Source organism: Chitinophaga sp. sic0106 (assembly GCF_019219075.1).
Taxonomy (GTDB): domain Bacteria; phylum Bacteroidota; class Bacteroidia; order Chitinophagales; family Chitinophagaceae; genus Chitinophaga.
This window is the reverse complement of the sequence record NZ_JAHUWJ010000021.1, coordinates 1-57,671: the sequence shown is the minus strand read 5'-3', so window position 1 is coordinate 57,671 and position 57,671 is coordinate 1. Positions and strand designations below refer to the sequence as shown.

Sequence of the window (57,671 nt, the reverse complement as noted above, 5' to 3'; positions counted from 1 at the left end):
TGCCTGTAACTTTTTTCTTCGAAGACGGGTTAGTCTTTGAATTGCTGGTAACTTCTCCTAATCCCACATTAGTTAAGAACTCATTAGCTCTTTTAGGAGTAGCCGTAACTAAAGCTCTTTGTTGAACTAGTGCTTTTTTGATTAGGTTATATGTTGCTGTTGTAGTCATTAATGCAATTAATACGCATTTTAGAATAGGGTGAACAAAAATTAGCATGTAATAACAACCGCATAACAATCAAGAAGTTGTATATTATAATAAGTAAATTGTTTTTAATATTTTATTAATTAAATATGATATTTCTGCCGTTATTTCACTGGCTCAACCGTATACCCCGCTTTACGCAATAATTTAATCACACCCTCTTCACCACCAAGGTGCCCGGCTCCAAAAGCAAAAAAGTTGGAGCCACCAGCCATTGCTTTTTCAATCACCGGAATCCAATTCCGGTTGCGCTGAAATACCATAAGGTCGGCATAACCAGCCATGGACGTGGTTTCCATCAGGTCGTCAAACAAGGCAGCAATATCGCCGGCCTTATAGTTGTTTTTGAATTTTTCGTCACGTGCTTTTGCTGCCACCGGGTCCTTAATATCTCTGATAATATCCACCATTTGCACACTGTCCGGAATCTTATTAAATACGCTCATCTGGTCCTCCACGGTTTCCAGACCTTCCACTGGTATATGGGCATTTTTTGCCAGCTGCATCAGCTCCTGCTCCACGCCTGAAGCAGGGCATGGCAGGTTGCGGGCTATGAAAAGGCTCATCAGCACCACCGGTTTAAGATGGACCAACGCTTCCACACTCATGTGAAAAGAGTCCTGCACAAAGCGGGAAAACACGGCGAAATCTTCCGGCGACAGATGACTACTCAGATTATACGCCGGATTGGGTGCCAGCATGGGCATCAGTTTGGCGGCAAAGCTGGAATCAGCCATATCAATTTCCAGGTACAGTGTTTTGGAGTTACTGAGTGCTGTAGTGGTAGCGGGGGAAAAATGAATATCCTCTTTGCAAAGCAGGTGATATGTGCCATACAGCCAGGATGGCTGCGCGAGGCCTTTGCCACTTACTTTCCAGAGCAAGGAGGTTTCCTGTGCCTGTGTGCTGAGTGTAAGCAACAGTGCTAACAGGGCAATGGTTATTTTTTTCATATTGTATAATATTCCTTTAAGAACTGCTGTAATGTTTGCATATCCTTCGTCACATGCAAGGCTGATATCACCGCTCTATGCGCGGGCGCATCATGGGGTTGGGGATAAGGAAAGCTGGAGATAATCACATCCCGGTCAGCCAGGTAATTCACCAGTGAGGGTTTGTCGTCATATTGCGGATATACGAAAACAGGGAGCTCTCCGTTTTGCGTATGCGGGATACCTTCCATCAGGTGCTGCATCTGCTGGAGATTCTGCTTTAGCTGCTGTTGCTGCTTTTTAATCAGGTCGCCGGATTGCAGCCATGCATAAGCATTTGCTGGCATGAGCGGGGTGCTGCCGGTAAAATAGGGAGTGCGCTTCATAGCGGCAATATCAGCGGCAGCACCAGCCACCACACCACCTTCTATGCTATAAGCCTTCGCCAGCGAGGTAGTGATCAGGTAACGTACATTATCGGTACCCGGGGTAGCATGCGTACTGCCTTTTCCGTTAGGTCCCAGTATACCGAAGCCGTGGGAGTCGTCCAATACCACCAGTACTTTCCGCTGCAGCCTTTTTAACCAATCAAAAGTATGGATCGTACCGGTAATCGGGTTTACCGTATCGGATACAATCACATAGGTATTGTCGGGGTGATCATTCACCTTTTCAACGGTAGCTGTAATCCATTGATCATAGTTCCCTGCAGGCAAAGCCGGCAGGTGATGCCAGATGGCGGGATGTGTTCCCGGAGCATACAACAGCTCGCCGCAATTAACGGCATAGTGAATGGCAGCCTGCCCGGAGAGGTAGCCGGAAGAAAACAGCACGGCGGCCTGCTGATCGAGTGTGGATGCCAGGGCATGTTCCATCTCTTCGTACAGGCTTAACCGTATGTTGCTCACCCGGGACGCGGGAAACAGGGAGCCGTATTTTTCAATTCCTTCCTTTAAGCTGGCCTTAAACACCGGATGCTGGTGCAGTCCCAGGTAAGAAAAGCCGGAAAAAAACAGGCAGGTTCTCCCGTCTGTAGTCACTGTCCGGCCCGGTGTGAGATCTGTTTGTAACATAAGCGGTTATTCTTTCTTTGTACAAAGTACAAAATGATAGTCTCCTGATTTTACCTTCATATCAAAATGCTCCTCGTCCAGGCGCACCACTGTTACGAGGTTCTCGAATTTGCGGTCGCCATTGGAAGCCGTTACAGATATCACTTTGCCATTGCTGAGAATATGATATCTGCCTGAATCCGGTTTATTATCAATCGTCGCAATAAACAGCTTGTCGTCCAGGAACTGGTAAAATACATTGCTGTAATAGCCGTCTTTCAGGTCGCGGGCCTGTGTTATCTGGGTGATGTTGTACGGGTCGTTGGCCGGTACTTTTACATCATACACCCGCCAGTGCTTATGTTTGAGCAGCTCATCGGTTTTGCCGGTGTTGCAGGCCTGTGCAAGCAAGGCGATGCTAACGGCAAGGAATATACGTAGTTTCGTCATAACGGGTTGGTATTACTGCTGGCCAAATTTAGCTTTGTTAAAGGCTGCCGACTGCCCTTTTGGAATAGAAAGACTTTCCCACTGCTCTCCCAGCAGCATTTTGCCTGCATACACCATCTGCCCTACGTGGTAGGCCACATGGGCCAGCTGCCGGTTGATGGCGTCTATCACCGTATGTGCTTCGTTTCGGATATACACGGTTTTTTCCAGGTCAGCATCTGTTACTGTATGGAGAGAGCCGGTCAGGCACTGCCAGGCTTCCTCCCATTGGCGCATGATATCTTCCTGGGAAGCCTGATCAGCTTCAAACTCTGCATCCCGCTGGCGGTCCGGCTTTTCTCCGTCGGTGGTGAGAAAGTCGGTCCAACGCGATAAGATATTTCCATGCAGGTGCTTTACGATCACCGCAATGCTGTTAGGAGCTCCCTGCGGTTCCCGGTGCAGCTGTGCTGCAGTAAGGCGGGCAATCGTTTTGCCGCCCATGTCTTTATAGTTAAGAAAGCGTTTTGTAACGCTGGTCAGATAAATGCCTGCCATATAAATAGTTTTTAGTAGCCGGCAGCCCCATCGTCGCCACGCTTGTCGGCAGCGGCCTGGAGTTGTCCGGTTGTAATATCCTTTTTAATCAGTTCCGTGCGACCTATAGGCCCCCGCTTTTCAATTTTGTAGCCCATTTGTTCCAGCGCCTGTATGCCTTCTTCCGGGAAACCAGGCTCTACATACACCACATCCGGCAGCCACTGGTGGTGGAATTTAGGCTTGTTCACGGCATCTTCCGGCGATAGCCCGAATTCCAGTGTATTCATCAGCGTTTGAAACACGGAGGTGATAATGGTGGCACCACCAGGGGTACCCAGGCTGTAAATTGGTTTATTATTTTTCAGGACGATGGTAGGCGTCATGCTGCTGAGCATGCGCTTACCCGGGGCGATGGCATTGGCTTCTGTGCCCACGAGGCCATACATATTCGGTACGCCTGGTTTTACACTGAAGTCGTCCATTTCATTGTTCAGTAAAAATCCGGCTTTCCCTGCCACGGTGCGCGAGCCATAGTGGCCGTTGAGCGTGGTGGTTACTGCCACGGCATTGCCGTCGGCATCTATTACGCTCAGGTGCGTGGTTTGCTCGCTTTCCTTTGTAAGGCCAGCATTGGTGCTGTCGCTGTTACCGGCTTTGCCAGGTGTAAAAGTGGACATACGCTCACGGATATACGCTTTGTTGGTCAGCTTAGCCACAGGTACTTTCACAAAATCAGGGTCACCGAGGAACTCGGCCCTGTCGGCATAGGCGCGGCGCTCGGCCTCAATCATCAGCTGTAATGCCTGTGGCGAGTGGAATCCCCAGCTGGCGATGGGGTAAGTATCTACCATCATCATCATTTGCTGCAGGCATACCCCACCGGAAGAGGGTAGGGGCATGGTTACAATCGTTTGGCCTTTATACTGGAAGGTGATGGCTTTACGTTCTACCGCTTTATACTTTTTGAGATCGGCATGGGTAATAATACCGCCGCCCCGCTGCATTTCCGCGATAATATTGTCCGCTGTTTCCCCTTCATAAAAGCCGGCCTGCCCTTTATCTCTGATCAGCCGGAGGGTATGTGCCAGCTGCGGTTGAAACAGGGTGTCGCCACCTTTCCAGGGAACATCCTTTACAAAGGCAGTAGGCATGGTATTTAAACGTAAAAACTCATCGCGGGTATGGTTCAGGCTTTCCGCCTCTTTTTCGGTAATCACAAAACCTTTTTCTGCCAACATGAGGGCCGGAGCAATTAGTTTGCTGAAAGGGAGTTTGGCATATTTCATTGCCGCAAAAAGTCCTGCTACCGTACCGGGGATACCTGATGCCAGGTGGCCGTCCAGGCTCAGCCTCGTTATGGCATTGCCGGCACTGTCCAGGTACATATCCCTGCTGGCTTTGGCGGGAGCGGTTTCGCGGTAGTCAATTGCTATGTTACGGCCATTCTTAAGGTGGGCTACTAAAAAGCCGCCACCACCAATATTACCTGCACCCGGGTACACTACTGCCAGGGCCAGTTGCGTGGCAATGGCAGCATCTACGGCATTGCCGCCCTGCTGTAATACCAGCACTCCGGCCTGGCTGGCCAGGGGATGGGCGGATACTACGGCTCCTTTGGCAGCGGTGATATTCTTTTCAATCTTATAGTCATAAGGATGCAGGGATACTGCCTGTTGCTGAGCGCAGGCGCTTAGCAATCCACCAATGGCCACTCCAAAAATCAACAGAAATCTCATTGCAAAAACTCTTTTTACTAATCACGAATTTCACGAAATTTAATCTACTTTGAGTGATATTTTATTCCTTTCTATGCACAAATATATCTTGTTGCTCCTCAGCTTAGCCGGTGTATTGCCGGGTTTCGCCCAGGCCCCTACGCCGGCGGCCTTTCTGGGTTATAAGCTGGGTAGTCAGTTTACCCCTTCCTACCGTGTGGTGGACTATTTCAAGGCAGTTGCAGCCAGTGTACCCCAGGTGAAAGTGGAACAATACGGCAGCACCTATGAAGGCCGCCCGCTGATTACTGCTACCATCGCCTCCCCGGAAAACTTTGCAAAGCTGGAACAGATCCGCCAGCAAAGCTATGACCTCTCCTTTGCCAAAGGGGGAGCCACCGCAGGGCAGCCGGTAATCGTATGGCTCAGCTATAATGTACATGGTAACGAAGCTGTTTCCTCTGAAGCAGCCATGAAAACACTGTATGAGCTGGTAAATAACGGTAATGCACAAACGCAGCAATGGCTTAAAAATGTAGTGGTGATCATGGACCCCTGCCTGAACCCCGATGGGCACGACCGCTACGTGAATTTCTATAACGCCACCCGCAACCGCCGCCCCAGCGTGGATGTTTACGCCAGAGAACACAATGAGCCCTGGCCGGGCGGCAGACCCAATCACTATTATTTTGATCTTAACCGCGACTGGGCCTGGCAATCACAACAGGAATCCCTGCAGCGACTCACAAAATACAACCAGTGGATGCCACAGGTACATGTTGATTTCCATGAACAGGAAATCAACGCTCCCTACTATTTTGCGCCCGCAGCAGAGCCTTTTCATGATGCCATCACGCCCTGGCAGCGTGAGCTGCAGCAGCTCATCGGTAAAAACAATGCGAAGTACTTCGACCGGGAAGGATGGTTGTATTTCACCAAAGAAAGATTCGACCTCTTCTATCCCAGCTATGGCGACACCTATCCCATGTATAACGGTGCACTGGGTATGACCTTTGAACAAGGTGGCAGCGGAAGGGCAGGTATTGCAGTACTGAAAAATGATGGCGACACCCTCACCCTGTCCGACAGAATTGATCACCACTTTACCACCGGCATGTCCACCATAGAAGTGGCCGCAGATAACGCAGAAAAGATCATGCAGGAATACGCCCGCTTCTTCAAAGACGCGAAGTCAAATCCGCAAGGTGCCTATAAAGCATACGTGGTGAAGGCGGCAGGTAATCCGGAGAAATTGAACTCCCTGGCCGATCTGCTGAGAAAAAATCAGATCACTTTCGGCTATGGTGCCACTGCCGCCGGTGCCACAGGCTTCAACTACTACAACGGTAAAACAGAGAACTTTTCCATCGACAAGGAAGACCTGGTGATTAACGCCTATCAGCCCCGATCTACCATGCTACGCGTACTTTTTGAACCAGTGTCAAAACTCTCTGATTCACTGACCTATGATATCACCGCCTGGGCATTGCCTTATGCCTACGGACTTCCTACATATGCCCTGAAACAGTCTGTCACAGCGGCGTCTGATTCTCTCTATATAAAAAATAACAAACCGCTGGCGGCCCAGATGCCGTACGCTTACCTGGCACAATGGAACAGCCTGAGAGATGCTAAATTCCTGGCACTACTGCTGCAGCACCAGGTGAAAGTACGTTTCAGTGAAACCAGTTTTTCCGCCGGTGGAAAAGACTTTTCACCTGGCACCCTGATCATTACCCGCAATGGCAACGCTAATGCCATCAAGGATTTCGATAACTTCATTACTTCACAGGCCAACAAATTCCGCATTCAACTGGATGCGGTAAGCTCAGGTTTTGTAGAAAAAGGAATGGACTTTGGCTCGGATAAAATCAGGTTTATCAAACCGCCAAAAGTAGTGATGCTGGCTGGCGACAACGTATCGTCGCTGGCAATAGGAGAGGTGTGGCACTACATGGAACAGCAACTGGATTATCCGGTTACCATTGTGCAGGAAAGCAATGCCGACGATATTAAATGGCAGGAAGTGGATGTGCTGATTCTTCCCAATGGTGAGTATCGCTCACTCTCCGATAAACCAGTGGCAGAAGCCATTAAAAACTGGGTGAAAAAAGGGGGTAAGCTGATTGCCATGGAATATGCTGCCGCACAGGTGGCAGGCCTGGACTGGGGCATCAAGGTTAAAAAGGAGGAAGAAGATAAAGATCCGGCACCTAACGATCCCGACTATACGGAGGTAAAACCCTATGCCAACAGGGAACGGGAAAGTGTGAAACAGTTTATTCCAGGCGCCATCTACCGGGTTGATCTGGATACCACACATCCGCTGGCATTTGGCTATTCCCCACGTTATTATACCCTGAAAACAGATAGCCGCCTGTATGAATTTATAGGCAGTGATGGCTGGAATGTAGGAGTAATCAAGAAAGATAATTACCTCAGTGGTTTTGTAGGTGCAGATACCCGCAAACGTATAAGGGATGGGGTTATATTCGGTGTTAAAGAATTAGGCACTGGCCAGATTGTGCTGATGGCAGATAATCCTTTGTTCAGGAGCTTCTGGGAGAATGGAAAGTTACTGATTGCAAATGCTGTTTTCTTTGTAGGAGAATAATTTGTTTTGGTGAGATGCCAGGGCATCTCACCAAAACAAAAAAGTCAGGGCTGAAAGTCCTGACTTTTTTGTTTATAATTTCCTTTTAATATTACATCCTAACGCATTACTGGAAGCCACTGCTACTGATTTCCCTGCCAGCAAATCATTCACGGCATTTTGCAGGTGCCTGGTTTTCACCGCATCCGCATTACCCGGACTATCATCAATTCCACCTTTATACACCAGCTTACTGTTTTTATCGAACAGATAACATTCAGGTGTGTGGTTGGCATCAAAAGCATCCGCCATTTCTGCATTACGATCCAATACATAAAAAGTGCTGAAACCATGAGCCGCAGCATATTCTTTCATGGCATTGAGCGACTCACCCGCACTTCGGTTTGCTTCGTTGGAATTGATCAGCACAACGCCAATATGATTGCTTTTAGCATGTTTACTCATGGCCAGTATACGTTCTTCGTTACGTAACATATACGGACATTGATTGGCAACAAAAATTACCAACAGGCCATTAGCCCCTTTGGCATTGTTGAGGGATACTTCCTTGCCGGAAACGTCTGTGAGCCTGTTGTCAGCTTTGGGTATCGGTGCGCCGATTTCAAGTGAAGCATCAGATCCCGGATTGAAGGCTAACAAGAGGGTACAGACAGATAAATACAGGGCGGCCTTAATCATAAAAAAGATTTTCAGGTCCTAAATAGGTGGTTAAAGGTGACATTTTCTACAGAAAGATAGGGCAAAATTCGATTGCAAACATCCCTATCACACGTAAATCAACTTTACTGGCTGATATCCAGTCTCAAACGATTTAAACCACCTTTTTGTTACTATATTTATCTTATCCTGATGGAATTACATCTTACTTTAAAAGTAAAAATGAACCTTTCACCATTTCTGTAGTACCATCGTTGTATTCGATATTGGCGAAAAACACATAGCTATCCATGTTAGCGGTGTTTCCGTTCACCTGTCCGTTCCAACCATAAGCTTTATCGTTAGCCGGAATATTAAACCGTTCAAAAACTTTGTTACCCAACCGGTTGAAAATGCTGAAGCTTTTCACTATCCGGATATCCGCAGTTCCGATGATATAGAAAATATCATTTTGCCCGTCGCCATTGGGCGTGAATGCAGTAGGCATGCTGATGCGTTCCAGTGTGGAAGTCAATATAGTGGCATCCGCACTGGCGGTGCAGAAGAAATTATTATTGACTGTAACGGTATATTTCATGGAAGAACGGGCTGTTACAACCGGGTTCGGACAGTTATTGCAGGAGAGGCCGTCAGCGGGTGTCCAGGTGTATTTTATAGCAGCGTCGCCGCTAACGGTGGTGCCTAATGGAATTTGCGCGGGCCTTAACAGATTGGTGGTAGCCGGCGTCACTTTTATAGCAAACGGTGTATAGTTTATATCGTCGCCATTATTGGTGTAATCGGTTTCCGGCAGCAGGTGGATGGCAGTGCCGTTTGAATTACTAGTGCCATCGCTGTTGATCACAGCTATAATGCCATGGCCATCAGCAGGGGCGGGAAACGTATGCGTATAGGTGTGACAGTTACCCGGCTGACGCAAGGTTGTATAAAAAACTGTTCCTAATTTTTCATTTGTGACCATATCATAAAAAGTAACCGGAATGCGTGATACCACTGTGTCATATCCATTATTCATGCAGATATCAAATGACACAATCACTTCACCGTTACGGAAACAATGCGCCTCTTTCAGTGCAAGAGTGAAGTCAGGGGAAAAGATATTGAAGTTAGCGCTGCTATTGAGCTTACAACCATAGTTATTGACCAGTTCGAGGTATGTTTTATCGCTGGATTTCATGCTGAACTGCGGTTGCTCGCAGGTAGTACAACTGATATTGTAAGTAGGAGCAGTTGACCAGCGGATAGTGTAAGGCTGTGCGAGCGTAGTCTCAAACCCGGCCTGGAAAAGGTCTTTACGGTACACGGTTGTATCAGCAGGCGTGATGGCGAGGGTAGGAGCGGTGTAATTTTCCTGGTGATTGTTATTATCATACGCTACTTCTGATAACCCGGTTGCAGGCGGATAAATAGCAGCCGGATCGGTGGCAATCACTGCAAATACCTGTCCTGATGCGGGTGAGGGAATACTGAATTCATAATCACCACAGGCAGCCGCGCTGTAGCTGGTGGTCACAAAAGCATTTCCTAATTGCAGGGCATGACCTGCTGCGGGATCTCCATCAAAGAATTTCACCGTTAAGCCCGCGGGGATATTACCTTTTATGAAATTATTGCAGATAGTAAAGTCCACGTGCAGGTAATTGTCAGCGGCACAAATCAATTTTCGTACCTGCACCGTATAGTCGTCAACGATAGGAACATGAATAGTGGCGGTGGCATTGTCATAACATCCTAATTTACTGTAAGCCTGTACAGTACGGGTGGTGACGGTGTCTTTACGATAAGGCGCTGTATAAGTGGTGGTGATGCAGTCGGTGCAACTCAGCTCATCCACAGGTAGCCATTGGGCTTTGGCGATATCGCCGTTTTCCCCTTTTGGCGTGATGTCAATACTTTCGAAAGGTTTTACGGTAAGGTCCGACGGGTCCAGCACAGGCTTGAAACGGAAGTTGCGTTTTATGACTACGTTATTGGTATAGCGTACTTCTTCCACGCCGGTATTGGGCAATGCGAGGGGCAACGTAGTGCCGTTATCGTTAATTACTGCAACGATAGAATCCAGTCCGGTGGCTTGTACATCCACTACCGAAGTAAATACCGGCGTAGCGCATTTACCTCTTAAATCGGAGGGGATAAGGTATACATCTCCCAGTCTCGCAGCGCCGGGTTTTCGGGGATCTTTATCGTAAAAGGCTACTGGCGTGCCTTTGGGGATTGTTTTATATCCACCGTTATAAAAGTACATGCTCATGCGGATTTTATCCTGCTGGTAGCATTCTACCTTTGTAACATAGATCGCCGCATCAGGAGTAGGATCATCTACTGTGATGTGTAGCATGGCTGTCGTGTCTGTACAGGCGCCATTTGTAGCGATGAGCCTAATGTTGTATAAGCCTGGTTGAAGAAATGTAAAGTCCAGATCAGTATCCGTGCTGATTACCTGTTCTGTCATTCCCTGATCGTTGCTCATGAGCCATTTATAAGCAGTAGCGTTGCGCGACCTGTTCTTAAACAGTATTTTATCCAGCTCTACACCCGCTTTGGAAGCGATTTTGCGCTTGTCAGGATAAAATCTGGCTACTACGCCGCAGCTCACCTCTATTACATCCGTAAAGGTGGAAGTACATCCGCCGGCGGTAGCCAATAGTGTTACTATATAATTTCGTTTATCCGTAACAGTTAGTGTGAAATCTGTAGTGGTAGCGGTGGGGGTACCGTCTACCAGCCATTGGTAGGAGGCTGTGCCGGTGGTAGTATTTGTCAGGGAGATGTTATCGCCGGTCAGGGGATAGGCTACGGCCCGGGTAAATCCCGCGAGGGCAGTTGGACTACAGGGAGGAGTGCAAACGTTACTGTTGATCATAAGCGGCAGTGCGGCATTGATAAAGTTGTGCATCCTGTCGGCCTGACCTGGCGTAAATCCCAGTATACAGCCGGTTCCCTGGCCATAGTCCATGAAGTTATCCGGGAGGTCTGTTACATCCACGGTGAATCCGGAGAGGGTATCGGTATCGCAGCTGTTTTCCGGTGCGGTGCAGGCATAGCCACCGGTGATGGTTTTTTCGGGTGGTGTATCGCAAACCATGTCACCATCGGTAGTACAGTCGTCGTTTTTACAGTCGCGGTTTGCGAAAGTATGCGCGAGGCTGAGGTAGTGTCCCATTTCATGTGCGAGTACGCCTACTCCGAGGCCGGCTACTACGATGTCGCCCCCGGCGCCGGCGTAACCACCCATTTTCAGGCGGGTCCACTGGCCACATTCGAAGGACTGCATAAATTCGGATTTGATATCTGTTACCACCCAGATGTTGATATAGCGACTCCCATCCCATTTGCCCATGGCGGTGATGCGGTCGCCTTCCATGTCGGCATCGAAATCTGTAAGGTAGGAGGTGCTGCGGGTGATACCGGTCCTGATGCTGCCGTCAGGCGCTGTTTTAGCGAGGCAGAACTGTATGTTGGTATTGGTGCGGCCGCCGCTGAAGCTGCCCTGGGCGGCGTAGGCATCGTTGAGTGTCTGAATAGCCTGGGCTACGTCCGCATCGGTGATGCTGGAGGGGTTTTCGTTGATGATATGGACTACTACCGGAAGGGTAACGTTTACGTTTGCACGAAAACCTTGTTGCTGCCTTTCCAGGATAGCTTTGTTAAGGTATTGTTCCCGTGCAAGAAACTGTGGATTATTGCGCCACTGCTGCAGCATGATATCAGTGCCGCAAGGACGTATGGCTGCCAGCTGGGCAAAGGTTTGGCGGGGAAATAGTAATACTAAAAGGCATAGTAATGCATAGCACGAACAGGCTCTCTGGTATTTGCTTTTCATTGTCGACGGATATGATAAAATGGTATTGTTGGCAATCCTTAACGGATACACGAAGCTACAAATGTAAGCTAAACACTTGTGAAAAAAACAATATTTGAAAGCTTAGTGAATTGCAATCGGTTTCATGGCCTTTCTTTCTTCGCTCAGGTGCCGGATGCTGGCATTGAGTTCGAAGCCTACGAGCAGGAAGAAGGAGTTCAGGAATACCCAGAGCATGAGGATTAGTACTGTTCCGATGGAGCCGTAGATTTTGTTATAATTCCCGAAGTTATTAACGAAGTAGGAGAAGCCGAGGGTAACAAGAATCATTCCTATGGTGGCTACGGTGGCGCCTGCGGTGATGAATCGCCAGCGTTTTGCAGTGGCAGGTCCAAAACGGTATAGTACGGCGTTAACGGAGTACAGGAGTCCAATAATGATCAGCCATCGGGAGATGTCGATAATATTTTTGACGAAAGGACTCGTAATGTTTAGCCAGTTAAAGATGGTACGGAGGGTGGCGCCCTGAGCGATCACCAGGCCTACGGTAATCAGGAGGATAATTACCAGGAGTCCGGTGAGTTGCAGGGCTATGAGCCTGTTTTGCCACCATTTGCGCTTATGGAACCCGGAGCGTTCCATTTTATTGAAGGAGCGAAGGATACCCATAACACCGTTGGAAGAATAAAAGAAGCCCATGAGAAAGGCCACAGACAGCAATCCGTTACGGTGGGTGTACAGGAAGTCGTGGATCATTTCCCGGACGATGATATAGGTGTTGTAGTTAGGCGTGAGGTCCTGTGCGAGGTCGTAAAGGGTGGGCTCTATATTTTTCAGTGGCACGTAGGGTACCAGCGTAAACAGGAAGATAAAGAACGGGGGAATGGCCAGCAGGAAGTTGAAGCTGATAGCTCTGGCTCTGTCGCCCAGTCCCCGGGCTTTAGTTTCCTGTCCGAAAAGTTTGAGTACATCATACAGTGGCAAGCCTTCAAAGCCTGGCAGGATCAGGGATTTGGTCCGATTTACCAGTCGTTTATAAGGGGAGGATCTGAAGATTAAATTTTCAGGTTTAAATGCCAAGATGATATATGTTGATGTCAGTTAAAGTTAATAGCCTCTTTTATTGAGTTCTGCCTGGTATTTCCGGGCGTTCTCCAGGTGTTCGCTGTAGGTGGCTGCAAAAGCGTGATACCCTGAAAAATCGGCTCTGGCGCAAAAATACAGATAATCTGTATCCGGTGTGTTTAGCACGGCGTTGATAGATTTTTCGGAGGGGGTACAGATGGGGCCTGGAGGGAGGCCAGCCACGCGGTAGGTATTGTACGGTGATTCGTATTGGGTATGTACCTCACGGATTCTTTTGAGTCCGAAGTCCTGCAGTGCAAATTTCACGGTGGGGTCGGCCTGGAGGCGCATGCCTTTACGGAATCTGTTGATATAAACGCTGGATACCAGTGGTTTTTCATCGTTTTTATTGGTTTCTTCTTCTACAATGGAGGCGATGATGGTGACCTGAACGGGGGTGAGGTCCAGGGCTTTGGCCTTGGCTTTGCGTTCGTCGGTCCAGAAGGCGTCATGCGCTTTTTCCAGTTTGCGGAAAACGGCGTCGGCGCTGGTATTCCAGTAAAACTCGTAGGTGTTGGGCAGCACGGCGCACATCACCGTGTTGGAGTCCAGGCCAAACTGGCGGAGGTATACCTGGTCGCGCATCATGGCGGCCAACGTAATGGAGTCGGCTTCCAGGTTGATGCCTACCTTATGAATGAAGTCCTGTTTGGTGCGGAGTTTATTGATAACCAGGTTAACCGGTGCCTGGCGGCCGGAGCGGAGCAGTTTTACGATATCGAAGTTGCTCATGCCCGGGGTGATTTTATACCGCCCCGCTTTTACGCGTTCGGGGTATCCCAGTTCTTTGGCTACCCAGTTGAAGCTGGTGGAGTTGCGTACAATGCCTTGTTCGCGGAGTCCTTCCAGCACGTCGGTGTAGGTGCTGCCGGTGCGTACGTAGAAGAATTTGTTATCACCAAAGGCTTTGGTGTTGGGCCCAAATACCCGGTAACTGATATAAACGAGTGCGCCTGCCAGCAGGCAGCCAACAATAAGTAATGTGCGTTTCAGCAGCACGGATTTAGTGCCTGATTGCTTCCTTTTTGCCATAGAATATTGACGGTAACAAAAAACCTCGCTTTTAACGGCGAGGTTTGCTGATATATTATACTATAATAATATTATTTGCTTTCAGGAACTGGAGCTGGTGCTGGAGTATTTTGAGCAGGAGCAGCTGGAGCCGGTGCATTGTTAGCAGGCGCCTGAACTGGCATTTTGCCCATTTGCTTCTCGATCGCTGTTTGCTCAAGCTGGTTGGCACCGCCTGGTTTGCTGCCACCAATGAAGAAAGGAGCAGTAAGGCACAGTACCGCAATGAGTACAGCAAGAATCCAGGTACCTTTTTCGAGCACATCCGTGGTCTGACGTACACCAATCACCTGATTACCAATACCTCCGAAAGAGCTGGAAAGACCACCACCTTTAGGGTTCTGGATCAGAACGAAAAAGCCTAATAACACACAGGCCAGGATGATCAGGATACCAAAAACTATCAACATAGATTACGACTGTTTATTTTTGTTGTCTATAAGTGACTTTAATTCTTTTATCTTTTGCGCAAAATAAGCGTTTTTGTCGGGATTAAGCAAACTTAATTTTTGATATATCTGAATGGCATTCTGGTACTGCCGTTGGCGCACCCAGATCTCTGCCAATGTTTCAGAAACGATATCGTTGTTAATCCGTATGGAGTCGAGTGCCATTTTTTCCACTGTTTCGGAGATTTCAGGCTCTTCGTCTTCTTCATAAATCCGGTGCAGCTGTTGCTGGTACCAGTCTTTATTGGTTTTTCCGGCAAAATTATCTTTGATTTCCCGTAGCCAGGAGGTAAAGCTTTTCATTTCGGCTTCGCCCTGGATGCTCAGCTCATCCGCATGCTCGGGATCTTTCAGGCGCTTATATGCAAAATAATCATCTGTATATAATGGCTGGAATACGAGTTCTGTTGGCTCATCGGCGGATAATTCCAGGGGGAATATCCTGAACATCGGCTCCGGATTTTCCGGCTCCGTTGAAGCATTTATATTGTTTTCTGCTGCCAGGTGAATGCCCGGGTTCAGCGAATCGAGTTCTTTTTCTGTTTGCATTTCTTCTTCCTCAAGGGCATTTGCTTCATCAGCTTCGTCGGTGGTATCAGGATCCGGTAGCAATTCTTCCGGTGCCGTTTCGGCGTTTTCAGGCAGCGTTAGCATCTCTCCGATAGCCGCAACTGGCGCTTCCTCTTGCCGGGCAGTAATTTCTACATCAGCCGTTTCGGCGTTTTCAGGCGGCGTTAGCATCTCCCCGAAACCTGCAACTGGCGCTTCCTCTTGCCGGGCAGTAATTTCCGCATCAGCCGTTACGGTATCTTCGGGCTGCGTTAACATCTCCCCGAAAGCTGCAACAGGACTTTCATTGTCAACCGTGCTTTCTTCGGCGATAGCATCCATAATATCTGCCACGGAGGCTTCCTGCAAGGGGGTACTGATAGCTTCTGCCACGACAGATGACTCCTCCGTAGCCCTGGCCACCACGCGCAGCGGGTTGACAGGGGTGGTAGCTACTGCATCCAGGAGGTCGGCAGACGGGCCCGTGGGCAGTGCATCTTCCGGGATAACAGCAGGGATACGTTCTTCCACCTCCATCAGCACTGGGGCTGCAGTGACAAAATTGTAATAGTGGTGTTGTTGATGACTGTATAAGCTACCGGTTTTAACGGCAGGACTATTCACATCACTATGCCTGGAAAAATCTTTCCGGGCCAGGAGAATACGAGCGGCTGCGAAATAGGGGTAGTCCGCCACCATTCTGTTCAACGCTGCTTCATCTACCTGGTGTAAATCAGGTACATGGAAGATATGTTCAATAATCCTGTTTGCTGTCATACATGCTAATGTAATAAAATTCCGAAATGTATGAGTGATTAAAACGGAAAACGATTACCAGTTTGCAAATGCGCGGTTAAAGATATCATCGGTAATGTTTGGAATGATCTCGTTATCCAGCAAAGTGTTTTCCACACTGCTCGCCAGCTGTGATGCGGAGAATTCCGCACTGCGGGAGAATGACTGTGTCCAGCCTTTTTTATCGGTTCCTTCCACACGCTTGATAAATACAACGTTGATAGTTACGGTGAGTTTTGATCTTGCGGACTGATCTACGTTGGTTACAGCAGCGTTGGAAAAGCTATAGCCGGTAATAGTTGCTCTAAACTCGTAATCGGCGCGGGGCTCAGTTTCTGCCACCTGTACCAGTTTGGTCTGGGACTGAATTTTATCACGCAGTTTCTGCGTCATACGTTGTCCGAGCGTCGGGTTATTAAGTGGTGCCCTGTTTTCAAAGAAACGAACATTCACTGTTTTGGCGTTGGCATCGATACTGGCTCCGGTGGCAGAATATTTCACGCTGCAACCGCTGAATAATGCAGCAAAGCCCATAATGAGCAGTATCGGGAATATTTTCCTCATGAATTATTTTTTGAAATTATTCTGCGATATTATATTCTTTCAGTTTCCTGTACAAGGTCCTTTCGGAAATTCCCAGGTCTAAAGCGGCATCTTTTCGTTTGCCCTTGTGCTTTTTCAGGGCTTTTACGATCAGTTCCTTTTCTTTGTCGGCTATGGAAAGTGTTTCTTCCACTTCTTCGTGATGATCTATTTTACCATCCTGGATAATGATGGGCTGTGCATTGCTGATCACCGGCGCCTGCGGCGTAATGTCAGTAGTGGCAGGAAAGCTATGGTGCAGGACGTGACTATCAGCCGGGTGGAAATCATGATTCTGCCCCAGGGATGGGTTCTGCAAAATATCAAAGAACATCTTCTTGAGCTCTGTTACATCTTTTTTCATATCGAAGAACAGCTTGTAGAGGATGTCTCTTTCGCTGGCGAAGTCGCCCCCGCTCTGCTGCTGCGGCGCGGCCAGCATTGGCAGCCTGTTTACTTCCGGATGCTCCGGCAGGAAGCGTTTCAGATCGTTACCGGTGACCATTTTGTCACTAGACAATACAGAAATTTGTTCTGCAATATTTTTGAGCTCCCTTACATTACCTCTCCATGGGTAGTTGACGAGCATGTTACGTGCATCATCATCCAGCTGGATGGAAGGGGTTTTATATTTTTCGGAGAAGTCCACAGAGAATTTGCGGAACAACAGGGGGATATCTTCTTTTCTGTCGCGCAGCGCCGGTACCCGGATAGGCACGGTGTTAAGGCGGTAGTAGAGGTCTTCCCGGAATTTACCCTGTTGGGTACGTTCCAGCAGATCCCTGTTGGTAGCGGCTATAACGCGTACATCTGTTTTTTGTACTTTGGAAGAACCTACCCGGATATACTCACCGGTTTCGAGTACACGAAGGAGTCGCGCCTGTGTACCGAGTGGCATTTCACCGATTTCATCCAAAAAGATGGTACCTCCGTTTACCGTTTCGAAATAGCCTTTACGGTTATCAACAGCGCCTGTAAAGGAGCCTTTTTCATGACCGAATAATTCCGAATCGATGGTGCCTTCAGGAATAGCGCCGCAGTTAACCGCTATAAACGGGTTGTGTTTGCGGGCACTTAACGCATGGATGATCTGAGAGAATACTTCTTTACCAACACCGCTTTCCCCGTTGATCAGTACCGTGAGGTCGGTATTGGCTACCTGTACAGCCACCTGCAGTGCGTAGTTCAACGCCGGGCTATTGCCGATAATGCCAAACCTGTTTTTAATAGCCTGTATGTCCATATGTCGTTAAGCCTCTTTTGAATTGTTTAAAATTGTTTCAGCCTCAAGTCTTAGGACAGGAAGATGATTAACTACAATGTCCCATAATATTCTGTCTGTAGTTAATACCGTCATAATCATGAACTATAATGTTTCTTGTGGCTTTAATTCGCTGAATTTCTGAAATTGCCAGGGTGGGATCGAGCTTTATCGCATTGGAGACTGCTTCTCCAAATCACCTGAAGCTCCCTTTCTACAGCGCTTGTCAAAAGTCTGGAAGTCACAAAAGAATTAAAATCCGTTATTTCTCCAATAAACTCATTAATGGCATTAATTGCATCAATAATATCATACATGAATTTTGTTACAGATTTATGCTTCATATACAAGGATTTTATCCTTATTTATCGCATCGATAAAATATGGATTTCTCAGATAGTCTTTCGCCACCAGGTCAACGTGCCGTTTAAGCAGTTTTTCCAGGGACTCTTTAAAGTCAAAGAAATTTTCTGCATATTGGTCAGATGGAATTTCCTTTTCCTTGAAGGAATACAAAAGGTCAATATCACTCAAAGCATCCATATCATCTCTGGCGGCTGATCCAATAAGAAACAGGGCGCTCACGTGATGTGAGTTACAAATATTCCTGATGGCTTCCAAATTGCCTGCAATGATATTATTCATGGTTCTGTCTGTTTATTATTCCTTTACCACCGTTCCACGCAGCGTACCGGAGGTACAGCTGTCTACTTTCACCATAACATAATCCCCTTTCTGATAGTTTTCTTTCGGGAAAACAATCACTTTATTCTGGTCGGTGCGACCAAAAAGCTCTTCCTCAGAGCGTTTGGAGGTACCTTCTGCCAGCACTTTGTAGGTGCGGCCTACTTCGCGCTGCATTCCTGCGAGGGAATTGCTGCGGTGTAATTCCACGATTTCGGCCAGGCGTCTTTTCTTCACGTCTTCCGGAATGTCGTCCTGGTAGCGGCGTGCGGCAAGGGTACCCGGGCGTTCAGAGTAGAAATACATATAGGCGAGGTCGTAACGGACATATCTCATCATGTCCATGGTTTCCTGGTGTTCCTCTTCTGTTTCTGTGCAGAAGCCGGTGATGATGTCGGTGGAAATGCCGCAGTCAGGAAGGATTTCACGGATGCGATCTACCTTTTTTATATACCATTCCCTGGTATAGGTACGGTTCATGAGTTGGAGCACGCGGCTGCTGCCACTTTGCAGGGGCAGGTGAATATAGTTGCAGATGTTTTCGTACTTCGCCATGGTGTGCAATACTTCATCTGTAATATCTTTCGGGTGGGAGGTGCTGAAGCGAACGCGCAGCAGGGGATCTATCTGCGCTACTCTTTCCAGGAGCATGGCGAAGGTAACGGTTTCGTCGCCGGCATCGCTTGTCCAGTAGTAGGAGTCTACGTTCTGGCCCAGCAGCGTCACTTCGCGGTAACCGTTTTCAAACAGCTCTCTGGCTTCGCGTATGATGGAGTACGCATCTCTGCTGCGCTCACGGCCACGGGTAAACGGCACCACGCAGAAGGTACACATATTATTACAGCCACGCATGATAGATACGAAGCTGGTAACACCATTATTGTCCAGTCGCACCGGGCTGATATCGCCATAAGTTTCTTCCCTGCTCAGCAGCACGTTTACGGCTTTTTGGCCACCTTCGGCTTCGGCAATGAGGGCAGGCAAGCTTCTGTAGGCATCCGGGCCTACGACCATGTCCACCAGTTTCTCCTCTTCGAGGAGTTTGGATTTCAGGCGCTCCGCCATGCAACCAAGGATGCCTACCAGCAATCCGGGGTGGCGTTTTTTAGCGCTTTTGAACTCTGTTAGTCTTTTACGTACGGTTTGCTCGGCTTTTTCCCGGATGGAGCAGGTGTTGACCAGGATGAGGTCGGCCTCTTCCATATTACGGGTGGCGCCAAAGCCTTCCTCGTTTAATATGGAAGCCACAATCTCACTATCGTTAAAGTTCATGGCGCAGCCATAACTTTCAATATAAAACTTCTTATTATATGTATTAGAATCATTAGCAGCAGGGGCGAATGCCTCTCCCTGGCGGCCTTCTTCATGCACTTTGGTGATCTGATCCAGCATTTCCTTACTCAAATTTAGGATGGCAAAAATAAGGAATTAAAAATGAAAAATGACATTATGTCATTTGGTTTCCGGTTTCAGGGAAGGCGGACGGCCATTCCTGAAACCGGAACTCCCGTCCGCTCAAGGCGGACGGGAGTTCCGGGAATAGCAAAGGGGCCGGAGGCCCCTTAAAACGTAACACCCGTCCGAAGGCGGACGGGTGTTACGAAATGAAAATAATAATTTACGCTTTCACGCCAACTTTCGCAGCCAGCCAGCTGTCCTTCAAAGGAATCAGCCACTTGCTGTCCAGGTCAGCCTTATTCAGCACCGTATTATTTAAATACAGCGTGTTTTCGTCGATATAACCCTTTTCGAGGGCGTACGCCACCTGTTGCAGTGGTAACAGCTGTACCTTGTCCTTTACCACAAAGCCCAGCAGCAGCCGGTCAAACAGGTTTATCTCGTACTGGCGTTCCAGGCTCTTGATCACCCGTACAGAGCTGTCCGTACTGCAGCCACTCACCATCGTCCGGGTTTCATCTGCCATTAATATAATTACCTGGTTCATGACTACTCCGCCCCAACCTTTCACCGGATCGCCGTGGGCGTTCCATTGTGCGGTAAACTGATCCAGCTGTTCATTGATCTCCAGTACTTCCTTTTCGTTGAATGGTCGATTGCTCTGATATATCCAAACCCTGGAAGCAGGAGAAAATCCTTCAGGGAAATTTATCTTGTTCATATTGCAAAATTAGGCATTTCTGGTTATTTAAGACTCTCAGCGATGATTTCCGCCAGGTCCAGCACCTTCACGCTGTCTTCCTTGCCGGCTTCCTTCACACCGTCCGTAAGCATGGTCATACAAAACGGACAGTTGGCAGCCACTACCGCTGCACCGGTTTCCACGGCCTCGCGGCCGCGCTCGGTATTGATGCGGACATTTCCTTTTTCCTCTTCCTTAAACATCTGGGCACCGCCGGCACCACAGCAAAGGCCATTGCTTTTGCAGCGCTTCATTTCTATCAGCTCCGCATCCAGGATCTCCAGCACTTTACGCGGTGCTTCATATATGTCGTTAGCGCGCCCCAAATAGCAGCTATCGTGGTACGTAATCTTTTTACCTTTGAAAGCCCCTCCGTCTTTCAAAACAATTTTACCCGCATCAATCAGCTGTTGCAGGTAAGTAGTATGGTGGATAACCTCATAGTTACCACCCAAAGCGGGATATTCATTCTTAATCGTGTTGAAACAGTGCGGGCAGGTAGTAACGATCTTTTTCACCTCGTACATGTTCAATACCTGGATATTGCTCTGCGCCATCATCTGAAAAATAAATTCATTACCAGCACGGCGGGCAGGGTCCCCGGTGCAGCTTTCTTCTCTGCCCAATACAGCAAACTGTACACCCACTTTATCCAGAATGGTTGCAAACGCCTTGGTGATCTTTTGTGTACGCTGATCAAAGCTGCTGGCACATCCTACCCAAAAGAGTACTTCCGGTGTTTCGCCATTGGCGGCATATTCTGCCATTGTTTTTATACGCATTCTGATAATTTTAAGATTGACTATTCATTTCCTGAATCCAGTTTTCCCGGTCTTCCGGACCAAACTTCCACGGTGCCATGTTATTTTCAATATTGCTGAACATACCCGTCCACTCCGCCGGCGCACTGGATTCTTCCATCACCAGGTAGCGGCGCAGTTGGAGGATGATATCGAGCGGACTGATACTCACCGGACATTCCTGCACGCAGGCATTGCAGGTAGTGCAGGCACGCAGTTCCTCCTCAGAAATATAATCACGCAACAACGTTTTGCCATCGTCCTGGAAGCTGCCATTGGCTTTGATGTTTTTACCCACTTCAGTAACACGGTCGCGCGTATCCATCATAATCTTGCGGGGAGAGAGCAGCTTGCCGGTCATATTCGCGGGGCATGCAGCACTGCAGCGGCCACACTCGGTGCAGCTATAAGCATCCAGCAGGTTCTTCCAGGTAAGGTCGGTCACATCTTTGGCGCCGAATTTCGGAATCACGTCTGTAGCCGGCGCATCTGCGGCCAGCTCCGGTTGCAGCATCATTTTCACTTCATGCTGAATGGCAGGCATATTATCCATTTCGCCCATTGGCTCCAGCTTTGCGTAGTATGCATTTGGGAAAGCAAGAATGATATGCAGGTGCTTGGAGTAGGGGAGGTAGTTCAGAAATGCCAGGATCCCCAGGATATGCAGCCACCAGCAAGCCCTTTCAATACCCGTTACGGCACCATCAGAGAGGCCGTTGAACAAGGGGCTTAGCTGACCGGAAATCCAGAAAGGACCAGTAGCGATATAATGTTCCGCACCACGCGCCTGCATTTGCTGATCTGCCGCGTTCATGGTAAGGAATAAGGTCATCAGTACTATTTCGGTAATCAGGATGTAGTTGGCATCGGAACGTGGCCACCCATCGAGATCATGGCTCATAAACCGGCGCAGCTTCAGCACATTCCTGCGCACCAGGAAAATGGCGCAGGATATCAGTACCAGCGCGGCCAGCACTTCAAATAACCCGATCAGTATCGGATAAAGGCTGCCTAATACGGGAACGAATAAACGATGTGTGCCTAAAATACCATCCAGGATGATTTCAAGGATTTCGAGGTTGATGATCACGAAGCCGGCATATACGAAGAAGTGTAATACCGCCACTAAAGGGTTACGGAACATTTTCTTCTGCCCGAAAGCCAGCAGCAACAAATTTCTCCACCGCAGATTCGGATGGTCCGACAGGTCTTCATCCTGCCCGAGCAGAATGTTCTTCCTTATCTGGCGTGCCTGTTGGGAAAACAGGTACACTGCTACCCCAAAAGCAATTACAAATAACAACTGTTGTACAATTTGCATTATTTCAGATTTGACTCCCTAATTTATGTTTTTTTTCAATCGAACAACGCAGATGCCAATTTTCACTATTTTTGGCGCATGGAAAGCAGGAACGTAATTCTTACCGCCGATATCATTCAAAAGAAAATAGAACGCATCGCCTATGAGATCTATGAACACAACAGCGATGGCGAAGAAATCATATTAGCAGGTATCTGGGACAGAGGCCTTATCCTGGCACAGAAAATCGCCGGCATCCTGCAACAGATCTCTCCTCTCAAACCCCGCATCATCGAATTGCGTCTGGATAAACAACAACCGGGAGAAGTAACTGTTTCAGAACAACTGGATTTTAATGGAAAAGTGATTGTTGTGGTGGATGATGTGGCCAACTCAGGCCGTACCATGCTCTACGCCCTGAAGCCACTGCTGGAGTTCTTGCCTAAAAAGATACAGACCGCCGTGCTGGTGGATCGTCAGCATAAATCTTTTCCCCTGTCTGTGGATTTTGTTGGGTTTTCTTTGGCTACTACCTTGCAGGAATCTGTGATGGTAGAGTTAGAGGGGACGAATATTTTGTCTGCTTATTTACAATAGCCCGGAGTAAGGGCCGCTGGCCCTTACTCCGTGGGGATATATCACTGCTGAAGGCAGTGATATATCCCCACGGTAATTAAAAATAAATCGGGTGCAGCCGCACCTTCCCCTGACTCGTCACTTCCAACGTCGGGGCCGGAAACTTCAGCATATTCAGTAATTGAAAAATTACTTTTACCCCCTTCTTCTTAGTTGGGATTTTAGTAAAATCAATATCCGGCGATAAATAAAATTGTCTGATGCGTGGTGTACTGCTGTAATCAAACCGGTGACCATCGTTTGCCAGCCACCAGTTGGCGTTACCTCCATACATTTGTTCGGCACCATAGCCTACGGAGATATTCAGCCAGCGGGGAATCCCTGATTCTTTCGCAAAGGAGCGCAGGTTTACAGACAGCCAATAGGTTTGTGCATTATAATCTTTCAATACCCGCTCCAGGAACCGGGTGCCAAACAGCTGATTTGTTTTGTCCCGTAGAACAGCGCCATCGTATCTGCCAGGGTGTGCAGAGAACTTAATCTGAATCCGTTGCTCATCCCAGGCGAGCTCCTGGCTGATTAACAGGGCCGACCCGGCAGCGTTGGCCGCCATATCTCCCCAGGAAAAACCCCACTCGCTGCTAAAACCATCCAATACCTCTACCACCGACTGATAAGCAAAGCCGCTCATCCCACCGATCCAGATTTGCTGCTTGCGCGGCAGGCCCGACCAGCGCCAGAGCTCCCGGCTATATTTACCAATGAAGTATGCACTGAATACATGCCCCAGTTTATCCATCTGCTTCCACTCATTCATATCATTGAAGAAGTGAAAGTTACTGCGTGGATAATCGCGGTACCAGGCTGCATTAAGCGCCGCCAGTCCGGTGCCGTACAGCACTACAGTAGCGCCCGTGAGAATTGTTACTCTTTGGGGGATGGTAGTATCGGGAATGGTGGAAAAAGACACTTTCTCCTGTGCCTTGCCGCTCAGTAACAGCAGTGATAATGGTAATATGCACAGGATACTTTTCATAGAAATGGATCAACCACTTACGCTATGGTTGATAGCGTAAGTGGCAAAAAAGGCTTATTTCAGGCCGAGGTCGGAAATAATTCCGCTGATCTTCTGTTCCAGCCTGGCCGTTACGGCGTCGTATTCTGCAACGCTTGCCAGTGGCTCGTTTACGCTGAAATAGAATTTTATCTTAGGTTCAGTACCGGATGGGCGGGCAGAAATCTTGCTGCCATCGGCCAGTACAAACTGTAATACATTGGATTTAGGCAGGTCAATAGGTTTGATATCGCCGCTGGCAATATCTTTCACCTGCTGTAATTGGTAGTCGAACAGTGTAACCACGGCAGAACCATTGATGGTGGCCGGTGGGTTTTCCCGGTAGCCGCGCATCATCTCTGCAATTTCATCTGCCCCCTTCATCCCTTTTTTGGTAATAGAGATGAGCTGCTCCAGGTAATAGCCGTACTTGATATAAATATCGATCAGTTGTTCAAACAGTGACTTGCCGTTACTACGTGCCACTGCAGCCATCTCGCAAATCATTGCTACAGATGAAACCGCATCTTTGTCACGTACGTTGCGGCCAATCATATAACCGTAAGACTCCTCACCGCCAACGATAAATCGCTCCTGTGGCTCCTTACGGCGAATAAGGTCCGCAATCCATTTGAAACCGGTGAGCACATTATAGCAGGTAATATTATTTTTAGCGGCAAATACATCGATCAGGTCGGAAGTAACTACTGTTTTGCATACATAGTCTTCCGGTTTGGCCAGGCCTCTTTCCTTACGCTGTTCAATGATATAGTTAAACAGCAGGGCAGCAGTCTGGTTACCATTCAGTAATGTCCATTCGCCTTTCAGGTTTTTAACGGCAATGCCTACACGGTCCGCATCAGGATCGGTACCCAGCAGGATGTCCGCATCAATAGCTTTGGCTTTTTTGAGGCCAAGGCTCATGGCTTCCGACTCTTCAGGATTAGGGTATACTACCGTCGGGAAGTTCCCATCGGGTGTAGCCTGTTCCTCAACTACATTCACGTTGGTGAAGCCGTAGCGTTTCAGGATCTCAGGAACCATGGTGATACCTGTACCGTGAATAGGAGTATATACTATTTTAAGATCGTGCTGTTGTTTGCAGATGTCGGGATTGATGCTCAGGCTTTGCAGTTCCTGCAGGTAGGCTTCATCCACATCTTTACCGATCAGGGTAATATTGGCTTCGCCACCTGTCCATTTCACCTCGTCCGGAGTAGTAATTTTTTCTACCTCACGGATTACATTCTTATCATGAGGGGGGATCAGCTGTGCGCCGTCGTTCCAGTAGGCTTTATACCCATTATACTCCCGCGGGTTATGGGAAGCGGTACACACCACGCCGCCCTGGCAGTTGAGGTGACGGATGGTGAAAGACAGTTCCGGTGTTGGGCGGAGACTTTCAAACAGGTATACTTTGATACCGTTGGCTGCGAATACATTGGCAGCGGTTTCAGCAAAAAAACGGGAATTGTTGCGGCTGTCGTGCGCCAGCGCAACTTTGATCTCGCCCTGGAAACACTCTTTCAGGTAGTTGGCAAACCCCTGGGTAGCCATGCCTACGGTATATTTATTCATACGGTTGGTGCCCACACCCATAATTCCACGCAGGCCACCTGTACCAAACTCGAGGTTACGATAAAAAGCATCGGTAAGATCATCGGGGTTTTCAGCCTGCATTTTCTTTAACGTGGCAACTGTTTCAGCATCGTAATTGCCGTTGAGCCATTGCGCTACTTTGTTTTGAATATTAATATCCATGGTCATCTTATTTTTAGGGAGCCGGGGGCTCAAATGGACTGTAAAGTAAATGGAAAAAACTCAATGTCCGAAATTACACACCCTGAAATTCATTGAAAATCGCCGGTATTGGTTAATTTTGCGGGTATGAGGCGGTATGAAGATACTTATAAACAAAAAGGACTACGAAAACAATTAGTTGATAGTATCCGTCAGAAGGGCATAACCGATGAAAATGTACTGGCGGCTATCGGCAATATTCCCCGGCACTTCTTCCTTGATACGGCTTTTGAAAGTATTGCCTATGAAGACCGTGCTTTTCCTATCGGGGAAGGCCAAACGATTTCGCAACCCTATACGGTCGCGTACCAGTCGCAGTTACTGGAAATCAAACCTTACGAAAAGGTACTGGAAATTGGTACGGGTAGTGCCTACCAGGCTTGTGTGCTGGCTGAACTGAAGGCCAACGTGTTCACTATCGAAAGGCAGAAACGCCTGTTTGACCAGGTAAAGCAGTTTCAGTTTAAGTCCAAATACCCCAATCTGCGCTTCTTTTATGGCGATGGCTATGAAGGACTGCCTTCCTACGCTCCATTTGATAAAGTATTGGTAACGGCTGCTGCGCCGCAGATTCCTGAAAAATTATTGCAGCAAATGAAGATTGGCGGCAAAATGGTGATCCCGGTGGGTGGCCAGGAAGTACAGCGTATGCTGCGTATTACCAAGGTCAGCGAGGGAGAATATGACCAGGAGCTGTTCGATAACTTCACTTTTGTACCCATGCTGGCTGGCAAAAAATAGCGCCTGCCCATATTTCCGATTTTATTAAACCTAAAATACAGGCAGGCTCGTTCATCACAGCCTGCCTCTTTCGTTATTGGGCCTTGGCTGCTCTTCCTGTTTCTCCTCTTCCTCTTCCTGCTGTTGCTTTTTCTTTTTAAAGAGATTCGGGTCCATCTTACCAAAACGGTAGCGGACATTCAGTCGCACAAACCTGGTCACACGCTTGCGGTCATAATCCTGAATGAAAGTAGGCGTTACATAATGGCTGTTGAACTGCTGGGTATTTAATATATCCGATACGTTTACAGCGATCACGAGGCGGTTGTTTTTCAGCATTTCCTTACGTACTCCCAGGTCCATGCCGTTCATGGCCTTAAAGGTCCCTTGTGGTTGCAGTCGCGGCGAGCGGTAGTGTCCACTCAGCTCAGCGCTGAAACGCAGCGGCAGCTTGAATTGCATATTACCGTTAAAGCCATAGGTGAGGTTATCGTTGTTGATGGTTACACTGGTAATCTTATTATACTCCAGGTTCACATTGAAGTTGAACTTCCACCACTTCTGAATTTTCCAGCTATAGGAGAAGTTAGCGCCCATATTCTCACTGCTGGCGAGGTTCATGGGGCGGGTGGTAGTAACACCGCTAAGGGTATCCAAAGTGCTGATACGGTCGATGTTGTCGTTGGTTTTGGCAAAGTACACACCACCGCTGAGGTAATTATTGGTTCTCGGAAACCATTCGGAGTAGTTCATCTCAAACTTATGCGTGAGTGCAGAACGCAGCTCCGGGTTACCGGTACGGATATTCTGCGGATCGGAGTTGTTGATATAAGGCAGCAGCTGGTCAAAGTTTGGCCGGTCGATGCGGGTGGAATAGTTAAATACCAGGTTCTGATTCTGGTTTTTAGGGAGATTGTATTTCAGGAAAACGCTGGGGAAGATGTTGAAGAAAGATCTGTCCACGCGGGAGTCCCTGGTAACAGAGTACCCACGGAGGTACGATTGCTCTGCCCTGGCACCTACCTGGTAGCCGAGGTTGCCAATGGCATTGGCGATATTGAAGTACGCAGCATAAATATCTTCCTCATAATTGTATTTATTGGAAAGGTTCAGGCTGGGCAGGTATTGCAGACTGTCTTTACTATACAACAAGGCGAGGTAGTCGTTGTCAATTTTGCGGATAGTGCCTTTCACACCGGTTTCCAGCTTACCTTTTTTACCAAAAGGCGAGGTGTAGTCTGACTGAATATTCCAGAATTTATTGCCGTTGTCGCCACGGTTTTTCTGGTCAGAACTACGGTACACGGTATCTACTACCGGATAATAATAGTTACTGATGTACTGGCTGTTGTTGTTGCTGGTGTTATTACTGAAGCTGGCGTAGGCGGTTAGTTCCTGGTTGGGCTTCTTGTAAGTGCGTTTATAGGAGATGCTGGTGTTGCTGTTATTATTGTTATAGTGACTATTATTGCTACGGATGCCGTAGTTCAGCTGTTGCAGTTTCTCATCGAGGTTGTTGAGATGGATGTTTTCATCATTGCCACCGTAGGAGTAGTTGAGTCCCTGAGCGATGGTGAAGGTGTTGCGGTCGTCGAGATAGTAGTCGAATCCGAAACGCCCGCCGTTGTTACCATTGAGGTTGTCATTAGTGCTTTTCTGTGTGAAGTAGCGGGTGTTATTGCTATCAGCCACCAGATTTTCGCGGTTGCTGATACCGCTGCCGTTGATGTCTTCGTAGCGGCCGTTGTAGTTGGCGAAGAAGTTGAATCTTTTGATACGGAGGCTTGCATTGGCGCTACCGTTGAGTTGCCCGCGTGAAGCGGCGCCTACGTTGAACATCACGTTATAGCCAATTGCCTTATCTTTCTTGAGTACGATATTGATAATGCCGCCACCGCCCTGCGCTTCAAACTTTGCGGAGGGGTTGGTGATTACTTCCACGCGGTCGATACTTTCTGCCGGAAGCATTTGCAGCGCTGTTTTAGCATCTCCGAAAGGAGAGGGCTTGCCATCTACATAAATGGTCACGCTTTTACCGCGGAGGGTAACGTTATCGTCTATATCCACATCAACGCTGGGAATATTTTTTAAGATATCGGTACCGGTACCACCTTCTGCGTTAATCATATCGCCGGCGTCAAATACCTGGCGGTCGATCTGCATGGAGAAGGAAGGTTTCTCCGCTTTTATTTCCACGGTATTGAGTTCTTTGCCGGATTTGTTGAGCCGCAGGGTGCCGGCAAAAGAATTTTTGCCTTCCACTACTTTCACTGCTTTCTCCAGTTTATCATAACCCATGAAAGTGATGCGCAGTACATAGATACCGGGATTGATATTATTAAAGGAAAAATTGCCTGTAGCATTGGTATACATGCCGGTTATAACGGATGAATCGGTACTGTTGAGCACCACTACGGAAGCCATTTCCACAGGTTTAGCAGTGGAAAGGTCTACAACTTTTCCGGATATTTTCAGCGGGGTGTTATGCGTCGTTTGTGCATTAACGTTAGTGAACAGACATAAGGACACAATCAGCAAGGACAGGTAGTTTCGCATGCAGAGAATAGTACTAGCTTTTACAACTTTGGTTTGATCATCATAAAAGTAGTTTGTACGACTGTATTATTTATGTGTATGTGATGAATGGTAACGAAAAAATGATAGCCGGCGTTTCGCTGTAGGAGCGAGTTGCCGGCTATTGGTTGCATTCATCAACTTAAGTAATATCAGAATCCCATCTGGTCCATTCCGTTGTCGGAATTATCCGGGCGTTTCTTTTTCTTGAAGAGACTGGCATCAAATTTTCCGAATCTGTAGCTGAAGTTTACTTTAAATATTCTGGATTCGCGCTTACGCAGATAATCCTGTGCAAACGTAGGCGTGATCTGATTTAGCTCGTATTGACGTGTGTTGAAAATATCCGATACGCTTAGTGTTACTGATGCTGCTTTATTTTTCAGGAAGTCTTTCCGGATGGCTGCATCGACAAAGCTGAAGCCTTTGATGGTGCCTTGTGCAGAGGTGGAAATCATGCCACCACCGCCGCCACCGCCACCAGGGCCGCGTCCGCCACCGCCGCCGCTGCCATTGTTAGGCAGTGCCACGGCAGGTGCCTGATAGGTAGCGTTGAGCTGGAGCGTCATGTTCCAGGGGAGCTTTGTTTCGGAATTGATTTTTCCCATCCAGCTGAAACCACTGTTGGTAAAGGTATTTTCACCATCAGTTACCTGCAGGTCGGTTTGGTACAGGTTCACATTTGTTGTCAGGTCCCAACCCGGGATGATCTGATTTTTCAGTGTCAGTTCCGCACCGTAGGAGTTACTGCGATTGGCGTTGATAAACTGCATGAGCAGGGTATCTCTGCCAATTGGTGTATTGATGGTGGTGATGAGGTTATTGGTATTTCTGAAGTATACGCTACCGAGGAAGTTGACTGTTTTCCATGATTTAACGTACGACAGCTCCAGGCTGTTGGTGTATTCCGGCTTCAGGTTTGGATTACCTTCCCGCTGATTCTGCGGATCGCTGTAGTCGCGGTAAGGTATCAGCTGGAAGAAGTTAGGGCGGTTTACTCTTCTGGAGTAATTCAGCTGTAACTCTTGCTCATGCTCAAATTTCTGTGACAGAAATATGCTGGGGAAGAAACCTGGAGTGGCCTTGGTTGGTTTATAGGTGATACCCTGATTCTCTCCGCTATAAATATACTGCTCCACGCGCAAGCCGGCCTGGTAGCCGAAATTACCGATGGTGTTAGCAAAATTCACATAGCCTGCGTAGATCTGTTCTTTGTATTTGTAGCGGGTGGACAGGGAGTCAACAAAATCAAATTCGTTGCGCACCGTGTCCTGGTTAAACACATTGTACTGGCTGTTATAATTGCGCAAGGTCGCTTTCACACCGAGTTCCAGCTTACCGTTTTTACCAATTGGGTTGGTATAGTCGGATTGCATGGTGATGAAAGTTGTTTTGCCGCTGGTGTTATTGTTTTGCATGACCGCTTTGCCCAGTGTCGTACCGGTGGCATCTTGTGCCTGCGTGGTATAATCGCCGTTGCGACTATTTCTGCTGGTATTAAACTGGAAGGCTGCGGTGAGTTCCTGGTTAGGTTTGGCAAAAGCGTGACGGTAGTCGAGTGCCGTAGTATAATGGTGGAAGCTCATGTCGCTGTTGTTAAGCCTGTTGTTACGGCCGGTCACGACGTGATTACCGTCAGCAAAGGAGCTGAGGAGGTCTTCATTGTTTTTGAAGTCGCCACCACCAATATTTTGGGAGAGAGACAGGGTGTTCCTGTTGTCCATGTAATAGTCCAGGCCCACGCGTCCGAACTGGAAGAGGGGTTTATTGGTACTGTTACTTTTTTGGGTGAGGAAGTTGGTATCGCCTTTGGTGCCGAAGTTGGTGCGGTTGGTGGTTCCTTCGCCCCACATTTGGTTGGCGTTGATATTGTAGTTGGCGGAGACGTTGATTTTCCCTTGTCTTACCGACATGTTACCGCCTGCATTGTATTTATTATTATTCCCTATACCTGCCTGTATGGCGCCGTTGAAGCCTGCTTTTCTGTTTTTCTTCAGTACGATGTTGAGGATACCGGACATGCCTTCTGCATCGTATTTGGCGGAAGGGTTGGTAACTAGTTCCACGCTTTCGATGGCATCGGCGGGGATTTGGTCGAGGGTGAGGGTAGAGGGTTTGCCGTCCACGAAGATGTTGGGGGAGGCATTTCGCACGGTCACGTTACCGTCGAGGTCTACGTTTACAGAAGGCACGCTTTTGAGTACATCCTGTGCGGTACCGCCTACGGAGGTGAGGTTACGGTCTACGTTAAATACTTTTTTATCTATACCCATCTGGAAAGCGCTCTTCTGGCCGGTTACTTCCACGCTGTTGAGCATTTTCACATTGGGTTTCAGTTTGATGTTACCGAGGTCTTGTTCGGAGGTTTGGCCGGTGATAGTTACTTTTTTTGTTTGGGTAACGTATCCCATAAAGTTGACCCGAACGATGAAAGGGCCGAAGGGCAGGTTTTCCAGGCTGAAGTCGCCATTGGATTTGGTGAGCATACCGGTAACTACGGAGGAGTCTTTCAACCGCAGAATAGCTACGGAAGCGTATTCTATTGGTTTGTTGGTACCTTCTTCCAGTAATTTTCCGTATATGTGGCCAATCTGAGGCATATTGGGACGTTGTCCCTGCGTGCGTGCGGGGCCTTGTTGTGCGGGTGTTTTACCGGCAGCAGGGGCCTGCGCGTAAGTATGTATTTGCCAAAACATAATACCAGCAACAATTGCATAGCATTTTCTCATCCTAATCGATTTAACCAGTTTTTATTTGCGGGTTAAGACAAAATTATTGGGGTGTCGTTATGAATGGCGACATATTATGATGAGCGGAAGTTTTACGGGGGAAGTGTGGTAAAAGTAGCGTCAGAAGGTCTTAACAGTAGTTAACAGTAGTATCGATATGATGGTGGCTATGCGCTTTGCGCTTTGTGGGTACTTAATTGGGTTTCTGTTGCAGGTTAACGGGTTTACTTCGTATAGTCACCATCTTTGGCGGCTATACGAAGTACATCAGGTGTTTTAGGCGAATGGGGGCCTACCTGGCCAGGAAAACCAGTGCAAGGCATAATCCTCCGATCAATAGTCCTGAGATGGCTCCCAGTACTTTAAACATATTCAGCTGTTTGCCCAGGAAGTTATGTACTGCCTGTTGCATTTGTTCATCGGTGGTATGTCTGATTTTATCGCTGATAATTTTTTCCAGGTTCAGGTCTTTTTCAACGTTATCGAGGTATTGATTGATCATTACCGGGAAGAGGGCGTCGAGTTCTGCGACGAGGTGTGATTTGATTTGGTTGATGGTGGTGTCGCCGATGAACATGGACAGTACCGGCATGGCTTTGGGGAGGCGGTCGCGCAGGAAGCCATCCAGGTGTGTTTCTACTACCGGAATGATGCTTTTAACTTTTTCCGGATCGGTGAGTTTTTTTTTGATGGCGGCAAACGAAAACTGTTTACCTGCAAGGGTACCGAGGTCGGTCGCTAATTGTTCACGGCGTTTAGGCAGTTGGCGCAGGAGGATACGTATGGCGATGGAATTGATGAGCCAGCCGGCGAGTGCAGCGATGATAGGTAATGTATATAGCATGAGATGTTACTGTCTTTTAATAGTGGCGATAAAGATAGGAGAATATGTGGAGTTTAGGCAGTTTCTGTGGGTAAATACGTTTTGGGATGATGGCCATTTATTCTACCACAGTAAAAATGATTAATTTTAATTAACCTATTTATTGGAAGAAACACTATTGCTAATGTTATGGATACAACAGAAGTTATGAATATTGAAAAGCTTGTTTATAGTATTCAGGAAACCAACCAATATTTTGTAAATCAGGCACAGAAACAGGTAAATATAGCCTTGACATTGCGTAACTGGCTAATTGGCTTTTACATTTTGGAGTATGAGCAAAACGGAGAGGATCGTGCGTTATACGGACAACGTTTGTTTAAAGAAATAGCAGTTAAGCTGAAAAAAAGCGGTTTGATCTCAATTAGAGAACGGCATTTATATCTGTGTAAAGACTTTTATAAGACTTACCCTCATCTATCGTTGACTGCTCCAGTTAAATCTTATTTGATTGATCTACAGAATGTTGCAATTTTGCGGACGCTGTCCGCAAAATCGGTTACATCAGCAGGTTCCACATCTCAGCCAATGGTGGAGAACATCCAGACAGCCCCGGATCTCCTGCTTAACAGGCTTAGTTTTTCTCACTTTATAGAGTTGCTGAAATCAGATTCACCTTTAAAGCGAAGCTTTTATGAAAAGGAAGCTATTAAGAATAACTGGAGTGTCCGTGATTTGCAACGGGCAATTAACAGTATGTTATTCGAGCGTACAGGGTTAAGTAGAGATAAGGCCGCTTTGTTAAGCAGTCAAACTCAAGGTGAAGGTTTAAAGCCTGAAGATGTATTTCGAAACCCTTATATGCTGGAATTTCTAGGGTTAGAAGAAAAAGCTGTATATACAGAAACAGAATTGGAACAGGCAATTATCAGTCATCTGCATAATTTTCTACTGGAGATGGGAAGTGGCTTCTGCTTTGAGGCCAGGCAAAGGCGTATTACATTTGATAATACACATTACCGCATCGACCTTGTTTTCTATCATCGGATTTTGAAATGTCATGTGTTATTGGATTTGAAGATAGGAGAGTTTACGCATGCAGATGCCGGACAAATGAACGTTTACCTGAATTATTATAATGAGCATGAAAAATCTGAAGGAGACAACCCACCAGTGGGAATTATATTATGTGCCAATAAAAATGAAAACCTGGTAAGGTATGCAACAACGGGTTTGCCACAGCAGGTCTTTGTATCTAAATATCTGATTAATTTGCCTAGTGAAGCCGAATTGGCGAAAATTATTGAGGAGGAACAAGATAAATTAAGTGGCGGCAAAAGAATCTAAATACATTTCTTAAAAAATTAAAAAGGCCGAATCTTTCGAATCAGCCTTTCCCTTGGTGGGTGAATGAGGGGTCTCGAACCCCCGACCCTCAGAACCACAATCTGATGCTCTAACCAACTGAGCTACAATCACCGTATCTTTTGTTTGTTCCTGTAATTTCGTCAAAAAAAGCTTCGGAACAAAAGCTTTTTTTCCTTATGGGGTGAATGAGGGGTCTCGAACCCCCGACCCTCAGAACCACAATCTGATGCTCTAACCAACTGAGCTACAATCACCGTATTTCCCTTTAGTAACGAGGATTTCACCGTTTGTGAAGTCCTTATTTCGTTGTTGGGAGTGCAAAGATAAGAGAAACTATTTTTAAATTCCAAATAGATGCTAAAATTTTTTTCCAATTAGTTATAAATTAGAGAAAACACCTATTTGGATTGTGCACCAGTGAGATGCTACCAGACTGAATAAACACAACCCATAATAGCACCTTTTCCTACAGCTCAACCACTTCTAAAATCGCATTTTTCTGATTATCTTTGCGGACTTTCCCATTTCATTCCCGTTTTTATAAACTATTGAAAATCAATTATTTGAATTTTTAATAGGTCTGTCGGATTACTCCTGCGTGTAATTCCACGTAGTTATTTGCCCAAGCATTTAATTTTTAATTGTATATATATTATGGATCAGCTTAAACTGAAATTACAGGAATACTATCAGCGCTATCAGCAGTTGGACCGGAAGGTAAAGCCTGGAAACGAGGTGGATGGAAATGACGATGTGCTGGACATGGAAAACGATATTCTCTCACAGTTCGGATTGCCTACTTCGCGGCGCTTTGTGCAAATACTGCACGACTTCGTACAGCACCGCCCGGTAAACGACCAGCTGTTGGACTACGTAAGCCGTAAACTCCGCTCGGCAGCCAGAAAATACCTGCTCGCACCCGTGATGTCGGATATCGACCTCCTCCAGGGAGCCCGTGAACAAAAACGCTCCCCCTACGATGTGCTGCCGGAACTCGGCTACCCGGCACACGAATATGCCATCTTCCTCATCGGTGAATTGTACTACCGCAGGAATATTCCCGCCACTGAAGTATTGGATGAACTCAAGCAAATGCAGCACCACGACAGCTGGAACGACCTGAACATCCTCAGCAAAATGAATAATTATACCAGTAACGAACTATATACGAAATTGAAGAAACAAGGATTGCGCTTTGTGGATGACTACATCCAGAACAGCCGCCGCCAGGAAACTTCCAGGCTGGTAAACAAAAGACCAACACCTTCTGAAGAAGGCTATAAACCCAACTACCGCACCATCACCAAAATCCAGGTAGAAGATATCATCTTCGATGAAAACACTTCTCCCAGCCTCTTTGGTAAAATCAAAAGCGGCCGTAGCTACAACAGAATAACCATCAGCCTCGAATACTCAGAGCTGAACCAAATCCTGATGAGCTGCGATGACCTCGGTGTGGAAATCAGTAACCATATCAAAAAACGCCTTGCCAATCCAACGCCGGATAAACCAATGGTGATTGACCTTAAAGCGGAATTCGGAGACGTACTGAAACTGGATAACTGTTATCTCGAAGTATATAAACCTCAACACCGCGAAGGCAATAAATGGGTAGAAGATAAAGACAACTTCTATTTCGTTGATAAAATCCTGACCAAAAAGGAATTTGAAAAACGCGCCAAAGAAGAGGAAGTGAAACATAAAATCCAGGAATGCCTGGAACTCATCGGTGGCTCTTACGTTTACTACCAGCGACTGCGCCGCCTCGGTATCACCGACGAAGAAGCTAAACTTAGAGCAGGACTTTCTGATGAGTTGTTGTTTAAATTATCTTACTTTTTAAATAAAGTGAAGGAATAGATTTTCATATGACACCTCGGTGTCATTCTGGTGGGTTCCGCGCTTCGCGCGGATATCAGCAAAAGGATAGTACCGCAGGTACTGTCCTTTTGTGTGTACATACTTCATGTTCCTGACTTAAAACCGAAATGGGCACGAGCGCGGGCTCCTGCCCACTTCGGTTTTAATGACCTGCCGAAGGCAGCTCATTAAAACCCGAAAAAATCCTTTAAGTTTATACAAAAAATCAGATGGAAGAAGAACTGATCCTAGGCATCGGCAGCAGAGTACAACACGCACATTTCGGACCGGGTGTTATCATTGGCATACGCTACGCCCAATACCAGGTTACCTTCATGGATCACGGTGTTAAACTGGTAGATAAAACAGACCCGCTCTTCGAAGTACTCGTGGCCGAAAACAAAACAACAGAAGTCGAAACATTATCTGAAGTAGAAACCTCCCTCCTCAAAATACTCCGACTCTGGGGTGGCTTCTCAGAAGTAGTGCCCTTAGGCGATAAATGGAAAAATGGCACCCTGGTGCTGCAACCCGGCGATGCATCTCTCAAAGCCAAGGAAGTGCCCATCGAAGGATTCTTTCACAAAATTGTGATGCTGCGCGACCGCCTCCGTGTTCTGGAACAAAACATCAACAGTCACAAAGTGCTGAGTGATGAAGAGAAAATAAATCTCCAGCAATATATCACCCGCATCTACGGATCACTGACCACCTTCAACGTGTTATTCCGCGATAAGGAACATTGGTTTGTAGGAGAGAAGGGCGGCAGCAGCGATTAATGCCCATATATCTGTTCCGTTAGCCAGATGTAATTAGCCGTATTATGATGCAAAAAAATATTCTTCCCGTCAAAAGGAAACTTTGCATCGTAGCCGGCAACAGGATATAATATTACCGGGGTACCGGCAGGGGAATAACTATGACTGTTCACAAACGGCGGCCGCTCATATCCCGGTAATACCTTCTCCACCCGCTTGTACAGCGTGTTTCCCAGTATCCGCTGCATACGCTTGCTGGCCCGCTTCGATGGGCGATCCAGCCGGCCATACAAATATTTCAACCCCGCCCTTGCAGGCCATTTCTGCTTTTTTAATGCTTTCTTAATATCTGTAAAGGGATTTACAGGAGAGAAATCGCGGGTCGTTTGAATTGAGAACGGCGTTTCCGCTACCCAGTCTCTCGCATTCACCACCCTTAATCCCCAGCCATCCCGGGTAATATAATCATAATCATATGCATAATTGAGATTCCCCGGCTTCGGTGCAGCACTGCTGTAAGTTTTAAACACTATATCTTTAGGCATATCCGGTAAGTATGCCAGCCAGCTACGCAACAGGAATGTGATGGCGCCACCCTGGCTATGACCGGTGATAATAAAATCGTGTATGCCTTCCCGGTAGCATTCTTTTATCTTCCTCACAATATCAGGCCCCATGGCCGCCAGGCCAATCATCCAACCTGCATGTACGTACGCCTGCGGATCATTGGAGAGCGTGTAGTCAAAACGGGTACTATCATTTAATTTCAAATATCCCCTGGCAGGAATCATCCCCGCATAAAAATTTTCCATCCAGGAAACAGCCGTACCATTGGTGCCTCTTATCTGAATAATGGCCACCTTGTCATCCCGCAGCCACAAGTCCCAACGGTTCAGCATCCCCACTTCCGGAGAACGGTAAATCATTTTGCAGTTGTTTGGCATGGGTGTCTTCACCTTTGTCCACGGCGTATCCATAGACCTGTTGATGATCAGCATCAGCTGCTGGTATTCGGCTGCATCAAACCCTGGCTTTAACTTTTGCGCCTGGGTTTCCGCCGCGAAAATAAAAATCAGAAAATAGATAAGATAATAACGGTATCGCATGGTTTTCTCCAAAAAAATAAGGTTATAATCTTGAAGTTACTTTAAATAATTGCTGATAACTGCATATCTCCAAACAATTTCTGGCCTGCCATTGTTGTAAAAGCATTTACCTTCCTGTTTTAAATCTTTTATACAATATGTCAAAAAGAATCGAACATGATTTCCTGGGTGAAATGGAAATCCCACAGGATGTATACTACGGTATCCAAACATTAAGAGCACTTGAAAATTTCCATATAACCGGTATTCCTTTAAAGGTAGAACCTTTGATGGTGCAGGCGCTGGGTTATGTTAAGAAAGCTGCTGCCATGGCCAATCGCGACCTGGGTGTATTGGATAAAAATATCGCTGAATACATCATAAAAGCCAGTGATCGCGTTATCAACGGCGAGTTTGATGATCAGTTCCTCAGCGATCTGATTCAGGGTGGTGCCGGTACTTCGGTAAACATGAATGCCAACGAAGTAATCGCCAACGTAGCCCTGGAAATGATGGGTAAGAAGAAGGGAGATTATGAATTCTGCCATCCCAACAACCACGTCAATTGCTCCCAGTCCACCAATGATGCGTATCCTACCGCTTTCCGTATTGCGCTGATTAATAAGCTGACCAGCTACAAACAAATATTGGCGGACCTGGGTCAGGCATTTGAAGCTAAAGGAAATGAATTCAGCAACGTTCTGAAAATGGGTCGTACCCAACTGCAGGACGCCGTGCCTATGAGCATGGGGGATGAGTTCCGCGCCTTTGCTACCAATATTGGCGAAGAAGTGCCAAGGGTGGAAGAAAGCAAGCGGCTGATTTCTGAAATCAATATGGGTGCTACTGCCATCGGTACCGGCGTAAATGCACCTAAAGGATATTCTGAATTAGTTACTAAACATTTGAGAGATGTAACCGGCCTGGATTTGGTACTGGCAGCGGATCTGATCGAAGCTACCTATGATACCGGCGCTTACGTGCAACTCTCCGGTGTACTGAAACGTACAGCCGTCAAGGTATCTAAAATATGTAATGATTTACGCCTTCTTTCGTCCGGACCACGGACAGGCCTAAACGAAATTAACCTGCCACCGATGCAGCCGGGATCTTCTATCATGCCTGGTAAAGTAAACCCGGTAATTCCGGAAGTGGTAAACCAAACCGCCTTTTATGTAATCGGGGCAGACCTCACCGTTACACTGGCCGCCGAAGCAGGACAACTACAGTTAAACGTAATGGAGCCTGTACTGGCCTTCTCCCTGTTTACTGCTATTACCTACATGGGCAATGCTGTAAAAACCCTGAAAGATAAATGCGTGGTGGGCATCACTGCCAACGCTGATCATACCCGCCAGATGGTGATGAACAGCATTGGAATTGTAACACAGCTCAACCCCGTTATCGGATATGAAAAATCCGCCGGTGTGGCCCGCGAAGCCCTGGAAACAGGTAAGTCGGTGCACGACCTGGTCGTGAAAGAGAAGAAGTACATCACCCAGGAAAAATGGGATGAGATCTTCACTTTTGACAACCTGATCAGACCTCAATTCATCCAATAAAAATACTATAGGTATGTTACGTTCTTCTATTTTCGTTTATGGCTTACTGTTAGCCTGTATGACAGGTGTATTTCAGGTGACTCCGATGGAGGCACAGGCGCAAAAGAAAAAGAAAAAACGGGCAGAAACAACACAAACACCGACCACCCCTTCTCGCCCCCCAAAAAACAAAAACCTGGCTAATATCGTAATCCTGGCTACTGGTGGTACCATAGCCGGCGCCGGCACCTCGAGTGTCGCCGCCGGCTACACAGCCGGAAAACTACCTATCGAAGACCTCCTCAACGCCGTGCCGGAAGCCTACAAAGTGGCAAACCTGGAAGGTGAACAGGTAGCCTCCGTAGGTAGTCAGGCTATGACCGACAGCGTATGGCTCAAACTGGCCAAACGTGTGAACCAGGTGCTGCAACGCTCCGATGTAGACGGTGTGGTGATCACTCACGGAACGGATACGCAGGGCGAAACTGCCTTCTTCCTGGAACTAACGGTTAAATCCAATAAACCAGTAGTAATGGTAGGCGCCATGCGCTCCGCCACCGCTATCTCCGCTGATGGACCTAAAAACCTCTACGATGCTATCGTGGTGGCATCCGACAAATCTTCCACCGGCAGGGGTGTACTGGTATCCATGAACGAAGAAATTTTCTCCGGTCGTGAAGTAAACAAAACCAATACGACCAGCACTGCTACCTTCCAGGCGCCTAACACGGGCCCGCTCGGATATGTGTTTGACGGTAAAGTAGCCTGGTACCACGCTTCACTGCGTAAGCATACTACCCAAACTATTTTTGATGTATCCAATGTGAATGAGCTGCCTAAGGTGGACATTCTGTATGGCTACTCCAACCCTGATCCAACCCTGATGGACTGCCTCATGAACAACGGCACCAAAGGTATTGTGATCGCCGGCGTGGGTAACGGTAACCTTTACCCTACCGTAGAAACAAAAGTGAAACAGGCCACCGCAAAAGGTATTGTAGTTGTGAGAGCAGCCAGGGTACCAAGCGGCCGCGTTACACTCGACGGGGAAACGGATGATAAAGCCCTGGGCACTATTGTATCAGACGATCTCAACCCCGAAAAAGCAAGAGTATTATTACAATTGTCATTGCTGAAAACATCGAGCCCTTCCACCATTCAGGGTTACTTTTTTGAATACTAGCAGGTTCCGTAGTATTTCATATCACCGTTTATATTCAACAGTATGATTTGGATTGAGTTTGCCATTTTATTAGTGGCTATTTTGATCGGTGCGCGCATGAAAGGGATTGGGTTGGGAGTGATGGGCATGGTGGCGCTGATGATCTTCGTGTTTGTTTTCCGTATGGCTCCGGCGGATCCTCCTATTGACGTCATGTTGATTATTTTGTCGGTAGTGAGCACTGCGGCCACACTGCAGGCTGCCGGAGGAATGGAGTATATGGTCCGGCTGGCAGAAAAAGTACTGCGAAGCAAACCCTCGCTGATTGTACTCATTGCGCCGCTGACCACTTTTTTGTTCTCCGTGTTTGCCGGTACTGCACATATTACTTATTCCCTGCTGCCCATCATTGCAGAGGTGTCTACCAAAAAACGGATACGTCCGGAAAGAGCCCTGAGTATTTCTGTAATCGCTTCCCACCTGGCCGTAACAGCCAGCCCCATATCAGCCGCTACTGCGGCATTGGTGTCTATCATGGCTGGCGCTGTCACTTTACCACAGGTCATCATCGTAAGTATCCCCGCTTGCCTGGTAGGTATTTTATGCGGTGTGGCGGTGTGCTGGAAAAAGGGAGTGGAGCTGGACCGTGATCCGGTATTCCTGGAGAAAATGAAAGACCCTGAGTTTGCAAAAAGCATCGATCTGGATACCTCTGCATCCAGAGAACCACTGAAGCCAGGCGCTAAAACAGCGGTAGCTATTTTTGGACTGGCGGTTTTACTGATTGTACTGGTAGGTGCATTTCCCAAAATGCTGCCTACGTTTGAGCCCGGACATGCGAACCTGGCTATTAATAACCTCGGCAATATTAAAATGGCTGCCATGATTGAGTTAATTATGCTCAGCGCCGCAGCAGCCATAATGATCTTCACCAAAACATCTGCTGAATCGGTGTCCAAAGCCAGCCTGTTTACAGCAGGCGCAGTTGCTGTGATATCCGTTTTTGGCGTGGTATGGATGAGTGCCACTTTCATGCAAACAAACCAGGCAATCATAGAAAGTGCGTTGGGCAACATGGTTCGCTCTGCACCGTGGACTTTCTCTATCGCTATTTTCCTGCTGAGTATGCTGCTCTTTAGTCAGGCCGCCACCACACAGGCGTTGATGCCGCTGGGGCTGGCCCTGGGTATTAGTCCTGCACACCTGGTAGCTATGTTCCCCGGGGCAAACGGCGACTTCATATTGCCGGGTTACCCCACCCTGCTGGCCGCCATTAACTTTGACCGCACCGGCAGTACGCATATCGGGAAATTTGTGGTCAACCACAGCTTTATGATTCCCGGCCTGGTGGCAGTAGGCATGTCAGTAGCGGCGGGCTTCTTCTTTGCAAGCATCTTTCTGTAAGTAGTTATTCAATACCGTAATCTAACGTACATGTATACACGTCATTGGCTATTGTATGTATTGTTGCTGGTATCATTCACTGCGACTGCACAGCAGCAGGAAGCGCAGGATACCATCTATAAACCCCTGATCAACCCTTCAAAGGTTACGCTGCTGCAGAATATGGACCTCATTGCCAATATGCGCTTTGCGGAACGTAATCAGTTCGTAAATGGTACCTACACAGGTTCCAAATTTGTTAATGAGCAGTTCAGGCTGGAAATCAGGGGGAAAGTGACGGATAAACTTTATTTCCGCTTTCGCGACCGATACACCCGCGACCCCGTTACGCAGTCTATAGATAATATCAGTCGCTCCACCGACCTGGCCTACCTCCGTTTCGATCCCAGTGAACACTGGAAAATATACGCAGGTAAGCTCTGCGCCGATTGGGGTGGATTCGAATTTGATGCTAATCCTATCGATATCTACGAGTACTCCGATATCATCGAGTACGCTGATAACTTCCTGACAGGCGCCGGCTTTGGCTGGCTGCCCAACAAAAACCAGGAATTCACCGTACAGTTACTCAATAGCCGAACCAAATCATTTTATGAACTATACGATACAATTCCGGGCATAGAGGAGGCGAAGTTTCCGTTTGCCGCCGTGGCCAACTGGCGTGGCAGCTTCTTTGGCGGAAAGTTTCAGACGATCTGGTCCTACAGCATATTTAAGGAGGCTACCCAGCAATATATGAACTACTTTGCTTTCGGTAACCAGCTGCAGCTTAAAGGTTTCCGCCTGCAATACGACTTCAAACTGAGCCTGGAAAACCTCGATCGTAAGATGATTGTAACAGATATGGTGAGAAATCAGATTCACACTACCGCCCAGCAAGTCCGTTACATGAGTCATTGGGTAAGTGCGGATATACAATTGAGCAGGATTGTACATTTTGCTTTCCAGGGCATGGTGGATTTTGCTTATTGGGATGGTAATCCTGATCCTAACGCACCCAGCATGCTGCGTACCGCCTGGGGCTATATTCCGGGCATAGAGGTGTACCCGCTCAAAGATGTGAACCTGCGTATTTTCTGTAACATGATAGGTAGAATCTATCGTCATTCCGATTATGCGAAATCAACTTTCGGATTGACAAATAACGATAACTACCGCTTTTCGATTGGCTTCGTGACTCCATTAGTTGTTTTATAATCTTATTTTTTTTGTACTCCCTCCGCCGTTGACGGAGAGAGCACAAAAAAGGGGAACGTCCAGCAGGACGTTCCCCTTTTTTGTAAGTGAGAGAAGGAACTTAAAACTCCTGCTCCAAATGCCCTACACTACCATCTTCGGCCATACCTTCTACCACCATTCTGAATTTCCTGGTGAAATCATTATTGTAGAATTCAATATTAGCAGTATGGGTCAGCGTATCTACAGTCACGTTAGGGTTCCAGTAGAGGGTGAGGCGTTTATCAGGCAAAGTGTGAACTTCTTTTTTAACACTGTAATCCGGAGAGTAGAATTGTTTTACAATTGCATAACCGGCTTTCTTATACAGCTCAAATCCGCGGATGCTCGGGTCGTTCTGTGGTACGTTATCGCCACCTTTTTTGGTGTAGATGGCAATGGCTCCATTGGCGCCACCAATACCCATAAACGGCGGACGAATCACTTTAATCAGTGCAATATCCGTTACCGGCAGGGACGACAGCATAGAGATATCGGTCTGCATTTCGTTCAGATACAAGCCCGGTGCTCCACCGCGCCAGCTGATAGAAGGGTTGTTGATATCGCCAGTGATCTGCAGCCCGGCAACTTTTGATTGCAGGTACTGGAATACGTTCATGGCAATCGGCGTTTCTTTGGTGAGGTCGAAAGTGATACCATCCCCACCTGCAAACATGCCGCTAACATAGCGTTTCTCGGTGGTTTCCTGCGGTTTTTCCTTCTTCGCATTTACGTTTACCTCCTTCAGGTATACCATTTTATTGTTGATAGCCCGGTTCACTTTATTGCTTTCCGCCGCATTAGCCAGGAAGGCTTTCAGGGCGCTGTTATCAACTGGTGGTGGCACGCGCAGCGGCGCCGGAATCTTAATCAGGGAAGGCTTTTCGAAGAAGTGATTGGTGAATTTCACACTTACATCCTTATTTTTCTTCGCGATATCATTCCCCTGGTAATAGATGTAGGCCGTATCTGGGAACACCATTCCACTGATATGGAATTCGCCCTTTTCATCTACTGGCGCCTGTGCAAACAGGCTGGAGCTGTCAGCCGGCACTTTAATGATCATATCAATCTGTCCTCCGGTGGTCAGCGGGCGGCCCGCGCCGGACATGGCTTTACCGTCCATGGACAAGCCCTGCTCGTATGGATATTTGATTTGCGGATACTCGTTGTTGAGGATTTTTTCCCAGCTAAAACGTGTCCACCCGTTGGTGAGCATTACCAGGTCCAATGCCTGTAAGGTTTGCGCGGAATCATTCCTGAAATACCAGGCCGGATTGTATACAAAACCTTTGATATCGGAGGTAAGCAGCAGGTTAGAGATGATGTTATTCACGTTTTTAGTTTCCACCGGTACGGCGTCAGCATCCGTAATGGATATGGATATACTGGAATTGATAGTATCCGGGAGACGTAAAACCAGCGTGTTCTTGGTGCGTGCTTCGGTGTGAATATCCGACTCCAGCACATCCATCTGGAGCAGATCGTTCTTTTTTACAAACACCAGGCGCTGTGCAACAGGCAACCCTGATTTTGTAAACAGGGAAATCTGCACAATGCCGGAAGGTATGTTGGTAGCCGGAATAAACCCGCTGATGCGGCCATCGGCTACATCCAGGTTGGCCTTATACACCATCTGCTGGTTCATTTGCGCCAGTACCAGTAACTGATTCATGCTGGTATCGTTATCCGGGCCGGCTACGGCCTGGTAGAAGATCCTGGCGCCTTTATTATATACTTTCAGCGTTACGCCCTTGGTTTGTGCCGCAGGCAGGTCAATGGTTTTGGACTGGCCTTTGGCGCTTTTCACGACAGCCTGGTAGGTTTCACCTGCGGCCGGTGTATAGTCGAAGCTACCCATCCCGTCGTGCACGGACTTGATAGCTGCCGTTTGTTCACCTTTGCTGCTTTTGATGGTGCCGGTTACTTCCATTGGATAACCATTCTGGTCAATCGCTTTAAAAGCCACGGTAGCGGCCTGGCCTACGATGGCATTCCCTCCTTCCGGAAAAAATTGTACGGAAAAGTCCTGCGCCAGGGAGTCGGCATCCGGCGCGGTTTTCTTGGCAGGGTCGAATATTTCGAAGTTCCTGGTGAAGAAAAACGCAGGGTCAAAGTTGTTCATCCACGCGGTGTAGGCGCGGATCTGGTAGGTACCTGGTTTCTGTGTTTCCGGCAGTTCAAAAGCGCCGGGTGACATCCCCCCGCCGCTGGCGAACAATTTCTTCTGAATGATATTGTTATTCTTGTCCAGCAGTTCTACGTAGAGGTTAGTGGCCTGAGTAGAGGGAAGTCCCTGCAGGGTGATATATGCCCGGAACCAGATGGTTTCGCCGGCGGCATAGTAGTCTTTGTCCATATGGAGGTAGACTTTTTCCTGAGGGTAGCGCTTCACAAATTGCTCCAGTGCCTTAACGATGCGGTCCGACCAGTCATCCGGCGGCGGTACGATGAAAGCCATTGCGGTAACAACTCCTGTCAGCAGCGCTATTGGAAGTTTCCATTTCATGGTTGTTGATTTGTATACAAATTACTAATAAGTGTTAATTGTCCGAAGGAATCCTTAAAAATAGCAAGTTCAAAAGATTAAAGTTATTATTGCGCAAATACTGGATTTTTTTTAACAAGATTTTAATGAGTTTCAAGGGAAAACGACTGGTTGTGACAGGTGGCGGCGCCGCCGGATTTTTTTGTGCAGTCAATGCCGCACGTATGAACCCCGACCTGGAAGTATGGCTGCTGGAAAAAACCGGTAAGCTCCTTTCCAAGGTAAAAGTGAGTGGGGGCGGGCGTTGTAATGTTACCCACCACGCGCCGGATATATCGTATATGACTAAACGTTATCCCCGGGGCGGCAACTTCGTCAAGAAAGCATTCGGACAGTTTTTTGTACCGGACACCATCAACTGGTACGGCGAAAGAGGAGTGAAGCTGAAGGCAGAAGAAGACGGACGCATGTTCCCGGTAACGGATTCCTCCCAAACGATCATTGATTGCCTCCTCCGTGAGGCGGACAAATACCAGATAAATATACGTACCAATGTGGAAGTGCTGGCACTGGAACGCCGCGCCACTGGCGGCTGGAAGCTCGTTTTAAGCCAGGGCGCCGCACTGGAAGCCGATTTTGTGTGCATCGCCACAGGGGGTTACGCACAGGAAGGCAAGTTCAGCTGGCTGAAAGAAATCGGGCATACCATTGTTCCTCCTGCACCTTCCTTATTTACCTTTAATATGCCAGGCAACCCGATCACACAGCTGATGGGTGTAGCCACGGAAGCCAGCGTGAAAATTGCCGGCACCAAACTGCAGCAGCAAGGACCATTGCTGATCACCCACTGGGGCATGAGTGGCCCGGCTATTTTACGGCTATCCGCCTGGGGGGCAAGAGAGCTGCAGGATATGCAGTATACGTGTACGGCTATCGTAAACTGGGTACCCAGCTATAATGAGAATAGTATGAGGGAAGACTGGCAGTCGCTCCGCTTTGAACTAGGCAAGCAAAAAATATACAACAAGAACCCATTCCAGCTGCCGCAACGCCTTTGGAACTTCCTGCTGCAACAGGCGGGCATAGGGGAAGACCTCCGCTGGGCCGATGTGCCGGCCAAAGAGCAAAATAAGCTGCAGAAAATGCTTGTGGCCATGGAGTTTCCTGTGAAAGGCAAAACCACCTTTAAAGAAGAATTTGTGACCTGCGGCGGTGTTACGCTAAGTGAAATTGATCCGGCTACTATGCAGAGCCGTATTGCACCAGGGTTGTATTTTGCAGGAGAAGTGATGGATGTAGATGGTGTAACGGGTGGGTTTAACTTTCAGCATGCGTGGACGAGCGGGTTTATTGCAGCGAAAAGTATTAGTAGTATTTAATGGTGTAGCCTGGGGACGGTGCCAGCGGCACAATCCCCAGGCTGCATTGATTGGAGGCCGCTGTCCTCCTGCTTCTGAAGGGCGGCAATGATGCCTCCTTGATTCACGGTATTTTCCGCCACCACGGCGTGACGGGGTTACAGCTTCATATAATTAATCCCCGGTTCATACTCTTCTTCCAACGCATCCAGCAATTTCTGAAAATCCTCCGGATTACGTACAAAATCCATCTTAGTCATATCCACCATGAGTGTACGCACCGGGTGCTGCTTGATATACTGCATATACATATCATGTACATTCAGCAGGTACTCATCCGGGATAGCCTGTTCATAGGAACGGTTGCGGTGGCGGATGTTTTCCTGGACTTTCGATACCGGCGCGTTGAGGTAAATCAGCAGATCCGGCTGTAACAGCTGCGGATTGATGATGTCAAAAAGTTTCTGGTACAGGGCATATTCTTCTTCCGGCAGATTGATTTTGGCAAAAAGCAGGCTTTTGATAAAGAGATAGTCAGATATAGTGCCGTTGGAAAACATATCTTCCGACTGCAACATATCCTTGAGCTGTTTATATCTCTCCGCCATAAAAAATAATTCCAGCGGAAAGGCGTACTGCTGTGGGCTTTTATAGAAAAGTGGAAGGAAAGGATTGTCTGCAAACTCCTCCAGGATCAGTTTCGATGAAAAATGTTCGGCCAGCATGCCGGCAACGGTGGTTTTGCCGGCTCCTATATTTCCTTCTATCGTGATAAATTTATAGCGCATGTTCTTCTTTTAAAGTTTGTGGACCGGTGAGTCGTCCGGGCAGCTTTCCCATAACTGGTGGACTGTTTGATGCATAACTGGATGCATGTAATTGGGTATGATGTCGTTTAACGGGCCTAGCACAAACCGGCGCAGGTGCATGCGGGGGTGCGGAATTTTCAGATCAGGGAGAGATATAGTCTCCCCGTTAAAAAATATCAAGTCAATGTCTATCACCCGCGAGCCCCATTTCTGCTGGCGCACCCGGCCAATGTTTCTTTCAATCTCCAGTGTGCACAGGAGCAGGCTATGTGCATCCAGCGCTGTGGCTATTTCCAGGCCCTGATTGAGGTAGTCTGGCTGATCTTCCACTCCCCATGGAGCGGTTTGGTACAAGGCAGATTGCTGTATCACCCGACCGGCCCTTTCACCGATCAGCTGCACGGCTGACCGGAGGTTATGCTCCCGGTCTCCTAAATTGCCACCTATAAGTAATATTGCTGTATTCATGTATAAATCCGGCCCCAAAAGTAGCCATATTCCTTATTTTTGAAAAAAATGTATCTTTCCTAATAGTTTCATATTAACTCGACAACATGCGTTTTTTTAAAGTATTCTTTGCAGCCCTGTTGGCATTGATTGTATTCACAGCCATTGGAATGATAACCCTTATGGTGCTGATAGGAAAGGCGATCACCCCTGAAAAAGTCAGCCTCTCTCCCAACAGCGTACTGGTACTCGAAACCAGCCAGAAGTTCATGGAGCAGGAACAATCCAACCCCCTGGGAAATTATTTCGGTGACCTGGATACAGATGTACCGGGCCTCTACGAAGCCATTCGTTTAATTGACCATGCCGCCGATGATGACAACATCAAAGGTATTTACCTGAAAGTAAATGGAAATGGCAATGAAATGGCTACCAATGCAGAACTGCGCAGAGCACTGCAGCAGTTTAAAAAATCCGGCAAATTCGTATATGCGTACGGGGAAGTCATCGACCAGGGATCCTATTTCCTGGCTACCGCAGCGGATAAGGTATACCTGAACCCTCACGGCGGAGTGGACTTCAGAGGTTTTGCCACTGAAATCATGTTCCTCAAAGGGGCACTGGATAAGCTGGAAATTAAACCGGAGATTTTCTACTGCGGAAAATTCAAGAGCGCTACCGAGCCTTTGCGTGAAAATAAAATGACGGACGCCAATCGTGAACAAACCACCCTCTTCCTTGGTCAGCTGTATGGCAACTTCCTCAGCAGCATTGGCGCCAGTCGTAAAATTGACACCGCCACCCTGCACCAGTACGCGAACGATGGGCTGATCCAGGAGCCGGGAGATGCGCTGAAATATAAGCTGGTAGACGGTCTGAAATATGATGACGAAGTTACCGCCGAGCTGAAATCTAAGCTGAACATAAAGTCCGACGAAAAGATCAACTTTGTATCTCTCTCCAAATATGATAATGCTTCTACCCTTGATAATGGTGATGGCGACAGCAAAATTGCCGTGATCTACGCACAGGGTAATATCGTTTCCGGTGATTCTGAAAAAGAAAATACCATTGCCAGCGATATTTACGTACGTGATATCCGCAAGGTGAGAGAAGATAAAAATATTAAGGCAGTAGTATTCCGTGTAAACTCCGGTGGGGGCAGCGCCCTGGCTTCTGAGGTGATCTGGAGAGAACTGAGTCTCACGAAAAAAGTAAAACCGGTGATTGTGTCCATGGGTGACTACGCCGCCAGCGGTGGCTACTATATTTCCTGCATGGCTGATACCATTTTCGCAGAACCTAATACCCTCACGGGTTCTATCGGCGTATTCGGGGTGATGATGAACTTGTCTGACTTCTTCAAAAATAAACTGGGAGTAACCTTCGACGGCGTGAAAACAGCTACTTACGCTGACCTGGGTACCAGCGGCCGCGCCATGACTGAGGCAGAAAAAAAACTGATTCAGAACAGTGTGGACAGTACCTACGCCACTTTCAAATCCAGAGTGGTAGCAGGCCGGAAACTGGACCCGGCGATTGTAGACAGTATCGCACAGGGCCACGTGTGGAGCGGTACACAGGCGCTGAAACTTGGTCTGGTAGACCGCCTGGGTGGTATTGACGCTGCACTGGCATCTGCCGCAAAAATGGCTAAACTGAGCAGTTATAAAATCACGGAATATCCGGATGTGAAACCTTCTGTAGGCAGAATGCTGCGTAATATGGGCAACAAAGTGAGCACCAGCATGGTGAAGAAAGAAATGGGTGAGGCAGAATACCATACCTATCAGGAGCTTAAATCCGTGAAGGAGCTGCATGGTCAGGTACTTACCCGCATGCCTTTCGACTACATTATTCGTTAATAAAGCCCCTGGGGCTTAGGTAATTGGGAGTGGCTGTCAGAAATGATGGCCATTCCCAATTTCTTTTTATGTAGTTTTACGCGGTTTTTTAAAATTGCAGATCAGATGAATGGAGCTAAGTACAGTCAGTGGAGAGCGATGTTGGCCATTACGAAAGGTAGCCTGAGAGCGACTTTCAGAAGTCCTTCTTCCGTAGTTTTCAGCCTTGCGTTCCCTTTGGTATTTATCCTCGTGTTTGGATTTATTGGAAACAGCACCGTATCCGTAAAGGTGGGAGTAGACCGCCATACAGACATCAGTACCAACTATTTCAAGCATTTGGCTGCCAACAAAACGCTGAAACTCATCACAGACGATAGTGAGGCGGAAATGGCCGAGGACCTGAAGAAAGGTAACCTGGTGGCCATACTGAATATAGAGCAGCTGCCTGCCACAGATGGGCAGGAGCATTATAAACTGCATGTAAAAACTTCTACAGCCACCGATCCCAACAAAAAAGGAATTTTAATTGCTGCGCTGCGGGCCGTTACTGGTCAGCTGGACAGCCAGGCATATCCCCGCCCTTCCGTGGCCACCATTATTCCCGAAGAGGTGCCTGGGCGCATTTACAAAACGATCGACTTTATTTTACCGGGTCAGCTGGGCTTTGCTCTCATGAGCGGCGCCGTGTTTACCACCGCCTTCCTGTTTTTCGGATTGCGGCAGACGTTGGTGCTGAAACGCTTTTTTGCTACTCCCATTAAACGCTTTTATATTGTGCTGGCGGAAGCCCTGGGCCGTACGGTATTTCAGGTGATCAGTTCCGTTGTCATCATTGCCCTTGGCCACTTTGCCTTCGGGTTTACGCTGGTGAACGGATTTGTTACTTTTATGGAGATGCTGGTGCTGTCGGCATTCGGATGCCTGATATTCCTGGGCTTCGGTTTTATCGTTAGCGGTATTGCCAAAAACGAAAGTACGATCCCACTGTTTGCCAATATTATTACCCTGCCACAGTTTTTGCTTGCAGGTACTTTTTTTCCGATAGATTCTTTCCCTTCCTGGCTGCAGCCGATTTGTAAACTGATGCCACTCACTTACCTGGCAGACGGCCTCCGTGAGGTGGCATATGAAGGTAAGCACCTGTGGAATATCGGTTATGACCTGGGCATCCTCACCATCTGGGGCATTGTGGTATATATTGTGGCCGTTAAAGTATTCCGGTGGGAGTAAGCGGCGCATTTGTTAGCTTTGCTGAATAAATCCCTGCACATGCAAGCCTTTTTCATCATCCTGGGAGCATTGATTGTATTGGTGCTGGCGTTGTTTGTCATCAGTATGATTTTACCGGCAACCGTAAAGGTGGAGCGTTCTCTACAGATTCCTGCCAGCGCAGCCATTATATTCCCTTATGTCAATACCTTGAAAAACTGGGAGTTATGGTCGCCATGGCACCAAATGGACCCGCAGCTAACCATTACTTATGGCCAAAAAGAAAGCGGGGCAGGGGCAGGTTACAGTTGGGAAAGCCGTAACCGCAACATTGGAAAAGGCAGTGTAGTGATCACCGTTTCCCGGGAAGAGCAATATATTGCCACCGAAACTGATTTTATGACCATGGGAGTAGCCAAAGGCTATTTCCGCTTCGAACCTGTACTGGGTGGTACTGTAGTAACCTGGGGCATGGTGGCCGATATGGGCCAGCACCCTGTCCGCAAGCTCATGGGGCTGATGATGGACAAATGGGTAGGCAAAGATTTCGAGAAAGGCTTACATAACCTCGCAAAGATTAGCAGCAAAAAATAAACTATGAGATTTATTAAATTAGGGATCATCAGTATCATCGTTTTCGGCACATTGATATTCCTTGGCTCTTTATTACTGCCTTCTACCGCCGTGGTAGAACGTACCGGCGTTATTCAGGCGCCTATCGACACCGTGTATGCTCATATTGGTGACCTGAAAGCCTGGAAGGACTGGAATCCATGGTATCAGCCGGACAGCACTGCCACCCTGCAGTTTTCCGGGCAAACCAGCGGCACCGGTGCCTGGTACACCTGGACGGGTACACGCAGCAGTGGTAAAGTGACTATACTCGACAGCGACAACAAAAAAGGCATCCATTACAGCATGGAGGTGAAAAATATGAAGCCGGTAGATGCTGGTATTGAACTTAAGCCTACTGCCGATGGTAAGGCTACCGCTATCTTCTGGCATATGCAAACCAAATTGGGCATGCTACCCTGGTGGAAACTGCGTGGGTTTATGGCTGATAAAATCTTCGGACCGGCTATGGATCAGGGTTTAACCACCCTGAGTGAGATTTGCGAAGGCAGGAGTGGAAACTGATGGAGCTATTTTGCCATTAATCCATATTAACAAATTCTTGCGCTTATTATCTTTAAATTGGATAATCCTTCTAAACTCTAACTAAATAACGCACATCCAACATGAAACAGTTCATCATGGCAACTTTCTTCGTAGCTACCGCAGCTTTGGCTTTCGGTCAGGAAAAAGCAAGAAAGAGCCCAAAAGTAACCACTGAAGCAAACGGCATTAAAGTGGTATATGGTCAGCCTTCCAAAAACGGAAGAGAGATCTTTGGTAAACTGGAGCAATACGGAAAAGTATGGCGTACCGGTGCCAACGAAGCTACTGAGATCACCTTTGCAAAAGATGTAAACTTTGGTGGTAAGCCAGTGAAAGCTGGTACCTACACCCTGTTTTCTATTCCTGATCCTAAAACCTGGACAGTTATCCTGAACAGCAAACTGGGACAGTGGGGCGCTTACGACTACGAAAAGGTGAAAGGCCAGGACGTGGTACAGGTAAAAGTGGATCGCCAGTCATTGTCTACTCCGGTAGAGAAACTGACTTTCACGCTGCCAGGTAATGCAGTGGTGTTTGAATGGGATGATACGAAGATATCAGTTCCAGTGAAGTAGTAAGCAGGTGATAATTTTTTTTCGGGGAGAGATGAAGTGCCGCAGGCACTTTATCTCTCCCCGATTTATTTCCGGGCCACAGGTCCGGAAATAAATCAAATGGATTGAAGTAGGTCGCTAATGCAGTCATATACCTCCTGCAACTGCTCATCTGTAATGCAATACGGCGGCAGCACATACAAGGTATTCCCCAGCGGCCGCAGCATCACCCGGCGCTCCCGGAAGAACCGGTGCAACTGGTCTGCGATATTGTTAGTGTAGCCGTCGGCGTTAGTGGTAATGATATCGAAGGCGAGGATGGTGCCCTGGAGCCGGGGCAACTTAATTTTAGGCAACCCCTTTAGTTGCGTCAGGAATTGCGTATGTGCTTCGTGTATGCGCTGGCGGTTGGCTGCGCAGGCAGGATCAGTAAACAGATCGAGGCTGGCCAGTGCTACAGCGCAGGCGAGCGGGTTGGCAGTGAAGCTGTGGCCATGGAATAATGTCTTCAGCTTATCATTGCTGAGGAAAGCGTCATAGATGTCGCTGGTGCAGGTGGTGATGCCGAGCGCCATACTGCCGCCGGTGAGACCTTTGGAAAGGCACATCATATCAGGCTGGGTACTGCAGTTTTCCATGGCAAAGTTTTTACCTGTTCTGCCGAAGCCGGTCATCACTTCATCGGCGATGAGGAGTACCTGGTGCGATTGCAGCCAGGCTAGCAGCTGGTCCAGCGGTGCGGCCTCGTACATGAGCATGCCACCGGCGCCCTGCACCAATGGCTCAAATATAAAAGCGGCGATGGTGCTGAGGTCCAGCGCATCGATGGTTGCTTTCAGTGCTTCAAGATTGCCGGCAGTGGGGAGGTCGATGAAGTGTACTTCAAAGAGAAGGTCATCGAATACGCGGGTGAATACGCTGCGGCCACTTACGCTCATGGCTCCGAAGGTATCGCCGTGGTAGGCGTTTTTGAAGGCGATGAATTTATGCCGGCGTTGGCCTTTGTTATCCCAGTATTGGAGCGACATTTTCAGCGCTACTTCTACGGCGGTGGATCCGTTGTCGGAATAAAATACTCTTTTTTGCTTGGCTGGCAGCAGGGGAAGCAGGCGTTCTGCCAGCTCTACTGCGGGGGCATGGGTGTAGCCGGAGAAAATGATATGCTGAAGCTGGAAGGCTTGTTTGGAAAGCATTTCCGCGATATGCGGGTGTGCGTGTCCGTGAATATTTACCCACCAGCTGCTGGTAGCATCTATGTAGGAATTATTTTGATCGTCGAATAGGAGGGCACCTTCCCCGCGGGTGATGGCGATGGGCTGTGGTGCTGTTTGCATCTGCGTATATGGATGCCATATTACCTGCTGGTCACGGGCTGCTAAAGTCGGTTGCTGCATCATCAATGAATTAGGTAAGTCGCGAAGGTACAACAACAATGCTATTCATAGTATTTAGCCAGGGCCTTAAACAGGTCGTGGGCTGCGTAAGGTTTTGGCAGCAGGTCGGTGACGTGGAGTATGGCCAGTTTTTCTCTTACGTCCGGCATAATATCGGCGGTCAGCACGATGATAAAGGCGTCGGGCTGGATCATTTTAATATGCGGGATGGCTTCATAGCCGTTCATTTCCGGCATGTGGAGGTCGAGGATGATGCCATCAAAATGCTGTTCCTTTAGGCGTTCCAGGGCTTGTTTGCCATTGGTGGCGGTGGTAATCCGGGCCCCGGATTTTTTGAGTTGCATTTCAATGATACGCACATTGATTACATTATCTTCTACTACCAGCAGGCTCATATTATCGAGGAAGCCGGCGGGATATTGTTTAGGGGTATGTTGTTTTTTGTGCAGCACGGGGATATCGAATCCCAGTGTGAAGTGGAAGGCGGAGCCTTTGCCTGGCGTGCTTTCTACGTGTATATGTCCCCGTTGTATTTCCACGAGTTTTTTGGTGATGGCGAGTCCCAGCCCGGTTCCGCCGTGGCGGCGGGTGGTGGCGGCTTCTGCCTGCACAAAGGTTTCAAATACTTTATCCTGCATGTCCGCAGGGATACCGATGCCGGTATCGCGAATGGTAAAGCCGATATGGGTGCGGTTACCGTGGCAGTCTTCCTGGTGTACCTCGATACATACCGATCCTTTTTGTGTGAATTTGATCGCGTTGTTGATCAGGTTATTGAGGATCTGGCCGAGGCGTACAGGATCGCCCAGGATGTTTTGCGGCAGCTCGTGATCTACGGCGGTATACAGCTTAATGCCTTTGGCTTTGGCCAGTGGCTGGTAGTTGCTGGCGATGCCGTGGATGAGGTCAGGGAGATGAATGGGGATATGTTCCAGTTCAATTTTTCCGGCTTCGATTTTATTGAAGTCGAGTATGTCGTTAATGAGTCCCAGCAGGTGTTTGGAGGAGAACTGGAGGCTTTGGATTACCTCGGTATTTTCCGGGAGGTGGTTATCTTCCAGGATGCCGGCAATCCCGATGATGGCGTTGAGCGGTGTTCTGATTTCATGGCTCATCACGGAGAGGAATTCGCTTCGTGCCTGCGCGGCTTTTTCTGCGCATTCTTTGGCTTTGAGTAATTCCAGTTCTGTTACTTTCTGGTTGGTGATGTCCATGATGATACCCCGGAAGTGGGTGATATGTCCCTTTGTAATAACGGGGATGCCCATTGTTTTTACCCAGGTGGGGGTACCTTTTGCGGAGATGTGCCGTAGTTCGAGGCAGTATGGTTTTTGATTTTCCAGCAGTTGTCGCCGTGCTTCTTCGAATACGGGCCGGTCGTCCGGATGGTAAAAGGCTGCGGAGCTTTGCAGGGTTACGGGATAGTCGGCCGATACTTCCCTGAGTTCAAAGATTTGTTTGGTCCAGAATATTTCTGAGGTGGCGGTGTTGAATTCCCAACCGCCGATCGCCCCCATTTGCTGGCTGATATTGAGCAGGTGGAGATTTCTTTCCAGTTCTGCTTTTGTTTGCCTGAGGGCGATCTCGTCACGCATCCTGGAGGTGATGTTTTTGATCAGGATCAGGATGCGTTTGTTGGGACCGTTGTGGTTTTTCAGGAGCGACATTTTCAATCCGTACCAGTTGTTGATTTCCTGGCGAATGTCGCGGTACTCATATTCCTGTGTTTCTCCGGTACGCAGGAGGATGTCGGTCAGGTTATCGAACACCGGCGCCAGGGGGCCGAGCACTTCTGTCATGCTGCGGCCTACCACCTGTTCTTTAGGCTGGAACAGGAGGTTGTCGTTATTACACCAGACTTTTGTAAATATTTTGTATTCGTTCATTTCCATCACGATATCATCGAGTGTGCCGATGAGTGCGTCGAGGTCGGCGCGTGTTTGCTGATTGGCTTTTTCCGCGCGGTTTCTGTCTCTTTCCTGATTATTGGCAAAGAGGAGCAGGGCGTAGCTCTGTATCAGTGGCTGCAGTGTATCAATGATGGTGGTGCTGTATCCGCCGGGTTTATTGCCCAGGCCGATTACACCTAATATTTTATGGTTGTATACGATGGGGATTCCCAGGTAGGCGGAGAGTGTGACGGAAAGGTCAGGATAACTAACTGAAATCTCATCCGGTTCCGGGCTATTGTTGATGATGGGCGTGGCTTGTTTGATGACTTCTCTGGTGAGTGCATCCATGTTGAGGAACTGCAGCCCTGGCTCCTGGTCTTTGAAATAGCGGCGCTTCATTTCCTGCAGGTAGGCGGCGGGTGCTGCGGCGTGTAATATTAGTTTAGGGAGATATTGATAGCTCGTGGTGATCTCGCCCACGAAACCTGTTTCACTGCCCGTGATGGTCAGCAGGTTTTGCAGGAAGTGTTCCATGGTGAGCTGCAGGTTTTTATGCAAGGCCAGCGTCTGGTGCATCTCTGCGAGGGAGCCCATGATGCCGGATAGTTGCTGCAGCTTGGTTCTTAGTGCTGAAATTTCAGTAATATCTTCCACCGCCGCTTCAGGCAGCAATACAGGTAAAGTTGAGGCCAGCATGAGCGATCAAATTTTAGTTGAGTGTTCTGGTTTCTCAGTTTTCTGTTTGTTCTCGGAAAATCTCAGTTTTACACTATTAGTGGGCAACGGTTACGACGGGAGTAATTTGTGCGTCTCTTAACGGGTTAATCAGGGGAATAAATTTACTTAAAATATTTTCACAGCCAAGTTATTTTTTCGCACATCGGATGTGCAGATGATGTGCATATCGGATTTATTCTCGCAAAGCAGCAAGCAGCTAAGGTTTATAAATGAGGATGTATCAAAAAATAAATAAAGCGCCTGTGAGTTGTTTAAATAACGACATGTCTCCATCAGGTACCCGAATAAAAAGAGGTACTGTTTTGATTTCCAAAAAAAGCAGAACTTTATTTTAAGGAAGACCTGGTTTTTATGGCAAGGTTTATCCTGTGCAGGCAGACTTAGGTCTGCCTGTTTTATTTATAAT

General features: G+C 47.8%; 47 protein-coding genes and 2 tRNA genes (1 of these 49 running past the window's edge). 16 read left to right on the top strand and 33 right to left on the bottom strand.

Annotated elements, in window-relative coordinates; genetic code table 11:
- From KW844_RS24195 to ggt, 6 genes are all read right to left on the bottom strand, one after another.
- On the bottom strand, nucleotides 1-169 hold the 5' portion of the coding sequence (locus KW844_RS24195) for a hypothetical protein (RefSeq protein WP_218379373.1). 26 nt of this gene lie to the left of the window's left edge; the window shows 169 of its 195 coding nt (coding positions 1-169); the start codon lies at nucleotides 167-169; the stop codon falls past the left edge of the window.
- Between the two features lie 140 nt (nucleotides 170-309).
- Nucleotides 310-1,158 (bottom strand): TraB/GumN family protein, encoded by an 849-nt coding sequence (locus tag KW844_RS24190; protein WP_218379372.1) that lies wholly within the window; start codon nucleotides 1,156-1,158, stop codon nucleotides 310-312.
- Nucleotides 1,155-2,210, bottom strand: a complete 1,056-nt coding sequence (locus tag KW844_RS24185; protein WP_218379371.1) for an aminotransferase class I/II-fold pyridoxal phosphate-dependent enzyme — start codon at nucleotides 2,208-2,210, stop codon at nucleotides 1,155-1,157. Before KW844_RS24185 ends, KW844_RS24190 begins: the two co-directional genes overlap by 4 nt.
- A gap of 6 nt (nucleotides 2,211-2,216) precedes the next feature.
- Nucleotides 2,217-2,639: a hypothetical protein gene (locus KW844_RS24180; protein WP_218379370.1), complete on the bottom strand. Its 423-nt coding sequence runs from the start codon at nucleotides 2,637-2,639 to the stop codon at nucleotides 2,217-2,219.
- Between the two features lie 12 nt (nucleotides 2,640-2,651).
- Complete coding sequence (locus KW844_RS24175; RefSeq protein ID WP_218379369.1) at nucleotides 2,652-3,176, bottom strand: DUF1572 family protein; 525 nt, start codon at nucleotides 3,174-3,176, stop codon at nucleotides 2,652-2,654.
- 11 nt (nucleotides 3,177-3,187) lie between these two features.
- Nucleotides 3,188-4,894: a gamma-glutamyltransferase gene (gene ggt / locus KW844_RS24170; protein WP_218379368.1), complete on the bottom strand. Its 1,707-nt coding sequence runs from the start codon at nucleotides 4,892-4,894 to the stop codon at nucleotides 3,188-3,190.
- 73 nt (nucleotides 4,895-4,967) lie between these two features.
- Between ggt and KW844_RS24165 the strand changes: the two genes are divergently transcribed.
- Nucleotides 4,968-7,487: a M14 family metallopeptidase gene (locus KW844_RS24165; protein WP_218379367.1), complete on the top strand. Its 2,520-nt coding sequence runs from the start codon at nucleotides 4,968-4,970 to the stop codon at nucleotides 7,485-7,487.
- A 72-nt stretch (nucleotides 7,488-7,559) separates the two neighbouring features.
- Here the strand turns inward: KW844_RS24165 and KW844_RS24160 are convergent, their stop codons facing one another.
- From KW844_RS24160 to KW844_RS24095, 14 genes are all read right to left on the bottom strand, one after another.
- Entirely contained in the window at nucleotides 7,560-8,165 is a 606-nt protein-coding gene (locus KW844_RS24160; RefSeq protein ID WP_218379366.1) for a redoxin family protein, read from the bottom strand.
- 184 nt (nucleotides 8,166-8,349) lie between these two features.
- A complete protein-coding gene (locus KW844_RS24155; RefSeq protein WP_218379365.1) occupies nucleotides 8,350-11,967 on the bottom strand; it encodes a T9SS type B sorting domain-containing protein in 3,618 nt (1,205 codons plus the stop codon).
- Nucleotides 11,968-12,069: 102 nt separating this feature from the next.
- Complete coding sequence (locus tag KW844_RS24150; RefSeq protein ID WP_218379364.1) at nucleotides 12,070-13,026, bottom strand: YihY/virulence factor BrkB family protein; 957 nt, start codon at nucleotides 13,024-13,026, stop codon at nucleotides 12,070-12,072.
- A 27-nt stretch (nucleotides 13,027-13,053) separates the two neighbouring features.
- The gene (mltG, locus tag KW844_RS24145; protein WP_218379363.1) at nucleotides 13,054-14,103 is read right to left on the bottom strand and encodes an endolytic transglycosylase MltG; all 1,050 of its coding nucleotides are present in this window, start codon (nucleotides 14,101-14,103) and stop codon (nucleotides 13,054-13,056) included.
- Nucleotides 14,104-14,174: 71 nt separating this feature from the next.
- On the bottom strand, nucleotides 14,175-14,552 hold the full coding sequence (gene secG, locus KW844_RS24140) for a preprotein translocase subunit SecG (protein ID WP_218379362.1): 378 nt from the start codon (nucleotides 14,550-14,552) through the stop codon (nucleotides 14,175-14,177).
- Nucleotides 14,553-14,555: 3 nt separating this feature from the next.
- Entirely contained in the window at nucleotides 14,556-15,917 is a 1,362-nt protein-coding gene (locus tag KW844_RS24135) for a hypothetical protein (RefSeq protein WP_218379361.1), read from the bottom strand.
- Nucleotides 15,918-15,971: 54 nt separating this feature from the next.
- A complete protein-coding gene (gene lptE / locus KW844_RS24130) occupies nucleotides 15,972-16,499 on the bottom strand; it encodes an LPS assembly lipoprotein LptE (protein WP_218379360.1) in 528 nt (175 codons plus the stop codon).
- 16 nt (nucleotides 16,500-16,515) lie between these two features.
- Nucleotides 16,516-17,760 (bottom strand): sigma-54-dependent Fis family transcriptional regulator, encoded by a 1,245-nt coding sequence (locus tag KW844_RS24125; RefSeq protein ID WP_218379359.1) that lies wholly within the window; start codon nucleotides 17,758-17,760, stop codon nucleotides 16,516-16,518.
- Between the two features lie 143 nt (nucleotides 17,761-17,903).
- Nucleotides 17,904-18,122: a hypothetical protein gene (locus KW844_RS24120; protein WP_218379358.1), complete on the bottom strand. Its 219-nt coding sequence runs from the start codon at nucleotides 18,120-18,122 to the stop codon at nucleotides 17,904-17,906.
- Complete coding sequence (locus KW844_RS24115) at nucleotides 18,112-18,423, bottom strand: nucleotidyltransferase family protein (protein WP_218379357.1); 312 nt, start codon at nucleotides 18,421-18,423, stop codon at nucleotides 18,112-18,114. Before KW844_RS24115 ends, KW844_RS24120 begins: the two co-directional genes overlap by 11 nt.
- A 15-nt stretch (nucleotides 18,424-18,438) precedes the next feature.
- Nucleotides 18,439-19,854: a tRNA (N6-isopentenyl adenosine(37)-C2)-methylthiotransferase MiaB gene (gene miaB, locus KW844_RS24110; RefSeq protein WP_218379356.1), complete on the bottom strand. Its 1,416-nt coding sequence runs from the start codon at nucleotides 19,852-19,854 to the stop codon at nucleotides 18,439-18,441.
- A 226-nt stretch (nucleotides 19,855-20,080) separates the two neighbouring features.
- Complete coding sequence (locus KW844_RS24105; protein WP_218379355.1) at nucleotides 20,081-20,581, bottom strand: hypothetical protein; 501 nt, start codon at nucleotides 20,579-20,581, stop codon at nucleotides 20,081-20,083.
- 23 nt (nucleotides 20,582-20,604) lie between these two features.
- A complete protein-coding gene (locus tag KW844_RS24100) occupies nucleotides 20,605-21,384 on the bottom strand; it encodes a (Fe-S)-binding protein (RefSeq protein ID WP_218379354.1) in 780 nt (259 codons plus the stop codon).
- 10 nt (nucleotides 21,385-21,394) lie between these two features.
- A complete protein-coding gene (locus KW844_RS24095) occupies nucleotides 21,395-22,723 on the bottom strand; it encodes a (Fe-S)-binding protein (protein ID WP_218379353.1) in 1,329 nt (442 codons plus the stop codon).
- Nucleotides 22,724-22,801: 78 nt separating this feature from the next.
- On the opposite strand from KW844_RS24095, the gene KW844_RS24090 reads away from it, so the two are divergent.
- Nucleotides 22,802-23,299: a phosphoribosyltransferase family protein gene (locus tag KW844_RS24090; RefSeq protein ID WP_218379352.1), complete on the top strand. Its 498-nt coding sequence runs from the start codon at nucleotides 22,802-22,804 to the stop codon at nucleotides 23,297-23,299.
- Nucleotides 23,300-23,375: 76 nt separating this feature from the next.
- On the opposite strand, the gene KW844_RS24085 is transcribed toward KW844_RS24090, so the two are convergent.
- Together KW844_RS24085 and KW844_RS24080 are read right to left on the bottom strand one after the other, a co-directional pair.
- Nucleotides 23,376-24,314 (bottom strand): DUF2279 domain-containing protein, encoded by a 939-nt coding sequence (locus KW844_RS24085; RefSeq protein ID WP_218379351.1) that lies wholly within the window; start codon nucleotides 24,312-24,314, stop codon nucleotides 23,376-23,378.
- Between the two features lie 54 nt (nucleotides 24,315-24,368).
- Nucleotides 24,369-26,093: a phospho-sugar mutase gene (locus KW844_RS24080; protein ID WP_218379350.1), complete on the bottom strand. Its 1,725-nt coding sequence runs from the start codon at nucleotides 26,091-26,093 to the stop codon at nucleotides 24,369-24,371.
- A gap of 126 nt (nucleotides 26,094-26,219) precedes the next feature.
- Here KW844_RS24080 and KW844_RS24075 point away from each other — a divergent pair, with 126 nt between their 5' ends.
- Nucleotides 26,220-26,873, top strand: a complete 654-nt coding sequence (locus tag KW844_RS24075) for a protein-L-isoaspartate(D-aspartate) O-methyltransferase (RefSeq protein ID WP_218379349.1) — start codon at nucleotides 26,220-26,222, stop codon at nucleotides 26,871-26,873.
- Between the two features lie 54 nt (nucleotides 26,874-26,927).
- Here the strand turns inward: KW844_RS24075 and KW844_RS24070 are convergent, their stop codons facing one another.
- The 3 genes from KW844_RS24070 to KW844_RS24060 form a co-directional block, all read right to left on the bottom strand.
- Nucleotides 26,928-29,408 carry an outer membrane beta-barrel protein gene (locus tag KW844_RS24070; RefSeq protein WP_218379348.1) on the bottom strand — a complete coding sequence of 827 codons (2,481 nt, stop codon included), beginning with the start codon at nucleotides 29,406-29,408 and terminating at the stop codon, nucleotides 26,928-26,930.
- A 170-nt stretch (nucleotides 29,409-29,578) separates the two neighbouring features.
- Nucleotides 29,579-32,155 (bottom strand): outer membrane beta-barrel family protein, encoded by a 2,577-nt coding sequence (locus KW844_RS24065; RefSeq protein WP_218379347.1) that lies wholly within the window; start codon nucleotides 32,153-32,155, stop codon nucleotides 29,579-29,581.
- 292 nt (nucleotides 32,156-32,447) lie between these two features.
- The gene (locus KW844_RS24060) at nucleotides 32,448-32,999 is read right to left on the bottom strand and encodes a DUF445 domain-containing protein (RefSeq protein WP_218379346.1); all 552 of its coding nucleotides are present in this window, start codon (nucleotides 32,997-32,999) and stop codon (nucleotides 32,448-32,450) included.
- A 168-nt stretch (nucleotides 33,000-33,167) separates the two neighbouring features.
- On the opposite strand from KW844_RS24060, the gene KW844_RS24055 reads away from it, so the two are divergent.
- Nucleotides 33,168-34,325, top strand: a complete 1,158-nt coding sequence (locus KW844_RS24055) for a YhcG family protein (protein WP_218379345.1) — start codon at nucleotides 33,168-33,170, stop codon at nucleotides 34,323-34,325.
- Between the two features lie 57 nt (nucleotides 34,326-34,382).
- Here the strand turns inward: KW844_RS24055 and KW844_RS24050 are convergent.
- Nucleotides 34,383-34,458, bottom strand: a tRNA-His gene (locus KW844_RS24050).
- Nucleotides 34,459-34,523: 65 nt separating this feature from the next.
- A tRNA-His gene (locus KW844_RS24045) sits at nucleotides 34,524-34,600 on the bottom strand.
- Nucleotides 34,601-35,000: 400 nt separating this feature from the next.
- Between KW844_RS24045 and KW844_RS24040 the strand changes: the two genes are divergently transcribed.
- Together KW844_RS24040 and KW844_RS24035 are read left to right on the top strand one after the other, a co-directional pair.
- Entirely contained in the window at nucleotides 35,001-36,206 is a 1,206-nt protein-coding gene (locus KW844_RS24040; RefSeq protein ID WP_218379344.1) for a hypothetical protein, read from the top strand.
- A 230-nt stretch (nucleotides 36,207-36,436) separates the two neighbouring features.
- Nucleotides 36,437-36,985, top strand: a complete 549-nt coding sequence (locus KW844_RS24035; RefSeq protein ID WP_218379343.1) for a hypothetical protein — start codon at nucleotides 36,437-36,439, stop codon at nucleotides 36,983-36,985.
- On the opposite strand, the gene KW844_RS24030 is transcribed toward KW844_RS24035, so the two are convergent.
- Complete coding sequence (locus KW844_RS24030; RefSeq protein ID WP_218379342.1) at nucleotides 36,982-38,070, bottom strand: lipase family protein; 1,089 nt, start codon at nucleotides 38,068-38,070, stop codon at nucleotides 36,982-36,984. The genes KW844_RS24035 and KW844_RS24030 overlap by 4 nt on opposite strands.
- 137 nt (nucleotides 38,071-38,207) lie before the next feature.
- Here KW844_RS24030 and aspA point away from each other — a divergent pair, with 137 nt between their 5' ends.
- The 4 genes from aspA to KW844_RS24010 are packed head-to-tail and all read left to right on the top strand — an operon-like array spanning nucleotide 38,208 to nucleotide 43,353.
- The gene (aspA, locus tag KW844_RS24025) at nucleotides 38,208-39,611 is read left to right on the top strand and encodes an aspartate ammonia-lyase (RefSeq protein ID WP_218379341.1); all 1,404 of its coding nucleotides are present in this window, start codon (nucleotides 38,208-38,210) and stop codon (nucleotides 39,609-39,611) included.
- Between the two features lie 13 nt (nucleotides 39,612-39,624).
- The gene (locus KW844_RS24020) at nucleotides 39,625-40,773 is read left to right on the top strand and encodes a type II asparaginase (protein ID WP_218379340.1); all 1,149 of its coding nucleotides are present in this window, start codon (nucleotides 39,625-39,627) and stop codon (nucleotides 40,771-40,773) included.
- A gap of 42 nt (nucleotides 40,774-40,815) precedes the next feature.
- Nucleotides 40,816-42,156 (top strand): anaerobic C4-dicarboxylate transporter, encoded by a 1,341-nt coding sequence (locus KW844_RS24015; protein WP_218379339.1) that lies wholly within the window; start codon nucleotides 40,816-40,818, stop codon nucleotides 42,154-42,156.
- A gap of 30 nt (nucleotides 42,157-42,186) precedes the next feature.
- The gene (locus KW844_RS24010) at nucleotides 42,187-43,353 is read left to right on the top strand and encodes a porin (protein WP_218379338.1); all 1,167 of its coding nucleotides are present in this window, start codon (nucleotides 42,187-42,189) and stop codon (nucleotides 43,351-43,353) included.
- Between the two features lie 100 nt (nucleotides 43,354-43,453).
- On the opposite strand, the gene KW844_RS24005 is transcribed toward KW844_RS24010, so the two are convergent.
- Nucleotides 43,454-45,880 (bottom strand): MG2 domain-containing protein, encoded by a 2,427-nt coding sequence (locus tag KW844_RS24005; RefSeq protein WP_218379337.1) that lies wholly within the window; start codon nucleotides 45,878-45,880, stop codon nucleotides 43,454-43,456.
- Between the two features lie 125 nt (nucleotides 45,881-46,005).
- Here KW844_RS24005 and KW844_RS24000 point away from each other — a divergent pair, with 125 nt between their 5' ends.
- A complete protein-coding gene (locus tag KW844_RS24000) occupies nucleotides 46,006-47,238 on the top strand; it encodes an NAD(P)/FAD-dependent oxidoreductase (RefSeq protein WP_218379336.1) in 1,233 nt (410 codons plus the stop codon).
- 137 nt (nucleotides 47,239-47,375) lie between these two features.
- On the opposite strand, the gene KW844_RS23995 is transcribed toward KW844_RS24000, so the two are convergent.
- Both KW844_RS23995 and folK read right to left on the bottom strand, forming a co-directional pair.
- Nucleotides 47,376-48,005: a deoxynucleoside kinase gene (locus tag KW844_RS23995; RefSeq protein ID WP_218379335.1), complete on the bottom strand. Its 630-nt coding sequence runs from the start codon at nucleotides 48,003-48,005 to the stop codon at nucleotides 47,376-47,378.
- A gap of 9 nt (nucleotides 48,006-48,014) precedes the next feature.
- The gene (gene folK, locus KW844_RS23990) at nucleotides 48,015-48,494 is read right to left on the bottom strand and encodes a 2-amino-4-hydroxy-6-hydroxymethyldihydropteridine diphosphokinase (protein ID WP_218379334.1); all 480 of its coding nucleotides are present in this window, start codon (nucleotides 48,492-48,494) and stop codon (nucleotides 48,015-48,017) included.
- An 86-nt stretch (nucleotides 48,495-48,580) separates the two neighbouring features.
- Between folK and sppA the strand changes: the two genes are divergently transcribed.
- The 5 genes from sppA (at nucleotide 48,581) to KW844_RS23965 (ending at nucleotide 53,262) form a co-directional block, all read left to right on the top strand.
- The gene (sppA, locus tag KW844_RS23985; protein WP_218379333.1) at nucleotides 48,581-50,338 is read left to right on the top strand and encodes a signal peptide peptidase SppA; all 1,758 of its coding nucleotides are present in this window, start codon (nucleotides 48,581-48,583) and stop codon (nucleotides 50,336-50,338) included.
- Between the two features lie 105 nt (nucleotides 50,339-50,443).
- Nucleotides 50,444-51,550 (top strand): ABC transporter permease, encoded by a 1,107-nt coding sequence (locus tag KW844_RS23980; protein WP_218379332.1) that lies wholly within the window; start codon nucleotides 50,444-50,446, stop codon nucleotides 51,548-51,550.
- Nucleotides 51,551-51,589: 39 nt separating this feature from the next.
- A complete protein-coding gene (locus KW844_RS23975) occupies nucleotides 51,590-52,123 on the top strand; it encodes an SRPBCC family protein (RefSeq protein ID WP_218379331.1) in 534 nt (177 codons plus the stop codon).
- A gap of 3 nt (nucleotides 52,124-52,126) precedes the next feature.
- The gene (locus tag KW844_RS23970; RefSeq protein WP_218379330.1) at nucleotides 52,127-52,666 is read left to right on the top strand and encodes an SRPBCC family protein; all 540 of its coding nucleotides are present in this window, start codon (nucleotides 52,127-52,129) and stop codon (nucleotides 52,664-52,666) included.
- A 101-nt stretch (nucleotides 52,667-52,767) separates the two neighbouring features.
- On the top strand, nucleotides 52,768-53,262 hold the full coding sequence (locus KW844_RS23965) for a DUF2911 domain-containing protein (RefSeq protein ID WP_218379329.1): 495 nt from the start codon (nucleotides 52,768-52,770) through the stop codon (nucleotides 53,260-53,262).
- A 95-nt stretch (nucleotides 53,263-53,357) separates the two neighbouring features.
- Here KW844_RS23965 and bioA read toward each other — a convergent pair whose 3' ends face one another.
- Both bioA and KW844_RS23955 read right to left on the bottom strand, forming a co-directional pair.
- Nucleotides 53,358-54,638: an adenosylmethionine--8-amino-7-oxononanoate transaminase gene (gene bioA, locus KW844_RS23960; protein ID WP_255578608.1), complete on the bottom strand. Its 1,281-nt coding sequence runs from the start codon at nucleotides 54,636-54,638 to the stop codon at nucleotides 53,358-53,360.
- 38 nt (nucleotides 54,639-54,676) lie between these two features.
- Complete coding sequence (locus tag KW844_RS23955) at nucleotides 54,677-57,223, bottom strand: ATP-binding protein (RefSeq protein WP_218379328.1); 2,547 nt, start codon at nucleotides 57,221-57,223, stop codon at nucleotides 54,677-54,679.
- Nucleotides 57,224-57,671 lie beyond the last annotated feature (448 nt).

Coding starts and splice junctions, on each gene's coding strand:
- KW844_RS24190 (WP_218379372.1), bottom strand. CDS start 1,158: ATGAAAAAAATAACCATTGCCCTGTTAGCACTGTTGCTTACACTCAGC.
- KW844_RS24185 (WP_218379371.1), bottom strand. CDS start 2,210: ATGTTACAAACAGATCTCACACCGGGCCGGACAGTGACTACAGACGGG.
- KW844_RS24180 (WP_218379370.1), bottom strand. CDS start 2,639: ATGACGAAACTACGTATATTCCTTGCCGTTAGCATCGCCTTGCTTGCA.
- KW844_RS24175 (WP_218379369.1), bottom strand. CDS start 3,176: ATGGCAGGCATTTATCTGACCAGCGTTACAAAACGCTTTCTTAACTAT.
- ggt (WP_218379368.1), bottom strand. CDS start 4,894: ATGAGATTTCTGTTGATTTTTGGAGTGGCCATTGGTGGATTGCTAAGC.
- KW844_RS24165 (WP_218379367.1), top strand. CDS start 4,968: ATGCACAAATATATCTTGTTGCTCCTCAGCTTAGCCGGTGTATTGCCG.
- KW844_RS24160 (WP_218379366.1), bottom strand. CDS start 8,165: ATGATTAAGGCCGCCCTGTATTTATCTGTCTGTACCCTCTTGTTAGCC.
- KW844_RS24155 (WP_218379365.1), bottom strand. CDS start 11,967: ATGAAAAGCAAATACCAGAGAGCCTGTTCGTGCTATGCATTACTATGC.
- mltG (WP_218379363.1), bottom strand. CDS start 14,103: ATGGCAAAAAGGAAGCAATCAGGCACTAAATCCGTGCTGCTGAAACGC.
- secG (WP_218379362.1), bottom strand. CDS start 14,552: ATGTTGATAGTTTTTGGTATCCTGATCATCCTGGCCTGTGTGTTATTA.
- KW844_RS24135 (WP_218379361.1), bottom strand. CDS start 15,917: ATGACAGCAAACAGGATTATTGAACATATCTTCCATGTACCTGATTTA.
- lptE (WP_218379360.1), bottom strand. CDS start 16,499: ATGAGGAAAATATTCCCGATACTGCTCATTATGGGCTTTGCTGCATTA.
- KW844_RS24125 (WP_218379359.1), bottom strand. CDS start 17,760: ATGGACATACAGGCTATTAAAAACAGGTTTGGCATTATCGGCAATAGC.
- KW844_RS24120 (WP_218379358.1), bottom strand. CDS start 18,122: ATGAAGCATAAATCTGTAACAAAATTCATGTATGATATTATTGATGCA.
- KW844_RS24115 (WP_218379357.1), bottom strand. CDS start 18,423: ATGAATAATATCATTGCAGGCAATTTGGAAGCCATCAGGAATATTTGT.
- miaB (WP_218379356.1), bottom strand. CDS start 19,854: ATGCTGGATCAGATCACCAAAGTGCATGAAGAAGGCCGCCAGGGAGAG.
- KW844_RS24105 (WP_218379355.1), bottom strand. CDS start 20,581: ATGAACAAGATAAATTTCCCTGAAGGATTTTCTCCTGCTTCCAGGGTT.
- KW844_RS24100 (WP_218379354.1), bottom strand. CDS start 21,384: ATGCGTATAAAAACAATGGCAGAATATGCCGCCAATGGCGAAACACCG.
- KW844_RS24095 (WP_218379353.1), bottom strand. CDS start 22,723: ATGCAAATTGTACAACAGTTGTTATTTGTAATTGCTTTTGGGGTAGCA.
- KW844_RS24090 (WP_218379352.1), top strand. CDS start 22,802: ATGGAAAGCAGGAACGTAATTCTTACCGCCGATATCATTCAAAAGAAA.
- KW844_RS24085 (WP_218379351.1), bottom strand. CDS start 24,314: ATGAAAAGTATCCTGTGCATATTACCATTATCACTGCTGTTACTGAGC.
- KW844_RS24080 (WP_218379350.1), bottom strand. CDS start 26,093: ATGGATATTAATATTCAAAACAAAGTAGCGCAATGGCTCAACGGCAAT.
- KW844_RS24075 (WP_218379349.1), top strand. CDS start 26,220: ATGAGGCGGTATGAAGATACTTATAAACAAAAAGGACTACGAAAACAA.
- KW844_RS24070 (WP_218379348.1), bottom strand. CDS start 29,408: ATGCGAAACTACCTGTCCTTGCTGATTGTGTCCTTATGTCTGTTCACT.
- KW844_RS24065 (WP_218379347.1), bottom strand. CDS start 32,155: ATGAGAAAATGCTATGCAATTGTTGCTGGTATTATGTTTTGGCAAATA.
- KW844_RS24060 (WP_218379346.1), bottom strand. CDS start 32,999: ATGCTATATACATTACCTATCATCGCTGCACTCGCCGGCTGGCTCATC.
- KW844_RS24055 (WP_218379345.1), top strand. CDS start 33,168: ATGGATACAACAGAAGTTATGAATATTGAAAAGCTTGTTTATAGTATT.
- KW844_RS24040 (WP_218379344.1), top strand. CDS start 35,001: ATGGATCAGCTTAAACTGAAATTACAGGAATACTATCAGCGCTATCAG.
- KW844_RS24035 (WP_218379343.1), top strand. CDS start 36,437: ATGGAAGAAGAACTGATCCTAGGCATCGGCAGCAGAGTACAACACGCA.
- KW844_RS24030 (WP_218379342.1), bottom strand. CDS start 38,070: ATGCGATACCGTTATTATCTTATCTATTTTCTGATTTTTATTTTCGCG.
- aspA (WP_218379341.1), top strand. CDS start 38,208: ATGTCAAAAAGAATCGAACATGATTTCCTGGGTGAAATGGAAATCCCA.
- KW844_RS24020 (WP_218379340.1), top strand. CDS start 39,625: ATGTTACGTTCTTCTATTTTCGTTTATGGCTTACTGTTAGCCTGTATG.
- KW844_RS24015 (WP_218379339.1), top strand. CDS start 40,816: ATGATTTGGATTGAGTTTGCCATTTTATTAGTGGCTATTTTGATCGGT.
- KW844_RS24010 (WP_218379338.1), top strand. CDS start 42,187: ATGTATACACGTCATTGGCTATTGTATGTATTGTTGCTGGTATCATTC.
- KW844_RS24005 (WP_218379337.1), bottom strand. CDS start 45,880: ATGAAATGGAAACTTCCAATAGCGCTGCTGACAGGAGTTGTTACCGCA.
- KW844_RS24000 (WP_218379336.1), top strand. CDS start 46,006: ATGAGTTTCAAGGGAAAACGACTGGTTGTGACAGGTGGCGGCGCCGCC.
- KW844_RS23995 (WP_218379335.1), bottom strand. CDS start 48,005: ATGCGCTATAAATTTATCACGATAGAAGGAAATATAGGAGCCGGCAAA.
- folK (WP_218379334.1), bottom strand. CDS start 48,494: ATGAATACAGCAATATTACTTATAGGTGGCAATTTAGGAGACCGGGAG.
- sppA (WP_218379333.1), top strand. CDS start 48,581: ATGCGTTTTTTTAAAGTATTCTTTGCAGCCCTGTTGGCATTGATTGTA.
- KW844_RS23980 (WP_218379332.1), top strand. CDS start 50,444: ATGAATGGAGCTAAGTACAGTCAGTGGAGAGCGATGTTGGCCATTACG.
- KW844_RS23975 (WP_218379331.1), top strand. CDS start 51,590: ATGCAAGCCTTTTTCATCATCCTGGGAGCATTGATTGTATTGGTGCTG.
- KW844_RS23970 (WP_218379330.1), top strand. CDS start 52,127: ATGAGATTTATTAAATTAGGGATCATCAGTATCATCGTTTTCGGCACA.
- KW844_RS23965 (WP_218379329.1), top strand. CDS start 52,768: ATGAAACAGTTCATCATGGCAACTTTCTTCGTAGCTACCGCAGCTTTG.
- bioA (WP_255578608.1), bottom strand. CDS start 54,638: ATGATGCAGCAACCGACTTTAGCAGCCCGTGACCAGCAGGTAATATGG.
- KW844_RS23955 (WP_218379328.1), bottom strand. CDS start 57,223: ATGCTGGCCTCAACTTTACCTGTATTGCTGCCTGAAGCGGCGGTGGAA.